The sequence below is a fragment of the Methylophaga sp. UBA678 genome (assembly GCF_002299105.1).
GTDB classification, from domain to species: Bacteria; Pseudomonadota; Gammaproteobacteria; order Nitrosococcales; family Methylophagaceae; genus Methylophaga; species Methylophaga marina.
Map to the genome: position 1 here is coordinate 1 of NZ_DBNG01000008.1, position 57,671 is coordinate 57,671.

A 57,671-nucleotide genomic window follows, 5' to 3' on the forward strand; every position below is an offset into this window, starting at 1 on the left:
AGGCAAAATCCCTAGGACCCCATAGTGGTTATTACTAACTTGAAAGTCACAATCGATATTTACAATTTCATATGCAACTGAATACTACCGTGCCTTGGGGACGCAGTCTGCAGGAATATCAAGACATGTTTCTACTTCACGAAAGTGAGTTGCAATCGTCTATATTGGCGTGTGCTGACGGACCAGCCAGTTTTAATACTGAAGCAAGAAAGCAAGGTGCAAGAGTCACGTCTGTGGATCCCCTCTATGAGTTTACTGCTGAGGAGATTAAAACACGTATTAATGTGGTGGCAGAGGAAGTTATCGGTCAGGTAAAAGCGCATCAAGATGATTTTTTCTGGACAGCTTTCGCTAATCCCGAGGCCTTGTATCAGCAGAGAATGCGATCGATGCAACTGTTTTTAGATGACTATGCCCTGCCGGCATCATCTCCCTTTTACATTTCTGCTCAACTACCAGAATTACCTTTTGCAAATAAGCAGTTCGACTTGGCGCTATGCTCACATTTTTTGTTTTTATATAGTGAACATTTCGATGCTCAATTTCATCTCGATTCGATGCATGAACTTTGTCGAGTTGCCAGCCAAGTCAGAGTCTACCCTCTTGTTGGGTTGGACAATACACCCTCACCTCATCTAGGCTTAATAGTAAAAGAATTAAGTCGACAAGGGCACGAGGTAAAACAACAGAGAGTCGACTACCAGTTTCAAAAAGGCGCCACACAAATGTTAGTGGTCAATACAGCCCCATAAGACAACATACAAAAAGGGAGACACATGCGAATTTTAATGATTTTGACATCTCACGATACCTTAGGTGATACAGGTAAAAAAACCGGTTTCTGGTTAGAGGAGTTTGCCTCTCCTTATTATGTCTTCAAAGATGCTGGCGTTGACATCACGCTTGCCAGCCCAAAGGGTGGCCAGCCCCCACTGGATCCCAAAAGTGACGATCCAGACGCACAGACAGAATCAACAACACGCTTCAAGCAAGATAAAGAAGCTCAAGCAGCACTCGCCAATACTCTGGTCTTAGAGAGTGTTCAGGCAGATGATTATGATGCGGTGTTTTATCCAGGAGGCCATGGTCCTTTATGGGATCTGACTGTCTCTGAGAAATCGATTGAACTCATTCAGCAATTCATCTTTCAAGATAAACCAGTGGCCGCAGTCTGCCATGCACCAGCCGTGTTACTCAATGTAAAAACACTCACCGAAGAACCCCTGGTTAAAAACCTGTCAGTCACTGGGTTTTCAAATTCAGAAGAAGATGCTGTGGGCCTTTCCGATGTTGTTCCATTTTTACTTGAGGATGAATTAAAAGACGCTGGTGGCTACTACCATAAAGCTGATGACTGGGCTCCGTTCTGCTGTGAGGATGGTTTATTAATCACTGGACAAAACCCACAATCATCAGAAGTCACAGCTCAAGCCTTACTGAGTCGCCTCCGTAAATTTGCCTAAACTGATATAATGCGGCTTTTATCACAAATTAGAGAGATAACATGGCAAAAGCAACAGCAAGACATATCCTAGTTGATAGTGAAGAAATCTGTTTAGAACTTAAACGTGAAATCGAACAAGGTGCCGATTTTGCTGATATTGCTAAAGAACACTCTTCATGCCCTTCTGGTCGCTCAGGTGGAGACTTAGGGGAATTTGGTCCCGGAATGATGGTGCCAGAGTTTGATAAAGTTGTTTTTTCTGCTCCAGTCAAAACTGTACAAGGCCCTGTCAAAACTCAGTTTGGTTATCACTTACTAGAAGTCACCAGCCGTACTGAATAAGGCATAAAAAAACCCGGCTTTCGCCGGGTTTTTTATTTCAATCTGAAACGTGCTTATGATTGACGAGCGTGCGTCTGTAAATAAGCATCACTGATAGGATTAAACTGTTGTTTACGAAGTAGCGTTTTTTGGCTATCCAACTGCTCTTTAAAGCTCAATACAACAGGCTGTTTTTTTGCTTGCACTTGCATATAACGGTCTGAGAAAAAGTTGAAAGCATGTGGGCGTAGCTGTGTTTTTTGTAACTGTAATTGCTCAGAAAATGTTCTGTTTTCAATATCAGCAAACGCAGGTGCTACGACAAGGCTCAATGTAGTTAAAGCAACAAGAGTTGTTTTTTTCATTTCAGATTCCTTCCTCAGGTTAAATAAAATTCAGTTGTTCTTGGACTATCTAGCTTGAGAAATAGAATAGAATATTGAGGATGGAATAGATGCAGTAGAACCTCCCAATCACCATGACAGAAAATCCTTTTGATTTAGGAAGCGCTTCCTGCTCAATGGGAAGTTATGACTGCTCAAGTTGATAATCAGGTAAATGGGCAAGCAGTTTTTTACCATAACCCTTTGTTAATAAACGTTTATCAAGAATAGTAATTCTTCCCGAATCGGTTTCCTTTCTCAGTAACCTGCCACATGCCTGAATGAGTTTTACGCTCACAGCTGGCAATGACAGCGCAGTGAAAGGCTGGCCCCCTTTACGGATTATCCACTCTTGTTTCGCCTGTTCTATAGGTCTGGTAAATACAGGAAATGGCAGTTTAGTGATGATCACATGCGTGCATAAATGACCGGGGAGGTCCACACCTTCTGCAAACCGATCCAAACCAAAAATAATACTGCCTTTACCTGATTCGATCTGACGAATATGCCGATGCACGATGTTTTTAGGTGACAAGCTATCACCCTGCACCATGGTGATGGCTGTAATCGCTGCTGGACATTGTCTGTATACCGCTTCCATGACAAGTTTTGAGGTAAACAGCACCAGAGTTGCCTCTTTAGTGTCTATAATATCGGTCAACTTTCTGACGACTTCTTGTTGCCATTGCTGCTGTTGTTCATTTGGCTGAAAGCGCATATCAGGAATACGCAAGGTCGCCTGTTTTTGATAGTTAAACGGCGATGGCACAGCTAGAAAATGCTGTTCATCAAAGCGATGCAAACCGCAATCAAGTCTAAAACGGTGGAACAAGCCCATACCCCGTAAAGTCGCTGAGGTCAGCACCACACCATAGGAACGTGACCATAAACTTCGATCAAGAAAGTAGGCAGCGGTCATCGGGCCAGCATGGATGACCAAGGTTTGCTGTTTAGAAAACGATTCCACCGAAAGCCAACGCACATTAGGCGGGCGGTCCTCCTGATCTGGCTCGAGAAATAAAGCCATAAAATCAATCAGGTAACCGAATATATTCTGGACGGTGCCCACTTGTGGTAATAAGGCCTCACCCACTTTATTGGACAACTGTGTTTTTTCCAGTCCCTCTTTAATCCATTTTGCTAATACCGAGTAATGTTTGTATATGGAATTGGCTCGCTGCAATAAACCCTGACACGGTATTAATAAGGCATTCACCAAGGGACTATTCCAGAAAATACGCGACTCACTGATATGCTTTTCTAATAAATCCTGCACGACGCCATCACTGTGCAAAATCGTCTCAATCTGTTGCAGATGGCTGATGACTGCCGGTAAGTCCCGTCGTAATTCTGACAGCATATAACCAAAATCATGTTGTCGATAAGCTAAAGCGGATGGAATTTTTTTCAGCACACTGTCTGCTGTTTCAGTAGTTTGATAAAGCTGAATAAAATTTAATGCTTTGGCGGCATGATCCAACGCTTTTCGTGGCAAGTTATGGGCTTCATCAAATACAAACAGGATTTCTTCAGGGTTTGGCAATACCAGTCCGCCACCCAGATCGGCATCGCTTAAAATTAAATCATGGTTTGCCACGATAACCTGAGCAGCCGTCATTTCACGACGTAATTTATAGTAGGGACAACGCATATAAAAGGAACAGCTTTTTCCGGCACATCCTTCTGAGTCTGTTGATATCTGCTGCCACAGATCTGCATCAATTTTATCGCGACGGCTATCTCGATCGCCATCCCAGCTTTCATTCTCCCACTCGCTCATCAACTGTTTCGCCTGGGCGAGATGAAGCACCTGCTGATACTTTTCATCTACATCGATATTGAGGGATTGTTGTTCAGGAGTTGTAGCAGTTTGACTTAATTTACTTGGACAGACGTAACGACGACGACCTTTTACCTGCACAAAGCGTATAGGCTCCTCCAGTGCGGCAGAAAACCGCGGTAAATCCTTTTGGATAAGCTGTTGTTGTAAGTTAACTGTCGCCGTACTAATGACCAGCGTTTTCTTTTGTAACAATGCGGTTTGTATGGTGCCGGACAGATAAGCCAGTGTTTTACCTACACCAGTCGGTGCCTCAACAACAGCAATTCGCTTTTGAGGTGGTTTTAACATGGCCTGAGCAATAAACTCGCTCATTTGTACCTGTTGTGGACGCGCCTTAAAATCAGGCATCGTTGTTTCGATGCGCTCGAATAGTGTTGTTACTGCCGTCACACGCCTACTCTATTTTGTAAACGTTCACCGTTGAGATAAGCCAACACATTCGTCACTGTCGTTTCGGCAATATGTTGAACTGCTTCCTGCGTAAAATAGCCTTGATGCCCAGTCACTAACACGTTTGGAAAGGTTAACAAGCGTTGAAACAAATCATCCTGAATAATATCCAGTGAATGGTCTTCAAAAAACAAGCTACCTTCTTGTTCATACACATCAATACCAAGATAGCCAATTTGTTGAGATTTCAGCCCATCTAACACAGCCCGGGTATCCATTAGCGCACCGCGACTGGTGTTAATTAACATGACACCCGCTTTCATATTGGCAATGCTGTCATGATTAATCATGTAGCGAGTGTCACTGGTTAACGGACAATGCAGGCTGATAATATCTGATTGTTTCACAAGTGTCGTTAAATCGGACGTTTGGAAGCCTTGTTTAATACAGTGTTGCGAATTAATAGGTTCATAAACCATCACCTCACAACCAAATGCCCTCATCCTCTCTGCGACTAATAAACCAATTTTGCCACCGCCAATGATCCCAACTTTTTTCTGGTAAAAATCAAAGCCGAGCAAACCATCCAGAGAGAAATTACCATCACGCACACGGTTATAGGCACGGGGAATTTTCCGGCTCAATGACAGCATCAGTGCAATAGTATGTTCAGCAACTGCGTAAGGTGAGTAGGCAGGAACGTTGACCACACTCACCCCTAATTCTTTCGCAGCTATAAGATCGACCTGATTATAACCAGCACAGCGCAAAGCAATTAGTCGTGTGCCACCTGCCGCTAAGATATGAAGGGTTTCCCGGCTTAAATCATCATTCACAAAGGCACTGACAATCTCATAACCTTGTGCCATCACCGCGGTTGATGGATTGAGTGTGACTTCATGACAGATAAACTCAAGCGTAGGCACAGTCGCTTTTAATAAAAAGCGTTCATCGTATGACTTGGCACTAAACACAGCAATTTGATGAGTGGACATGGCTTATCTACCTGATATGACTGATGGTCAGTTATGTGTATCTGTATTCGCTGGCATTAATTCATCAACCAGGAACTGCAAGGATTTTTGGCCACGAAATTCGTTCACAGCTATTTTATAACGGACTAATACTAAACTGTTTTCAGCTAACCAGCTCGGTTTATCCTGACCAAATGCCATGGCATTGATTTGCCTGTACCCATTCATCTCAAGTTGCAATCTTAGATGGTTCTGCTGCTGCCCTACCAGACGAAAATGACTTACTTTAAACACGCCATGAAATCTGGGCTCTTCAAATCCCTGTCCCCAGGGTGCGGCTTCTGTTAATAACTCAGCAAAAGATAATTGGCAGTCTGCTTCACTTAGTTCACCATCTGAAGGTAACTGCTGCAAATATGTCTCGGATGACACCATTTCATTGAGTGTAGATTCAAAAGCCTGATTAAACCGGGCTAAATCCCCTTTTTTTATTGTTAAACCTGCTGCCATGGCGTGTCCACCAAAGCGCTCTAACAGTTCAGGATGTTTTGCTGCTACGCGAGCTAAGACATCTCGAATATGTATGCCAGGAATAGAACGAGCCGATCCTTTGACCTCATCGTCATTCCCAGGGGCGAAAGCAATCACCGGACGATAGGTTTTTTCTTTAATACGAGAGGCTAAAAGACCAATCACCCCTTGATGCCAGTCTTCATCAAATAAGCAATAGCCGGTCCTTAAGGTATTTTCTTCAATATCAATCTGTTCCAGCATCTTCAATGCATCGACTTGCATTGTTTGTTCAACAGCGCGTCTTTCCAGATTAATACTGTCCAGCTGTGTGGCGATATTCAGTGCCTGCTGATTATTCTCTGTTAGCAGTAAATTAATGCCGAGGCCCATATCTTCCATACGACCAGCCGCGTTCAATCTGGGCGCTATACTAAATCCTAAATCTGAAGAGACCAGTTTTTCTCTTTCACGGCCGGCGATTTGAATCAGTGCTTGTATTCCAGTACAGCCTCTCCCCCGCCGAATCCGCTGCAACCCATGATTGACCAAGGTACGATTTAATTTATCCAGAGGTACCACATCGGCTACCGTCCCCAAGGCAACCAAATCGAGCCAATCTCCCACTTTGGGTTCAGGCAAAGACACTTCTTCAAACCAGCCAACTTTTCGTAAATACTGCCTTAGTCCCAGTAAGACATAGAAACAGACACCCACACCAGCCAGGTTTTTATAGGGAAATGGATCATCTGCTTGATTTGGATTCACAATGGCATCGGCTTCTGGTAAGGCCTCACCGGCAAGATGATGATCAGTCACCAACACTTTCATACCACGTTGATGCGCCGCTCTTACCCCTGATATGGATGCAATGCCATTGTCCACAGTGACAAGTAAGTCAGGCTGTTCAAGCTCTGGAATATCATCAAGTAAAGCCGGTGTCAGACCGTAACCATGGATAAAACGATTAGGGACAATATAATGAACCTGTTTCAAGCCCATTGACTGTAAACCACGTATCGCCAAAGCACAGCTAGTAGCACCGTCACTATCAAAGTCAGCCACAATCGTGACTTTCCATTGCTCTTTTAATGCCGTTGCTAATAATTCAACCGCCGCCTGCATACCAAGCAGTTGTTCTGGCCTAGGTAAGTCAGCCAGTTCAAAATATAACTGCTCCACATCAGTAATCCCGCGTGCGGCCATGATTTTTCGTAAACTGTCTGGCCATGTCTCAGGGAGCTTTTCCCAGCCATCATGAGACCGCGCAACAATGTCAGGCAATACACTCATAACCAGATTTTCCATACAGCTGCAGAGGTTAACTGGTAATGTCCCCAGCCCGGAATAATAATATTGATGCTATCCAGTTGAAAACGTTTCAATGCTTTATAGATAGGCGTAAACCAATTTTTATCAAGTGCTTCCAATTGCGAAGCCCAATCTTTATCTGAATCAAAGTTCACGAGATGAAGCGCCTGATTTGCCTGAATATCAGAAAAATCATGAATATCATCTCGCCATGTCGAACCACTATGGTCACTCAAAGACGCCAGTATTTCATGCTGACCAGACACATGTGACCAAGCATGCCACTCAGTAGGCATGGCACCCTTCCCCCAGAACCAGACACTATTGACCGGCACTTTGCCTTCAGCTTCTCTAGTCTGATTCACCGGACAATCAAATAGCGCCATCTGAATCTCATTCCATAAACGGATCCATAATCCAGCATCAGCGCCCCTAGGTAAAAACTCAGCCACCGCATGATGATCGACCCTATCAAGCCCCATAAATTCAACATCTGGCTTGATAGGCATTGTCAGTAACCATTGATTGGGGGAATGCATAGTCAGAGACCCACCTAAATCATCAAAGAGATATGCAATAGTATCAATAAGTTGCTCAGCTTCAGCTGGCTTAAGCGTTAAGCCTCGATGAAATAATAACAGCTGATCTCTATCAGCTTGCAAATAACATGGATCCACACAGAGACTGAACGCTGTTCCACCTCTTAAGCTGGCCATTGGAAAGTCATCACAACGCATTGTTTCTTTTGAAAACAATGCTATTAAGAGCTGCATCAATTTATCTTCAGACGCGATAAATTGGCCTCTTTTTATCAGTTTTCTTAACGACTGAGGTAAAAGAGATTGATTTATTGGATTGGCGACAATGGCCGAGAATTCAGTAAGAATTAACGTCAGTGTTTGCCTAGCCATTCGCCAAAACTTGTCGAATAAATGGAATAGTCAGCTTCCGTTTTGCTTGTAATGATGCTTTATCTAACTCTTGTAAAACCGCCATAAGAGCGGGCATATCACGCCCATAATGACGCAGTAAATATTGGGCAACATCCGTTGTCAGCATTAACCCACGAGATTGTGCCTGTAAAATAAGCGCCTGCTGTTTTTGTTCATCTGTCATCATTACCAGTTGATACACAAGCCCTGTCGCTAATCTCGAGCGCAAATCCGGTAAGTCAATTGAACTATTCGCTGGCGTCTGTTGTGCAGACACTAACAAATGCCCTTTCGCATCATGTAATCGATTAAAACAATGGAAAACCGCCTCTTCCCACTCAGGCAAACCAGCGATAGCATCAACATCATCCAAGCAGAGTAGATCAGCCTGCTCAATAGCCTGCAAGGCAGCAGGCTCTGCCGTCTTCACCAGCTCAGATAGGGACAGATATATCACCCTTTTTCCCATTTGCTGAACGGACTCTGCACAAGCAATCAACAGATGCGTTTTCCCCGTACCACTTTCACCTGCCAGGTATAAGAAATCCAGCTCTTCTAGCTGACAAAACGTCTGCAAGGCATGTTTGGTTTCTTGCTTGGCAAACAAGAAGTTATCTAGCCTGTAAATCTCCTGTGGAGACAAGCGTAGCGTTAATTGTGTTTCAGCTAATGACATAAACTCGACTAAGACTTAGGAATATAAATGGCTATCAATATAGCGTTGATGTGCATACCGTAATAACACCATCGCCACAGCTGCTGCGGGTAAAGCGAGTAAGACACCGGTAAAACCAAACAACTGACCACCGGCCAACACAGCAAAGATCACAGCCACAGGATGCAAACCGATACGTTCACCAACAAAGCGTGGGGTCAGCACCATGCCCTCTATCGCCTGTGCAACAGCAAACACAATAGCCACTTGCAATACTGGTAACCATTCACCAAATTGAAAAAATGCGGCCAAACCCGCCAATAAAATTCCGACAATCAGCCCTAGATATGGCACGAAGCTCACCAGACCGGCAATCACACCAAGCAATAAAGCTAACTCCAAACCGATGAGAGTAAGACCCAGCGTGTATATCACCGCAAGTGAAAACATCACCATAAGTTGGCCGCGCATAAAGCCGGCTAACATATCATCACATTGTAATGACATCTCAATAAAGGTCTCAGCATAACGTCGTGGTAGTAACTCTCTGAACCTAGCTACTAAAATGTCCCAGTCACGTAAGAGATAAAAAGTGAGCACAGGAATTAGTACTAAATTACCCAGCCACTGAACCAACACCATACCAGAGCGAGTCATATAGCTAAAAATACCTCCCGCGACCTGCCCAACTTCAGACCAATATTGACTGAGCGCCTGCTTCACCGTTTGGAAATTGAATACATCGGTAGGTAAACCCACAGAGTTCAACCATGGTTCGATGAGCCTTTGCGTCTGAGTTAAATAATCAGGCAGGTTAGTAAACAATTTTGCTATCTGAGCACTTAATAGAGGCAGCATCACCAACAACATTAAGGCCACGACAATAAAAATAGCAGCAAACACCAGGCTGACAGACATGGTTCTGGATAATTTCCAACTTTCTAATTTATCTACCAGGGGATCCCCCAGATAGGCAAAAAGTGTCGCAATAAAAAAGGGCATCAACACAGGAGAAAGTTCAAAGAGTAACCAACCTGCGATAATGAACAACACCACTAACAAAAATTTGTTGGCATCACTCATTAATGGTTTGCTTTCTGCTTCCATGCCTTATTTCCCCAAGTAAGAATATATTCAAGACCGCTAAAAATCACACTCACTACCACGGCCCACACGCCAATGCTGATAAGCAGTGTTAGTTCAGCAAACCACTGTTGCGAAATAATGACCAATAACACCAATATGATTTGCAAAGCGGTATTGATCTTACTGCTCCACACGGGCAGCAATTCAAACTCACCGATGAAGTAGTGATATGCCAAGCCACCAGAAACGATAATCACGTCACGAGCCAACACCAACCATAACAGCCACAATGGCAGCAGATCCATCCAGGCTAATGTGGCAAAGCTTGCCACTAAAAGGAGTTTGTCCGCTATTGGGTCTAAAATAGAACCTAATCGAGACTGCCAGTGAAAATGTTTTGCCAGAAACCCATCAATACCATCTGAAATACCCGCAACAGCAGATAAAATCAATGCTAGCGCATAACGTTCATCTACCAGTGCCCATACCACGGGAATCACCAGTAAAATTCGTAATATTGACATCAGATTAGGAATGTCACGTAAGCTCAAGGGGTTAACCGATAATATTTTTTATCTGTCGTGGCCTGCTCTGCTGACGTCAGCTCAGTTAACAGTCCGCCAACAGACAGAATGCGGTTCAATACGTCTGGATCACCACTGTAACGGATATCTAAGTCGAGAATATTGTCGCCAAGATTGTTAACACGAATATTTTCTATGCTATCGATTTGATTCAGGTAAGCCATGACTTTTGAAAAGTCGCCGTAATTATTTACCTCATCAATCTGCATGGAGAAGGTGTTGCCGGTATTAGTAGGCAAACTATGTTGGGCATATTCTGTCGCTAGTGTATCCACCAACACACCTAAGCCTCTAGTAATTGAAGCATCCACTAAACCTTCAGAGCGCCAGCGTTGAGACGACTCATCAGTACCCGATTGCCAGATGATTTTTGCAGTATCGTTACTAACCGACATATTGATAATCAGAATTTCATCCGCTCTGTAACGTTCAGAGGCAGCTCGAATAGCCTCATCATTCATAGACGAGATGTCCTCAACACTCAGAGCAGATTGATCCTGCAAATCCATCAATGGCATAAGAATGGGCAATCCACGCGCTTGTGCTGCCTGTTGTAAAGATTTGAAGATAAACTGTGGAATATTTTCTAAACCCTGTAAGGTTTGCTCACCCTCAATATCGGTGACCAACCATACCAGTACGTCAGGTCTGACTTTCCCCCAGCGTGGCAAACCGAGCTCTTGAATAACATCATTAACGGCATTTTTATCAAAACTCAATCGCAATGAAAGCTGATCCGGCTGAGTTAAATCCGCTGCTTCAATATTATTGCGTATGTATTCATAGCGTTCTACGAGCTGCTGTGCATTGGCCAATACTGGAGCAATATTAGCTTCGTTAACTTTAGATTGATTTCCGACGACTTTGATGAGGACTTGCTTAAGTAATTCCGGTGCGAGTTCGTCGCGTTCCTTTTGTTGTTGCGTGGAGACAGGAGCGGTTGCCTGATAAAGATCATTCACCTCAGCAGCATGGCTACTGAAACTGAAAAACAACAAAATAAGGGCATAAAATAATCGGTGCATTGTGGTATTCTAACACGCTGTTTTAAGCATGTGATGCACAACATTTTCAGGAATACATTATGACCGACAGTGTGGACTCTTCTCGCACCTCTCTTAGTTATCGTGATGCTGGCGTTGATATCGAAGCTGGTAACGCCTTAGTCGATCGCATTAAACCCCACGCAGCAAAAACCCGTCGACCTGGCGTCATGGCAGGTTTAGGTGGTTTCGGCAGTCTTTTTGAACTACCCGTCGATAAATACAAACAGCCTGTTTTAGTTTCCGGTACGGATGGTGTCGGCACTAAATTACGCTTGGCGATTGAGTCTGGTATCCACAACACTATCGGTATCGACTTAGTCGCTATGTGTGTGAATGATATCGCTGTATTAGGTGCCGAGCCTTTATTCTTTCTCGATTATTATGCCACCGGCAAACTAGACGTAGACATAGCCGAATCTGTCGTATCAGGCATTGCAGAAGGCTGTCTGCAAGCAGGTGCTGCCTTAGTAGGTGGTGAAACCGCTGAAATGCCAAGCATGTATGAAGAAGGTGATTATGATCTTGCGGGTTTCTGTGTAGGTGTAGTGGAAAAAGAAGCGGTCATAGATGGCTCAAAAGTGGCCGCTGGTGATAAGTTAATAGGTCTTGCTGCATCAGGCCCTCATTCAAATGGTTACTCACTCATCCGTAAAATTCTTGAACGTAGCGGTCAATCATTAAAAACTGAATTTGATGGTGCTACTTTGGGGGAGAAGTTATTGGCCCCTACCAAAATCTACGTTAAATCACTTTTACAGCTTAACGAGAAAGTCAGTATTCATGCTTTATCACACATCACTGGTGGCGGCCTGCTGGAGAATATTCCACGTGTTCTCCCTGAAGGTGTGAAAGCCGTCATTGACTCTGGCAGCTGGCAACGTCCTGCTGTATTTGATTGGCTTCAAGACAATGGCAATGTCACTGATAAAGAAATGTATCGCACATTTAACAACGGGATAGGTATGGTAATCGTGGTTGCAGAGAATGATGTATCTGAAGCTTTAGCCGTACTGAATAGTGCTGGCGAACAAGCAAGTTTAATCGGTCAAATTGAAACAGCCAATGCAGCTGACGAAATAGTCGATATCCAATAACGATGATGAGCAACGAAAACAAAACGCGGCTGGTGATTTTAATCTCCGGCCGCGGTAGCAATATGCGCTCGATAATTGAAGCCATTGATGCTCAACAGATCGATGCGACCGTCAGTGCGGTCATCAGCAACCGTCCTGATGCTGCGGGGCTTGACTATGCTAAAGCTCAGTCTATCGCCACGGCAGTGGTCGATCACAAAACCTTTTCAGACAGAGACAGTTTTGATAAAGCTTTAGCTGAACGGATTGATGACTATAAACCTGACTTTGTCATTTTAGCTGGGTTTATGCGTATTCTCACCTCAGGATTTGTTGAACACTATCGCAATAAATTGATTAATATTCACCCCTCCCTGCTACCCAAGTTCAAAGGACTGAATACACATCAGCGTGCTATTGATGCTGGCGAAAAAGAACATGGCGCCAGTGTTCATTTCGTTACAGCTGAACTGGACGATGGGCCCGTGATTATGCAGGCAAAAGTGAATATCCTGGCTGATGATTCTGCTGAAAGTCTTGCCGCAAGAGTGCTCGAGCAGGAACATCAGCTCTATCCTGCTGCCATACAAAAACTGGTGAACTCTAAACAGGACTAATCATGCGTACATTGTTCAGTGTTTTTTTGCTGCTCATTGCCTCAGAAGTGTCTTTGGCGGCAGATATACCTGACTTTTCAGCTAATTACGCCGTCAAATTAAATGGGATTCAAGCGGGAGAATTAAAGCGTACCCTTGAAACTGACCAGACGGGTCTCAGACACTTTACTTCTGTCTCGCAGGCCAAAGGCGTATTTTCCTTCTTCAAACCGGACATTATTGAAGAAACCAGTTTGTGGAGATTAAAAGACAACGTGGTACAACCACAATTTTATCGCTACCTTCGAACAGGTGGTAAAAAAGAAAAACGGCTGGAAATGAAATTTAACTGGCTGGATATGACAGCCCAGATTGATGATAGAGAACATCCGTGGCAATTGGATATCGAACCTAACACACTTGATAAACTGGTCTACCAAATCAGCTTGATGCGCGATTTAATCAAACATAAAGGTGATCAAATTACTTATCGTATTGCTGATGGTGGCAAACTGAAAACCTATCAAATACGCATATTGGGTGAGGAACGCATCAAAACTCCCATGGGTGAAATTGATGCCGTAAAGCTCACGCGCCATCGTGACAAGGACAATGAACGTGAAACCACACTCTGGTGTGCCCCTTCCCTTGCATATTTACCTGTAAAACTTGAACACATAGAAGATGGGACAACTTTCACTGCTGTCCTTCGCCGACTCAAGGGCATGGACTATGAGCAGGCATTTATCCATCACAACAACACATCCACAATAGACTCACATGACTAAAAAGTCGTTTAAAGTACTCAATCAGAAAACCGTATACAAAGGCTTTTTTAGCGTAAAGAAATACACACTCCAACATACGCTTTATCATGGTGGTTGGAGCCAGGTTGTTGATCGAGAAGTTTTCCATCGGGGCGACTGTGTTGCAGTGCTGCTTTATGATCCTTATCGTGATGAAGTGGTGATTATTGAACAGTTCCGCGCCGGAGCCATTCTGACAAAACAGCAGGAAGATGCCTGGTTACTTGAGATTGTCGCTGGTGCAGTTGAAGAAAATGAAACACCAGAAGATGTCGCTATCCGAGAAGCTCATGAAGAAGCTGGCTGTGAAGTGATGGAGCTGATGAAAATTAATGCTTTCTATACCTCTCCCGGTGGTACATCAGAATGTCTGACCTTATTCTGTGGCAAAGTAGACACCTCTGAGGTGGGTGGCGTTCATGGTCTTGCCGAAGAGGATGAGGATATTGCGGTTAGCGTTGTGAAATTCGAGGAGGCTTATAAGCTGGTTGAAACTGGCCGTATTCAGTCTGCGATACCTATCATCGCTATTCAATGGTTAAAAATTCATCGTGAATCACTGCGAGAACAATGGACCTGATTTAGTCATACTTCAACGGTTCACTGCCTGCACGCTGCCGTAACCAGTCAATTGAGCGTTGGACACTTTTTTGTTGAATTAACCATTTTTCGAGACGATATTTTCCTGGAAAATTCAGACAGATAAGACCGATAAATAAAGTTAACAACCCCTGCCCAGGTAAAACTAGCATGGCTAGTCCCATTACCACTAACACAAGTCCCAAGCAGTTTTTCAACGTAATAAGTACTGTCCTGATAACAATATGCTTATCAGCCCAAGGTGTTTTATGTCTCTTTTCTGCTGTGAAATAATCGGCTGGCATTCTCACAATCAGGTAAGGGATAAAGACTAATGAAGCAACAAAACTCAGGATGGAAATGATGCCTAAGGCCCATAACCATGTTTCGTTACTCCATATTGTCTTAAACAGCTCTTCCATTAAGGTGACGATGCTGTTGAACTTACGTTGTATTTAACCTGCATCTGATGCGATGCACCAGGTGCAATAATAACGCTGTTGGCCAGCGCATTGGCGGTCTCAACACAGATAAAATGCCCATAATCGTCTGCATTCATATCATTCAACAACGAAGCTCGGGTCCAGGGGTTCCAAACCACAATATTATCTGCGCCAGATTGTTCAATATCAATCTTTCGGCTCAACGATTGGTCAATAATCTGAACATGAGCGGGAGATTCGAGATAGACACGATCGGTCTCAGCAAAGGGCGTAATGTCACCGACCTGTGTATGTTTAGAAAAGTCTAAAGTTTTATCCAGATAATCGATCCCATCTAAGCCTACCACCGTGGTCTGAGAAATCTCACCAACCAAAAAATACGTGTGTAGCGCTTTTGAGATACTAAATGGTATTTCACCTCTATTTTCAGTAGTCAGGGAAATATCGAGCTGATCACCAATGACAATTTTCTTGCGTAGACGAAACTCACTCGGCCACCACTGTTTACTGGTTGCTGTAGATTCCAAACCTAATGTGATTTCAGCAATATCATCGTGTAACTGACAGTCAAGCACATTCCATAGCAAATTACGGGCAAAACCATGAGCTTGCCGACCTAAATTACTGGGATCTTCTCCAAACCATGGCCAGCAAACGGGTACACCACCACGTATCGCTTTGCCTTGTTGGTAGATGGCTTTGTCACTCAAATAAAAAAGATCATGTTCCATTCCATTTGATTTATACGACAATATTTGCCCTCCATAGAGAGCAATCGTCGCAGAGGCTTTTTTTGTGCTTACCTCAATGATAGGCATACCTGTTTGCCCTTCAACAAAGCACACTTTAGCCTCTTTACCAAACAGACGATTAAGCGTTTCTAAATCCTGCATATTCACTATTCCAAACGAAAAAACGGGCTTACGCCCGTCTCTCCATAGACAGTTAAGTCATCAACTATAAGGACAAATCCTTATTAGTGATGATGACCGCCTTCGCCATGAACATGACCATGCTCAAGTTCTTCAGCACTTGCTTCACGAACTTCACGGACAGTTACATCAAAATTCAAATGTACACCTGCTAATGGGTGGTTACCATCTACTGTGACGGTTTCATCTTTGATATCAACAACAGTCACAAGCACTGGGCCTTGCTCTGTTTCTGATTGAAACTGCATACCAACCTGAACATCATCAACACCGCTGAATAATTCGCGTGGTACATCTTGTTTTAATTCTTCGTGTCTTTCGCCGTAGGCTTTTGCAGGTTCTATGCTTGCTTTCACTGCATCACCTGCTTCTTTACCATTCAGTGCATCTTCCAGACCTGGGATAATATTACCCGCACCATGAAGGTAGGCTAATGGACCTGCTGCTTCAGAGCTATCGATGACGCTGCCATCGTTATCTGTCAGGGTATAGTCGATGACTACAACAGTATTATCTGCAACTTTCATTTACGTTCCTCACTTAGATGTTTTGGATTACAGCTGCAGCATAATCACTACAACCTATTGATGCTATCACCATTAAACTCGATAGATTTAATTATGGTTTTTCACATCCACAGTTATTAATGCCATAAAGACTCCTTGAGTAATATGGAGATAATAACTGTTACGCTAACAATATCAGGATGTCATATCCATCGGCTTTTGCTAGCCTGCACTGGTATAGTATCAATACCTGGCCCGCCATTAAAAGCCATCATCAGCTTAATTTTTTATCATCCAGATAAAGCGTAGTTGATTGATATTAAACGTGATGCTTAACCATCACCTGACCAATAAACGTTTTAACTAAACAACTCTATGATAAAAAAGTTGAGCATTTTATCATTAAACGCGTTCACACACTAATCATGACTAAGCTGATACTTTTTAACAAACCCTTTGATGTGCTGACACAGTTTACCGATGAAGCTGGTCGTAAGACGCTAAAGGACTATATCAATCTCCAACATATTTACCCTGCTGGGAGACTGGACCGTGACAGTGAAGGACTTGTATTACTCACTGATGATGGTCAGTTACAACACTTAATAGCGAATCCCAGATTTAAATTAGAAAAAACCTACTGGGTTCAGGTAGAAAATATTCCAGACACTAAGGCGTTAGAACAATTAATCACAGGTATCGAACTAAAAGACGGACTCACTCAACCTGCAAAAGCACGTCTGATAAGTCCACCGACTATCTGGGATAGACAGCCACCGATTCGTGAACGAAAATCTATTCCAACACAATGGCTGGAGCTGAAAATTACAGAAGGACGTAATCGTCAAGTCAGACGTATGACAGCAGCTATCGGACATCCAACACTTCGTTTAGTACGAGCGGCAATTGGTCCGTGGCAACTAAATAGTCTGGAACCAGGTCAATGGCTCTCCGTTAATGCCAATGACGTGATAAAATGGCGAGATGATTTGGAAGCCTCGAACAACAGTCGCCGCCGTCGTCGAACAGAACGATCGATTCCTTCTGGTCGAGGAGGAAATCAACGGCAAAATGACATTAAACCAGCCAGCCGGCCATCTCGAACCAGACGAAAGTCTTATCGACGCAGTGATTCGTGAGACAAAGGAAGAGACTGCCTGGACGTTTCATCCGCAATCACTGGTCGGAATATATCGCTGGATTCACCCGCGTAAGGGCGAAACCTATATTCGTTACTGTTTTTCAGGAACAGTGTCGGATCATGATCCTGACCAACCGCTGGATGATGATATCCACCAGGCCCTCTGGTTACCTTTTGAAGAGGTACGCCGCAGACAAGCGGATCTGCGTAGTACACTTGTAAGCGATTGTTTCCAAGACTATATTGACGGTCACCGCTATCCTTTGGATATTTTACGTAACTAAATATGAGCAATGTAAATAAAGTAGTCGTCGGACTTTCCGGCGGCGTCGATTCTTCTGTCGCCGCATTATTGTTAAAACAGCAATTTGAGCATGTTGAAGGCCTGTTCATGAAGAACTGGGTCGACTTCGCTGATGAAAGTGAGTGTACTGTCGAAGAAGATCGTAAAGATGCCAGCTCTGTTGCTGAAACTGTTGGCATCCCCTTTCATGAAGCAAACTTTGCCATGGAATACTGGGATTACGTTTTCAAGCACTTTTTAGACGAATACCGTGCCGGTCGTACACCCAATCCAGATATTCTTTGTAATCGTGAAATCAAATTTAAAACCTTTCTCGATCATGCTATTGAGCTTGGCGGCGACATCATTGCTACCGGCCACTACGCACGTGTTGAAGAACGAAATGGCCAATTTCATCTGTTAAAAGGCAGAGACCACAAAAAAGATCAAAGCTACTTTTTATATACGCTTGGTCAGGAACAATTATCACGAACACGCTTCCCGCTGGGTGATTTACCAAAAACCGAAGTTAGACGTATTGCTGAAGAAGCCGGTTTTATTAATCATGATAAAAAAGACAGTACGGGTATATGTTTTATTGGCGAGCGTCATTTCCGTGAGTTCCTAAGCCGCTATATTCCGGCTCAGCCTGGTGAGATGCGAACACCAGAAGGTGAAAAGATTGGTCAGCATGCGGGGCTTATGTATTACACATTAGGTCAACGTCAGGGACTGGGTATCGGTGGTCGAAAAGATAGCACTGGCGAACCTTGGTTCGTCGCCGGTAAAGATATGGATAATCAGATTCTTTACGTTGTTCAGGGAGATCATCCCTGGTTGTGGAGTCAAAACTTAACGGCAGACGAACTCTCTTGGGTAGCTGGCCATCCGCCACAGTTCCCATGTCGTGCAGCAGCAAAGACACGCTATCGCCAACCCGATCAAGCTTGTACGATAACTCAGGATGAGAACGGTCATATTCAGGTTGAGTTTGATGAAAAACAACGTGCGGTGACACCGGGCCAATCTGTTGTGTTCTATCTGGACGATGATTGTCTGGGTGGTGGGATTATTGTCTCGACTGATGCACCAGGAATCCATCCATGAGTATAAGTCCCCGTTTACGTGATCGAACCATTGCTATTACAGCCGTCGTGCAAGCTGCATCACTAGTTCAACAAGTCGCTGAAACCGGTCAGGTAAATAGTGCTGATATGAAAGTCATGTTGGAAAGTTTGCTGGTTGAGAATGCGCCAGATACTGAATCTGTGTATGGTTCAGTCAGTCAATTACGAACAGGAATTGAGGCACTCAACACCCAGCTTTCCAAGAAAAAAGACAAGAAAGATGTAAACCTATTGCGTTATGTTATCAGCCTGCTTCATCTTGAACGTCAATTAGCCAAGCAACCTGAAATGCTGGCATTAATAGATCGCGAAATTCAGCAGGTGCCCTCTCAGATAGATTACTTCGGTGAAATACTGTCACCACAAGTAATTGCTCGTTTTGCTGATATTTATCAACGCACCTTAAGTGAGTTAAAACCACGCATTCAAGTCTATGGTGATCCCGGCTTTCTACAACAGCCTGATAATATTAATCGGGTAAGAGCTCTGCTTCTTACGGGTATTCGTGCTGCCGTGTTATGGCAACAAAAAGGTGGACGACGCTGGCAGTTTCTATTTCAAAGCGGAAAACTCCTTAGCGCTACCGAAGCACTGTCGCGTGAAATTTAATTCATTCGTGCTTTAAACAGCCATAAGAAAAATACAATCGATAAACCTGAACCACCAAAAATCATACACATCACTACAATTTGATAGTGAGCAGCTGTGATGGGAGACACCCCTGATAAGATTTGTCCGGTCATCATGCCTGGCAAAGACACTAAACCTACAGCTAACATCGAGTTAATCGTTGGTATAAAAGCAGCCTGAAAAGCCTCATACCTGGCGGTGATGAAATCGATATTTCGTGATAATTCTGCAGATAACCGCTCTGCTGCCAAACTCACACTGTTCATCGCGTTAGCAAAAATCATCCCGGCTAATGGAATCATATACCGTGGTTCATACCAGGGAGAAAGACCAATCACGCCCTGGGTAACTAACATTAAGGTGAGCCCACTACCCAATAAAATACTGATAAAAACAATGGGATAAAGTGCGCGCCGTTGGTCTTTGACCGTTCCCAGTGCAATCCAGCTGGCAGTGCTAACCATGACTAACATGACCAGCATGACGATCCATGATTGTTCCGCAGCAAATACCGTTGTTAATACATACCCCACCAGTAATAACTGAATCAGCATGCGAATTAATGCATACACCGCAAAGCCAGCTTTTAATGACCAGCGCACCATCATCAGTAAAACCACAATGACCGGGATAAATGCCAGCGCCAATTGAAAGTTTGAAATAACTTGTACAGATGTATTCATTTACTACCCTGGATATAAAAAAAGGCTGCTTCTAATAAAGAAAACAGCCTTTTTTGCTTGATGCCACTATAGGTTAACTGGCAGCACGTCGATATTCATCCATTTCATGGAAATTAAGATAACGATAAATTTCCGCTGCCATTGGTTTAATCCCTGCAACCGCTTCTAGATATTCAGCCACGGTTGGCAGTCGTCCGATACTTGCTACCACCGCTGCAAGCTCAGCAGAAGATAAATAAACATCGGCATTGTTACCTAAACGATTCGGGAAGTTACGTGTAGATGTCGAAACAACAGTCGCGCCATCAGCTACACGTGCCTGATTCCCCATACACAGGGAACAACCCGGTGTTTCTGTACGAGCACCAACACGACCAAACGTACTATATACGCCCTCTTCGGTCAGCTGGAATTTATCCATTTTGGTAGGCGGAGCAATCCATAACTTAACAGGTAAGTTACGCATATTTTCCAACACTTTACTTGCAGCGCGGTAATGACCGATATTGGTCATACATGAACCAATGAACACCTCATCGATTTTATTACCTTGAAGCTCAGACAACGGTTTGATGTCGTCAGGATCGTTCGGGCAAGCCAATAGAGGCTCTTTAATTTCGTTCAAGTCAATTTCGATGACTGCAGCGTATTCTGCATCAGCATCAGGTTCTAATAACTGTGGATCATCCAACCAGGCTTTCATGCTATCAATACGACGACGCAGAGTACGCTCGTCCTGATAACCTTCCGCAATCATCCATTCCATCAGCGCCATATTTGAATTTAAGAACTCAATAATAGGTTCTTTATTCAAACGCACGGTACAACCATTTGCACTACGTTCAGCCGAAGCATCAGATAATTCAAATGCCTGCTCTACTTTGAGATCAGGTAAACCTTCAATTTCCAACACACGACCATTGAAAATATTTTTCTTACCTTTTTTCTCAACAGTCAGTAACCCCTGCTGAATGGCTGCATAGGGAATCGCATTAACCAAATCACGTAATGTGATACCTGGTTGCATTTCACCTTTGAACTTAACCAGTACTGATTCAGGCATATCTAACGGCATCACGCCCAGAGCAGCACCAAACGCCACTAAACCAGAGCCTGCCGGAAAGCTAATACCAATGGGGAAACGCGTATGTGAGTCACCACCGGTACCCACAGTGTCAGGCAAGATCATACGATTTAACCAGGAGTGGATAATACCGTCACCAGGACGTAATGAAACGCCACCACGTGTACTGATAAAGTCAGGTAGTTCATGCTGTAATTTGATATCTACCGGTTTCGGATAAGCAGCGGTATGACAGAAAGATTGCATAACCAAATCAGCAGAAAAACCTAAACAGGCTAGCTCTTTTAACTCGTCACGTGTCATCGCACCGGTTGTATCCTGAGAACCAACGGTGGTGACCTTGGGCTCGCAGTAACTGTTAGGACGAACACCTTCAACACCACAAGCACGACCGACCATTTTCTGCGCTAATGTAAAGCCTTTACCCGTATCCACAGGTTCGACTGGGCGTACAAAAATATCTGATGGCTCTAAACCGAGGGTTTCTCGGGCTTTATCTGTCAGACCACGGCCAATGATTAATGGAATACGGCCACCGGCACGGACCTCATCAGCCAGCGTGGTTGGACGCATACTAAATTCGCTGATGACATTACCCGCTTCGTTTAATATTTTGCCTTCATAAGGCAGAATGGTAATGATATCGCCAGTTTCCATATTCTGGACATCACATTCAATTGGCATTGCACCAGAGTCTTCCGCAGTATTAAAGAAGATAGGAGCAATATTATTACCGAGAATAACGCCACCCTGGCGTTTGTTAGGCACATAGGGAATATCATGCCCCATATGCCACAACACAGAGTTAATGGCTGATTTACGTGATGACCCGGTACCCACAACATCACCGACAAACGCCAGTGGATGGCCTTTTTCTTTCAACTTCTCGATGTCGCCAATAGGGTCATCCATTTTGCTGACAAGCATGGCTTTAGCATGCAGTGGAATATCCGGACGGCTCCAGGCTTCTGTCGCGGGTGATAGATCATCCGTATTTGTCTCACCTGGCACTTTAAATACGGTTAACGTGATCTGTTCAGCTAATTTAGGACGGGAGGTAAACCATTCTGCATCAGCCCAAGATTGTAATACGCGCTTGGCGTACTCATTGCTCTCTGCTTTTTCAACCACATCATGATAAGCATCATAAACCATCAATGTTTTGCATAAGGCTTTTTCAGCAGTCGCGGCTGTTTCTTCAATATCGAGTAGCTGGATCAATGATTGCACATTGTAGCCCCCCATCATCGTTCCGAGTAACTCGGTCGCTTTTACAGGAGAAATCAATGCACATGTCACTTCACCTTTTGCGATATCAGTGAGGAAGCCGGCTTTCACATAGGCCGCTTGGTCTACACCTGGCGGTACTCTATGAATAAGAAGTTCTAATAATTCTTCACTGTCATCGCTTCCGGATTTGAGCTGTTCAACTAAGGTAGAAACCTGTTCAGCATCAAGTGGTAACGGTGGTAAGCCAAGTTTGGCGCGTTCTTCAACTTGCGATTGATATTCTTTCAGCACGTATGTGTACCCCAAAGTTTGAGAATGAAACGGTGACATTTTACCTGAAAGCGTTTAGCACGAGCGAACTCTGCTATAATTTCGCACAAATTTATTAACTAAATCTTTCATCGGAGTATTCATGGATTTAACCGCTTTGACCGCGATTTCACCGGTTGATGGCCGCTATGCCGGAAAAACTGAAGCGCTACGCCCATTCTTTAGTGAGTATGGACTTCTGCGCGCCCGTGTAGAAGTAGAACTTCGCTGGCTACATTTACTCGGTAACAATGCCAGTATTCAGGAAGTACCGAAACTTAGTCAAGAAGCAGAAGCTTTTTTAGACAACATCATCAATAGCTTCTCTGTTGAAGATGCCCAAGAAATAAAAGATATCGAACGTGAAACCAATCACGACGTTAAGGCCGTTGAATATTTCATCAAAAGAAAATTTAAAGACAATGCAGAACTGAACGCTGTTAGCGAGTTTGTTCACTTTGCTTGTACTTCAGAAGATATTAACAATACCGCTTACGGTATCATGCTGAAAAATGCCCGTGAAAAAGTCATTTTGCCTGAAATGGATACGGTCATTGCTGCTATTCGTAAGATTGCACAGCAACACGCTGATACACCGATGATGTCACGCACTCATGGCCAGCCAGCATCGCCTACGACACTGGGTAAAGAATTGGCTAATGTGGTTCAACGTCTCGAGTTACAACGTACTCATGTGGCTGCAGTTTTACTCTACGGGAAAATGAATGGTGCAGTCGGTAACTACAACGCTCACTATGCCGCCTACCCTGATGTTGACTGGCCGATGATGGCAAACGCGTTTGTTACAGGACTGGGACTGCGTTGGAATAAATACACCACGCAGATTGAACCCCATGACTACATGGCTGAACTATTCCAGGCAATGATTCGCTTCAATACGGTATTAATTGATTTTTGCCGTGATGTTTGGAGCTATATTTCTATCGGTTATTTCAAGCAAAAAACAGTGAAAGGCGAAATTGGTTCATCCACCATGCCTCATAAAGTCAATCCTATCGACTTTGAAAATGCTGAAGGTAACCTCGGCATAGCGAATGCCGTGTTTGATCATTTGGCTCTGAAACTGCCTATTTCCAGATGGCAACGTGACCTGACAGACTCGACTGTGTTACGTAATTTAGGTGTCGGTTTTGCACACTCTTTATTGTCATATAGCTCCGCCTTGAAAGGTATTGGTAAACTCGATCCAGCACCAGAAGTTATGGCCGCTGATTTGGATGCTAACTGGGAATTATTAGCTGAACCAATCCAGACAGTAATGCGTCGTTACGGTATTGAAAATCCTTATGAAAAGCTGAAAGATTTAACTCGCGGCCAGCGCGTTAATAAAGACATCATGCAAGCATTCATTGATGGACTGGATATGCCTCAAGAAGCCAAGGATAAATTAAAGGCAATGACGCCCGCTAATTATCTGGGTAACGCGGCAGAACAAGCAACAAACGGTTAACAATGATTGAAGCTATCCCGACTGACGATCCAGCAATCCCATTCGACAGTCGGGAATATGCAAGCCAATACACTATCGAACTCATTGAGTCAGCTAGGCAAGAAATTTGTTTTTTCGGTCCTGAGTTGGATAGTGTTTTATTCAACAATCAAATGGTCATCGATAAGTTAATCACATTTATCAACCAGAGTCAGCGCTGTACAGTTCGGTTACTTGTTCACAATACACGGCAATCTACAGCACAAAGGCATCTGCTCATACCTCTTGCTCAGAGACTCTCCAGTAAAATTCAAATTCATATTGCTGACAGACAAGATCAAAAACTACGGCATATGAGCCTGTTGGTTGATAAAAAAGCCTTTTTATATTGTCCAAATGCTAATCGCTACGAAGGTGTAGTTGATTTTGATGCCACGGGTCAGGTCAGTAATCGCAAGAAAGACTTCGACGATATGTGGGCCAGAAGTGAGTTTGATTTGAATACGAGGCGTCTGCAGTTATGAAAAATCACATTTTGACAATTGCGTTACTCATGTTCTGCTCAACGATATTAGCAGATACAAACATCCATACCATTGCATTGAAACATCGTCTCGCCAATGAAGTCGTAGAGCAGGTTCGGCCCTTTTTGCCTGAGACAGCGACGATAAGAGCCTATGACAACATGCTGATTTTAAAGTCGGATCGAGCCACGCTTGCTAATGTTGAACAGCTCATCAAAAAACTCGACACACCATTAAAGTCTGTCGTCATTACTGTCTTGCAAACCTCACAAGAACTTCAGCAACAATCAGGGAGTGAAGCCAATATTACACTTTCAGATTCAAAGCCAAATGCTTCAGTCAAACTCAAGGCATGGTCAACAAAAGGTAAAGACGATCAAGACAATCAATATCAAGCTCAGGGGATTGCTGGTCAGCCCATCACCATTAAGTTAGGTAATGCAAAACCTGAGAAAGACTATCTTTATTTCATAAACGGCAGCGGCGACATTGGTTTGGCTACCAATACGTACTATACGTCAACGGCAAATGGTTTTAATGCTGTCCCATTTTTATTGGCTGATAACAGAGTTAAAATCGATATTCACCCTTTCTTTTCAGATAGAGCTCAACAAGGGCAAATTAACTCAAGTGAAGTGATTACTTCGGTACAAGGTGAGTTAGGTAACTGGATAAAACTGGCCTTTGTTTCAGAAGATCAACACGCCCAGCAAAATGGGATGAAACGTTATCAATCACATCAAGCACAACAGCAAATTATCTATCTGAAAGTTGAAACATCTTCAAATTAATCACAAGAGTATTTATGGATATTAAAGAAGCGATTCTTACACGTCGTTCTGTTAAGCATTATGACCCTGAACATCAAATGACCGCAGAAGAAGTCAACATGCTGATGGAGCATGCGATTTTATCTCCAACAGCCTTTAATCTTCAGCATTGGCGTTTTGTTAATGTTGAAGACAACGCTCTGCGTCAAGCTATCCGTGAAGCCAGTTATGGCCAGGCACAAGTCACTGATGCCTCAATGTTATTAATTCTATGTGCTGACTTAAATGCCTGGGAGAAAGATCCGCAACGTTATTGGCGACATGCGCCAAAAGAAGTTCAAGATTTTATGTTGCCCGCTATTGAGGGCTATTACACTAATCATCACCAAGGACAACGTGACGAATGTTTTCGTTCAGCAGGCATTGCTGCAGGAACAATAATGCTGATGGCTAAAGGTATGGGCTATGATTCTTGCCCGATGGATGGCTTTGACTTTGATAAAGTCGCCAGACTAATTAACTTGCCACATGATCACGTGATCGTAATGATGATCACGATAGGTAAGAAACTACAGGATGCACGTCCACGTTCAGGACAGCTTGATCTTGAGGAAGTATTTTTTACAAATACGTTCCCAGAACAAACTAAATAATAGGCGGTGGCGCTTCTGATACGCAGTTGCGCCCTCTCCTCTTCGACATATAAAGCGCTCTATCTGCACGTTGCATAAAGCTTTCACTGCCTTCAGATGGTACATAACGAGCGACACCAAAAGACAAAGTAATCGTGCCTAAGGATTCCCGGGTATCTTTACGCTGAATTCGTTTTGAGGCAATCTCCAAACGAATATTCTCAGCAACGTTTTTAGCATTTTGCAAGCTGGTATTCAATAAGACTATAGCGAACTCTTCACCACCGTATCTCGCCACCAGATCTCGCCCCTTAACACTATCCTTTAGTGAATTAGCAACAACACGCAACACCTGATCGCCGACCAGGTGTCCATGCTTATCATTGATATTTTTAAATAAATCCAAATCAGCAAAAATAATACACACATCTAAGCCAGAGTCATCTGCATCATGTGTCACTTTTGTCACGACTTCATCGAAAGCCTTACGATTTGCCAGTCCAGTAAGCGTATCGGTTTTTGCTTCCTGCTTAGACACATCAAATTCTTTCTTGAGTTTTTGTAACTCAGACATCGCCGTGTTTAAGCGCTCAGTTAATAATTCACCACTGTTCATGGCCTGGCGTGTTTCAGCCAAAATATCATCGACTATTTGATGAATTTCGGCTGCAGACATATCACGGTTAATTCGACTTAACAAATCATTTAAACGTTGATTTGTCTTGTCAGTATGCATAACACTGCTGTAGATGAAGTTGATCACTTCTTTCAGCAAACGCGCCAGTTCAAGACGCATTTGGAACACTTCTTCGCGCTCTTTTTCAATATTGAAATAGCTTTTAAATAAATGCTGACATTGATTCTGCGTTAATACTGGCGTTTCTTTAACCATGGAATTAATAGCTAAAGAAAGGGCTTCATTGGCACCGGAAACATGTTCATACCATACGGTATAATTATCTGGCGTCATTGGCACCCCATGCTTTCGCATTAGGGGCAACGCAAGCCGCATATATTCCGCGGCTTTATCAGATAATTCGTTGTAGTCCATATTTCAGTTTGGCCTTATTAAGCGCTATCAGAACTTACGTTTTGCTTTACCAGCAATTTTCAAACGCAGCGCATTCAGTTTAATGAAACCTTCAGCGTCCTTCTGATCATAAGCCCCCGCATCGTCTTCAAATGTAGCAATAGATTCATCAAACAGGCTGTCCGTCTCAGAAGCACGTCCAACAACAGAAACACTACCTTTATATAATTTGACACGGACTTTACCGTTAACGGTGGTTTGCGATTCATCAATCATCTTCTGCAGCATCACACGCTCAGGTGCCCACCAATATCCGTTATAAATTAATTTGGCATAACGAGGCATTAATTCATCTTTAAGGTGAGCTACTTCACGATCTAAGGTCAATGACTCGATAGCACGGTGAGCTTTCAACATCACTGTCCCAGCGGGTGTTTCATAACATCCACGTGACTTCATACCGACATAACGATTTTCAACGATATCAAGACGACCGATACCATTTTCACCCGCTACTTTATTCAGGTAAGTCATGACTGTCGCTGGTGACATAGCCTCACCATTGATAGCGGTGATATCACCTTTTTCATAGGTCAGTTCAAGGTAAGTCGCTTTATCTGGAGCATTTTCAGGAGAAACTGACCAACGCCACATCGCTTCTTCAGGCTCAGCCCATGGATCTTCTAAAATGCCACCTTCATATGAGATATGCAGCAGATTAGCATCCATTGAATAAGGTGATTTTTTACCTTGTTTCATTTCTACAGGTATGCCGTGTTGTTCTGCATAATCAAGTAATTTCTGACGAGACAATAAGTCCCATTCACGCCAAGGGGCTATCACTTTAATGTTCGGATTGAGTGCGTAGGCACCAAGTTCGAAGCGGACCTGATCATTTCCTTTTCCAGTCGCGCCATGAGAAACCGCTTCTGAACCAGTTTGTTGAGCAATTTCAACTAAACGTTTAGCAATCAGTGGACGAGCAATAGAAGTACCTAATAAGTATTCACCTTCATAGATAGCATTTGCACGGAACATAGGAAAGACATAATCACGAGCAAATTCTTCACGTAAGTCCTCAATGTAGATTTCTTTGATGCCTAAAGACTGTGCTTTTGCTCTGGCTGGTTCAACTTCTTCACCCTGCCCTAAGTCAGCTGTGAAAGTGACCACCTCACAATCATATTTATCTTGTAACCACTTCAAAATAACTGAGGTATCTAATCCGCCAGAATAGGCTAATACGACTTTGTTGATTTTAGACATGGGTGATATGTATTCCTGTAAAAAATGAACTGACTTAATCCCTAAATCACCATAGTTATAACATCGGCAATCTTGGCATTAACTTGAATAAAAAAGAACGCGTATTGTATCAAAAACCGCGGATTGCAAGCACTTCTTTCACCGCTTTCCGCCCATTTCCTTTACAGCTAATTAAACGTGGTGCATCAAGGTAACGCAGCCTGAAACCTAGCTGACGATAAAGCTTGATAATTCTGTCTGTCGCCTGATTAGACAAAAGAACCGGCCCCTCATGATGACTTAACCAATATGCCAGACGCTCCTGGTCTTCCCATTTAAATCCTTTTTGTGAGTATTGATGGAAAGGTGTGTCATATGGAGGATCGGCATATACAAAGTCATTCGCTTGGAGTGGTATCGATTCAAAATCCTCACAAGAAAATTGCCATCGAGATAGGATTGGCTGATAGTGAACAAAACTCTCTAAATAATTGATGGTTTTATAACGTCCGAAAGGGACATTGTAACCGCCCTGACTATTAAACCGACACAAACCATTGTAGCCTGTGCGATTCAGATAATAGAAGAGTTGTGCCGCCCGCGCTGGATTATTTTGTTTAGCATTAAGCCGATTAAATTCATCACGACATTGATAGTAGTTTGCCTCATCATTAATAAACGCTATATCGACTTCCAGGCCTTGACTTAGATGCTGATAGAAATTGATTAATGAGGGGTTTACATCATTGAGTAATGCATTATCTGGTGCTAAACCAAGCGCAACCGAAAGCCCGCCACAAAAAGGTTCCACCAGTCTGCTCGGCTGATGTTTATTCCAGTAGCGTTTAAGAACAGGTAATAACCAACGTTTCCCACCCGCCCACTTGAGTGGCGGTTTTAACGTGGCATCAAAATGGCCCTTGCTTGTCATTAACTCAAAAAAATAATAGGCAAAAAAACGGGTATATCTGTGTTGAACACAGATATACCCTCATCAATTGCTGGCAACAGCCAGTTTACGCATTGTTACTTAGAGTGCAAAGTCTTGCGTGGCGGCATCAGATCGGTGATTGATCCTTCGGCCATTTCTGCAGCAAATCCTAATGTCTCAGATAAAGTTGGATGAGGATGGATAGTCAAACCAATATCCTCAGCATCTGCTCCCATCTCGAGAGCGAGAACAGCTTCTGCAATTAATTCACCCGCATTAGGACCAACAATACCTGCACCAATTAATCGGCCAGTTTCTTTTTCAAAGATAGCTTTTGTCAGACCTTCATCTCTACCCAGGCTTAAGCTTCTACCACTGGCAGCCCAGGGGAAGGCACCTTTCACATAATCAATGCCTTGCTTTTTGGCTTCGTCTTCGCTCATTCCCATCCAGGCCACTTCAGGATCGGTATAGGCAACAGACGGTATCGTCATAGGTTCAAATACGGATTTTTGACCAGCAATCACCTCAGCAGCCACTTTCCCTTCATGCGTTGCTTTATGGGCAAGCATCGGCTGACCTACAATGTCACCAATAGCAAAGATATGCGGCACATTCGTACGCATCTGGCCATCCGTTTCGATAAAGCCATGATCAGTCACGATGACACCCGCTGCTTCAGCATTAATCAGTTTACCGTTTGGTGAACGACCAACAGCAACCAGTATTTTGTCAAACATCGCTTGTTCAGGTGCATCTTTACCCTCAAAAGTGACGAGTAAACCATCTTCTTTTGGCTCAATGTTACTGACTTTTGTGTTCAGATATATATTGTCGTAATTTTGCTCTACACGCTTGAGCAACGGTTTAACAATATCTTTATCCGCACCCGGAATCAGACTATCTTGTAACTCAACGACAGTGATCTTGGAGCCTAAAGCATCATAAACAGTCGCCATTTCAAGTCCGATGATACCACCGCCAATGACTAATAATTTCTCTGGTATATCTTCCAGTTCTAATGCATCCGTGGAATCCATCATTCTTGGATCGTCATTTGGGAATACAGGGATTTTTGTTACGCGTGAACCGGCAGCAATAATACAGTGGTCAAACGAGATCGTTTTCTCACCGTCAGGCCCTTCAACCTTCAAAGTGTTTGGGCTGGTAAAGCTACCCTCGCCTTGCACTATGGTGACCTTACGTGTTTTAGCTAATGCTTTTAAGCCGCCAGTTAACTGATTAACAACACTGCTTTTCCAAGATTCTAATTCGCGAATATCGATCTGAGGTTTATTGAATTTCACCCCATGATGCGACATTTCTTCGGCTTCATTAATAATCTGCGCTGTGTGTAACAATGCTTTAGAAGGAATACAGCCGACATTTAAGCAAACACCACCAATTCGTTCGTGACGTTCAACCATGACGACTTGCTTACCCAGATCAGCCGCTCTGAATGCGGCAGTATAGCCACCCGGTCCAGAACCGAGCACCAATACCTCGGCATGCAGATCCGCATCACCATGCGGTACAGCCGCTGGTGTTGGCGCTGCTTTTTCTGGCGAGCTTGCTTTAGTTTCCGTTGCTTCAGGTATTGACTCGGTGTCTTCAGTATCAGCCTCGACCTGTCTAGCTTCTAGCGTTAAGATAACATCACCTTCAGAGACCTTATCGCCTACAGATACCTTTAAGCTGACAATTTTTCCTTTGGCTGTGCTAGGAATTTCCATTGCCGCTTTATCTGATTCAAGAGTAATAATATCCTGATTCTCTTCAACAATATCGCCTTCACTCACAAGTACTTCGATGATTTCAACAGCATCAAAATCACCAATATCAGGGACTTTTACTTCTATTTCACTCATAGCAGCACCTTACGAATATCAGACAACATCTGGCTGAGCATCACGGTAAAGCGTGCACCTGCCGCACCATCAATTACGCGATGGTCATAAGAGACAGATAATGGCAGCATCAGTCGTGGAACAAATTCTTTGCCATTCCAGACCGGTTTCATTTGATGACGGCTCACACCCAAGATCGCCACTTCCGGCGCATTAACGATAGGCGTAAAGAACTGACCACCAATACCACCAAGACTTGAAATAGAGAACGTGCCACCTTGTAAATCTTTGGCTGTTAATGAACCTTCACGAGCACGGGCACTAATATCGCCAAGTTCACCAGCTAATTCCAAAAAGCCTTTTTTATCGACATCTTTGATAACCGGCACCATAAGCCCATTTGGTGTATCCACAGCCACACCCAGATTGTAATAATTTTTCAGAATCAGGCTTTCTTTATCTTCACTAAGTGAAGCATTGAATTCTGGGAATTGTTTTAAGCAAGCAACCACCGCTTTCATAATGAAAACTAAAGGTGTTAAGTTCACACCTTTCTTCGCTGCCATTTCTTTATTTTCTTTGCGGAAAGCATCTAACTCAGTGATATCGGCTTCATCAAATTGCGTAACATGTGGGATGTTTAACCAACATGCATGAAGGTGTTTGCCAGATATTTTCTTAATGCGAGACATCTCTTGCGTCTCGATATCACCAAACTGTTCAAAATTAACCACCGGTACTGATGGAATTGCACTACCACTTTGCGCTGGCGCAGAGGCAGGTGTCGTCATCACCTGTTTCACATAGTTTTGAACATCATCTTTAGTGATACGCCCTTTTGGACCAGTGCCACTGACCGATGTCAGCACAACACCTAAATCACGAGCAAATCGACGCACTGAAGGCGAGGCATGAGCACGACGAACACCTGCTTTATTGTCAGGTGCGTAGGGAATCGCCTCAGATGTGGATGCTGCAGGTGCCGGAGTTGATTCAACCTTAGTCTCCGCTTTGGCTTCTGTTTTTTCTGCTGATGCGGGCGCAGCTGGTTTTTCAGCTTTTTCTTCAGGTTTAACGTCTTCTTTTGCAGCAGAAGCGCCTTCAGCCACTTCAAGCATAGCAATAACGGTACCTTCACTGACCTTATCACCAACCGCCACTTTCATTTCTTTTATCGTGCCTGCTTGCGATGCTGGAATTTCCATCATCGCTTTATCAGACTCTACAGTAATGACTTCTTGATTTTCATCAATGCTATCGCCTTCAGCAACAAGCACTTCAATGATTTCAACTGCTTCAAAGTCACCAATATCAGGAACTTTTAATTCAATTAATTCTGCCATTATTTATGCCTTAACTGGGTTGATTGCTTCTGCATTAATCTCATACTTTTTGATTGCATCAGCAACCACGTCATATTTGATCTGACCTTCGTCGGCTAATGCATGTAGTGTTGCAACAACGACATGATAACGATCCACTTCAAAGAAACTTCTCAATGCTTCACGAGTATCGCTTCGGCCAAAACCATCCGTACCTAAAACGGTATAGCTCGCTTTAACCCACGGACGGATTTGTTCTGCATATAAACGTATGTAGTCTGTTGCAGCAACCACGACACCAGCCGCATCATCTAAGCATTCAGAAATATAGCTGCGTTTTTTCGGTGCGGTTGGGTTGAGGCGATTATGGCGTTCAACTTCCTGTCCATCTCGAACCAACTCGTTCATGCTAGTCGCACTCCACACATCAGCAGAGACTTTCCAGTCTTTTTCAAGCAGCTCTGCAGCTGCTTCCACTTCACGCAGAATAGTACCGCTACCCATAAGCTGGGCTTTAAGCTTATGTTTACCGCCAGTTTTGAGCTTATACAACCCTTTGATTATGCCTTCTTCAACGCCTTCGGGCATTTCAGGGTGTTTGTAATTTTCATTCATGGCCGTGATGTAGTAGAAAACATTTTCCTGCTTCTCATACATACGTTTCATACCATCATGAACAATCACCGCAACTTCATAGGCGTAAGTCGGATCGTAGCTGATGCAGTTTGGAATAGCATTTGCCATCAATAGGTTATGACCATCTTGATGCTGTAAACCTTCACCATTCAATGTCGTACGACCTGCAGTCCCCCCGATGAGGAAACCTTTGGCCTGAATATCACCAGCTAACCACCATAAGTCACCAACACGCTGGTAACCAAACATGGAGTAATAGATATAGAACGGCACCATGTTAACGTTGTAGTTACTGTAAGCCGTTGCAGCTGATACCCACTCAGCCATTGAACCGGCTTCGTTAATCCCTTCTTCAAGAATCTGGCCTTTGGTATCTTCACGGTACCACATGACTTTTCCTGAATCTTCGGGCTCATAACGCTGGCCAGAAGAAGAATAAATACCCACACTACGGAACAAGCCTTCCATACCGAAAGTACGGGCTTCGTCCGGCACGATTGGAACGATATTTTTACCGATTTGTTTATCACGAATCAGTGCAGTCAAGACGCGAACAAACGCCATTGTGGTTGAAAGTTCACGATCTCCGCTTGATTTCAATACAGCATCAAACAGTTTTAATTCAGGAATTTTCAGAGCAGGTGCACTGTTGTTACGTTTAGGTAAGAAACCGCCCAATTCTTTACGGCGTTCCAGTAAATATTTTTTCTCTGGGCTGTCATCCTTAAGTTTGATGAATGGGACGTTGTCTACTTCTTCATCTGTTAAAGGAATGTTGAAACGGTCACGGAACCGTTTCATTTGTTCAATTTCCAGCTTCTTCTGCTGATGCGTCGTGTTTTGACCTTCACCCGCTTCACCCATGCCATAACCTTTAACGGTTTTAGCTAAGATAACGGTAGGTTGTCCAACATGATCGACGGCACGTTTATAGGCAGCATAAATCTTTCTTGGATCGTGACCACCACGACTTAAATGCCAGATATCTTCATCTGTCATGTCAGAAACCATTTCTAACAATTCAGGGTATTTACCAAAGAAGTGTTTACGGACATAAGCACCATCTTTGGCTTTATAGTTCTGGTATTCGCCGTCAACGACTTCTTCCATTCGTTTAAGCAGTAAGCCTTTTGTATCACGAGCCAGTAACTGATCCCAGCCACTACCCCATAAAACTTTAATAACATTCCAGCCCGCACCACGGAATAAAGCTTCTAATTCTTGAACAATTTTGCCGTTACCACGAACAGGGCCATCAAGGCGCTGTAAGTTACAGTTAACGACATAGATAAGATTATCCAGCTTCTCGCGACCAGCCAAGGTAATCGCACCTAATGATTCTGGCTCATCCATCTCACCATCGCCCAGATAAGCCCAGACATGACGGCCTTCTGTTTTGACAATATCACGGTGCTGCATGTATTTCATGAAGCGAGCCTGATAGATGGCTAAAATAGGACCAAGCCCCATTGATACAGTTGGGAACTGCCAGTAGTCAGGCATTAGCCATGGATGTGGATAAGAGGACAGACCTTTACCGTCTACTTCAAAACGGAAATTTTCTAATTGTTCTTCAGTCAGTCTGCCTTCAAGGAAAGAACGAGCATAAATACCGGGAGATGAATGGCCTTGAACAAAAACCATATCGGCACCATTGCCATATTCATCACCTTTAAAGAAGTGGTTAAAGCCCACATCGTAAAGGGTGGCTGCTGATGAAAAACTCGCAATATGACCACCGACAGAACCGGGCTTCATATTAGCTTTCACTACCATCGCCATAGCATTCCAGCGAATATAAGATCTCAGCTTGTGTTCCATCGCCTGGTCACCAGGGATGCGTTCTTGCTGATCAACAGGAATCGTGTTGACGTATGCAGTGTTAGCGCTATACGGGAGGTTGATCCCAGTACGACGAGCCATATCAATGAGCTTCTCAATGATAAAGTGCGCTTTTTCCTCACCACCGGCCTCAATAACAGACTCAAGGGCATCAAGCCATTCTTGAGTTTCCTGTGGATCGTGATCGACAAAATCAGTCATAAATACCTTCTCAAATCATAACGCGATGAATAACAGCGGAACATTGTAACAGTTTTTGTTTGAATTCATGACTCAAACCACTATATACAATGCCACTTGACACAGAATTTAAACAGAAACTTGTTTACTGACTTATGGTTAGTTCACACCACAACGTTGAGGTGTTGTATATCAGTTTGCGAAAAAAATCAGCGAGTGACCAGCTTTTTTTTATTAAATGAATGTAAAAACCTGACAAAAAACAAGGCTAAAAGCAACAGTATGTAAATGACTGGTTCACGAATATCGGCCTTTACCAGCATAAGAAAATGAAGACACGACAAAGAAGCAACTAAATATGTCAGACGGTGTAACCTTTTCCAGCGTTTACCACCCAACCTTTTTATCATTTTATTAGTTGAGGTTACTACCAAGGGTAACAGCAAAATAAAACTGATGAAGCCCACAGTGATGAATGGACGTTTGATGATATCTTTCCAAATGTCATGAATATTAAAAAGTTGATCGAGACCAAGATATAACAGCATATGGACAAAGGCATAGAAAAAGGCATAGAGACCTAACATGCGTCGATATTTGACGACTACCGTCAGACCTGTGTACCAACGCATAGGTGAAACCAGCAAAGTGATTAATAAAAAACGTAATGCCCATAAGCCAGAGCTTCTGGTTAATGTCTCAACTGGATTAGCACCGAGGTTGTCAGTAAAGAGCCCCCAGATTAGATAAATGAGTGGCACAAGACAGATAAAAAACACTCCTGCCTTGACCATGCTTGCTTTGTTTTTTGCTGACATTTAGTTTTCAGAAATAACGTTTAAGATCCATGCCAGCATAGAGATCTGCCACTTGCTCGCCGTAACCATTAAACATCAGTGTTTTACGCTTCAAGAACTCACCGATACGGCGTTCTTTTGCCTGACTCCAACGTGGGTGGTCAACATTTGGATTCACATTTGAATAAAAGCCATACTCTCTAGCATTAGCTTTCATCCATGCCGTCTGAGGCATTTTTTCTACAAACCGTATACGCACAATCGATTTAATGCTTTTAAAACCGTATTTCCAAGGCACAACTAATCGAATTGGTGCCCCATTTTGTCCTAATAACTCTTTGCCATAGAGCCCCACTGACAAAAGTGTAAGAGGATTCATCGCTTCATCAATGCGTAAGCCTTCTACATAAGGCCAGTCAAGCACAGCACGTCGCTGCCCCGGCATTTGTTCTGGGTCATATAATGTCGTGAATTCAACAAATTTTGCATTCGCATTTGGCTGCGCTTTTTTTAGCAAATCAGCCAGAGGAAAACCAATCCATGGAATCACCATAGACCACCCCTCCACACAGCGCATTCGATATATTCGTTCTTCTAAAGTAAAGGGTTTTATCAATTCATCGTAATCGTATGTACCGGGCTTTTCACACTCACCATCTATAACCACTTTCCATGGTTCAGACTTATCTGGAAAAGCGGTCGCATTCAGTGCAGGATCCGTTTTTGATGTGCCAAACTCATAGAAATTGTTATATGTGGTAATTGACTCAAAATCCGTTTTTTCTTCTTCTGTAGAAAAAGGACTATTACTCAAGCCTTTGAAAAGTTGAGTCGGATTATCTTCGGTCGCAGCTAACGCCATTGATGGAAATGCACTGGCTAGACCAATCGATATGCTGGTATTGAGAAACTGTCGACGGTTTTGATAAATATCAAAGTCAGTGACTTCTGATTCAGCTATTTCCCAGGATTTTTGTTTTCTAAAAAACATTTACTTACCCTCCTCGCTCGGCTGACAGTATTGGCTTATCCAGTAATCAACACTGAAGTACTTACCAGCCCCGATAAAAAACAACACTAGCAACATCAGGAAATAGGTGGCGGCAAATTCAATACCATTATTAAGCACAACGAAATTACCATGTTGTGTTAACCAGTCGTAATGCCCATATTCCTGCAAAATCTCTTTCGCCTTGTGAAGACGCTCTATAGCTTCATTGACATCATTTGATGCAAAAGGACTCATCGTGTCATGTATTGCCTGCCAACCGTTTTGCCAATGGACAGTGACAGCAGCGACAATCATAGTAAACATTAACGGTAGTGTGACTAAGCGAATGCCCAAGCCCAGAATGAGAAAAATTGCACCAAAGTATTCCGCTCCCCAGGCCAGATAAGCCATCAATTCAGGAAAAGGTAACCCCAATCCCCAATCAGGATTCGCAAACCAAGCGATTGTGCTATTCAGAGAGCTATCAGCATCAAACGGATTCCATTTGTTGTTGGCAGCCACCCAAAAAACAGGCGCGAGATACACACGTAATAATAGTGGTGCCATAAAATCGACGGCACGTGTTTTATTTAAGCTGCTTGAGACACCATGATAAATATGACAGATAGACATACCTGTTCTCCTTAATAAATAAGGGCTCAAAGAGCCCTTATTTAGAAACTGCCAGTGTATTTTTAGTGATTACCACCACAGCTGGCTTCATGTGCTTTTTTATCTGCACCGCATTTGGCTTCTTCAGCTTTTTTATCGCCACCGCATTTAGCTTCTTTTGCTTTTTTATCCGCGCCACATTTGACTTCTTCAGCTTTTTTATCGCCACCACACTTTGCTTCACCACATTTCGCTTCGTCTGCATGATGTTCAGCAAGTTGCATATAACCACTCGAAAGTTCTGTTGAAGAGAATGGGTTGCTGTCGGCACTGGCTAAAGATGGTGACAAAGCCATACCTGCTGCTAATGTGGCTATAGCGACTGATGATTTATTTAAGGTTGCCATGATGATTACTTCCTTCTATTGTTATTAAAAAAATAAACGGGCATTGTTGTCCGTCTTGCATAGTAGACGAGCCTCACGAAGGATTGTTACAAACATAATGAAAAAAAATGTGAAGCATAGTCCAACACAAGAGCGCCTCTTAATTCAGCAGTTGATAGAGGGTGAAGCTAAAGCGTTTGACTATGTTGTATCTGAATACCATGGCTTAATGCTCACGATTGCCAGAGCTATTGTGGGTGAAGCGTTCGCTGATGAGATTGTTCAAGATGCCTGGCTGTCAGCCATCAAAGCATTACCAAACTTCGAGGCACGTTCCAGCTTAAAAACTTGGCTTTTGCAAATCACCAGTAATGCTGCCAAGACTCGGTTCAAGCGAGAGCAACGACAAGTTTCTCTGGATGAAGGCTGGGAATCAGTCCCTCGAGATAAATTTGATCAACGAGGCCATCGCTTAGATGATGTTTTACCCTGGGAACAGGAGACACCTGATGCCCTTCTTGAAAACGAACAACTAAAAGAACTGATTGAAACAAGCTTTCGTCAATTACCCGCAAACCAGCGTGCTTTGTTAACTATGTATGATATGGAGGGCTTATCAATGTCAGAGATCTGTAACATTCTGGATATCAGTTCGTCTAATGCTAGAGTGCTCTTGCATCGGGCCCGCACGACCATACACCACAAAATCGAAGAATACCGAGGAAGATAACAGATGTTTCAATGTAAAGATGTGGCAGAAGAAGCCAGTAATTATCTTGAAGGTGATCTGCCTATTAGAAAACGACTCGGTCTATTTTTACATCTGCTTGTCTGTAGTTGCTGCCGAAATTATCTACAACAACTTCGTCAGACCATTTCGACTGTTGCCACACTTCGACCAACAGAAGAAGATGCTACAGATACCAAAGCGCTGGCAGAAAAGCTGCGAACATTATCTGATTCAAAGCCCAGATAAGCGCGCATTTCATCCATTATTTTTTTGGGCCTGTCTGATATCTGTCCTTCCATTCACTATATGGCATGCCATAAATATGCTCACGCGCTTGATCGTAATCCATATCAATGTGCTTTTCTTCTGCTGCAGCCAGATACCACTTTGATAAACAATTCCGGCAAAATCCTGCCAGATTCATTAAATCAATGTTTTGTACATCGGTATTTTCACGCAGATGTTCAAGTAAACGTCTGAACGCGGCGGCTTCAAGTTCAGTTTGTGTTTGCTGATCCATAATTTTCCTCAAATAAAAAACATTTCACATGATGTGTTGGGCTGAGCGGTGTTGAGTCGGGATAGAGCTCCAAACAGATTGGCATAGCATGTGGACAGCGCTGATGAAAGTGACAGCCTTTAGGTGGATTCGCTGGCGAAGGCAGTTCACCATCAAGTTGATGAGCGACCACCACATTCTCATCTGCATGAATTCTGGGAACCGCTGCAAGTAATGCCTGAGTGTATGGGTGCTTTGGATTATTTAACACTTCATCCCGTGTGCCCTGCTCAACAATGCGGCCAAGATACATTACCGCCACACGATGAGCCAAATAATCTACCACACTGATGTTATGGGTTATAAATAAAAATGATAATCCAAACTCATGCTGAATATCTCTTAGTAAATTTAATATCTGTGCCTGAACAGATACATCCAGTGCACTCGTGGGTTCATCACAGATTATTAATTCTGGTTCAGCCGCTAATGCTCTTGCTATACATATTCGTTGGCGCTGACCACCTGAAAACTCATGTGGATAACGATGTTTGATATCTGTCCTCAATCCCACTCGAAGCAGTAATTCATCCACTTTTGCTTCCTGCAACGCAGGATCTTTAATTGAAGATGTCAACATCCCCTCTTTGATGACATTGTTAATGGTCATTCGCGGGTTCATTGACGCAAAAGGATCTTGAAAGATAATCTGCATAGAAGCGCGAGCTGAACGTAAGGCTTTAGATGACAATCGATTAAGCGTTTGTTTCTGAAAAATAACATTGCCAGAGGTGACAGGTACGAGTTGCAATATTCCTTTGCCAACTGTGGTTTTGCCACAACCAGACTCGCCAACTAATGCCAACGTTTCGGCAGAACGAAGCTCGAAGCTTAAGCCATCAACCGCCTTCACTGCACCAATAGTCCGTTGGAACAATCCTTTTTTGATAGGAAAGTGAACTTTTAAGTCGTTGACTTGCAGTATCGCATTATCTGCTGGTACAACCTGTGAAAGCTTTGAGCTATGGAAAGACTGTTGATGGGCTTTTTGCTCAGCATGCACATCACTATCATATAAATGACATCGAACACCATGTGCCTGATTGATGATCCAACGTGGTTCAACCTCATGACAGTCATCCCAAGCCAGCTCACAACGTTCAGCAAAACGACAAGCATGAAACTGGCGATTTAATGGCGGCACGCTTCCTTGTATCACCGTGAGTTTTTCTTCCCTTTTCTGCTTTGAGGGAATAGCCTGAAAAAGCTTTTGAGTGTACGGATGTTGAGTATTATTAAAGAATTGTGTTCGGCTGGCTGATTCGACAATTTGCCCGGCATACATCACGGCTACATGATCGGCCATCTGAGCAACAACACCTAAGTCATGCGTAATCAGTAGAATGGCCATACCTGTTTTCTGCTGAATAGCTTTCAGCAAATCAAGTATTTGAGCCTGAATGGTCACATCTAAGGCGGTTGTTGGTTCATCTGCAATCAATAACTCAGGTTCACCGGCAAGCGCCATAGCAATCATCACGCGTTGTTTCATGCCACCAGACAACTGATGAGGGTAAGCATTGATGCGTTCATTAGGATCAGGAATACCTACCGATCCAAGTAAGTCTATCGTTTTGTGATGAATCGCTTCCTTATCAAGATTGAAGTGCCATTTAAATACTTCAGCAATCTGCTGTCCTACAGTGAGAACAGGATTTAGTGAACTTTGTGGTTCTTGAAAAATCATGGCTATTCTACGACCACGAATTTTTTCCATTTCTGCTTCAGAAAGAGAAAGAATGTTTTGTCCACCCAAGCGGACTTCTCCAGCCACAATGTGGCTGGCTGGATAAGGGTTCAACCTCAGAAGAGACAATGCTGTCATAGATTTGCCACAGCCTGACTCTCCCACTAGCGCATAGGTTTGACCTTTCTCAATACAAAAATCCACCCCATCAACAGCTCGGTATGGCGCCTTATCATTTCCAAACCATGTTTTTAATGCTTTGACTTCTAATAATGCGCTCATAATGTACCCTGCATTCTAGGATCAAAGGCATCGCGAACGACATCAGCAAACAAGTTCGCAGCAAGCACCAAAACAAACATTGAAACAAATGCTGCAGTTAGAGACCACCAGACGACAGGTTCTCTTGCCATTTCAAGTCGTGCACTGTTAATCATATTGCCCCAGCTAATCATGGAAGGGTCGACACCGACACCAACATAAGAAAGCACGGCTTCCGCCAGAACCAAGCCACTAAAGTCCAAGACCACGGCAATAAGCACTAAATGCATCAAGTTCGGCAAAATATGTTTGCGTAGAATACTAAAACTCCCCGCCCCTAAAGCACGAGATGCCATGACGTATTCTGCTTCACGTAACTTGAGTGTTTCTGCTCGTAGAATTCGGCACAAGCCAGTCCAACTAGTCATGCCCAAAATAATGCATAAAAACAACAGCCGAATATCTGCACGCTCAGCAATGGTTTTAAAGTTCTCAGGATGATTATTCATATAAACCTGAAGAATTAATACGGCTGCAGCAATCAGTAATACACCTGGGATGGAGTTCAAAGTGGTGTAAATATATTGAATAAGATCGTCTATCCAGCCTCGGAAATAACCTGCGGCAATGCCCAGCATAATGGCCATAGGCAACATCACCAAGGTGGTTAACGTCCCAATCACTAAGCCTGTACGAATACTCTTTAAGGACTGATATAAAACATCCTGTCCCACTTTATCCGTACCAAACACATGATAGCTCTGACTCAGTAAAGCTAAGTTACAGATAAGTAATAAAAGACAAAAAGCGGTGAAATAAAAAGTATGAAGTGGATAGTCAGAGTGGTTGAGAAAGATGCGTTTGGTTTGCGGGAATATCTGGCTTACTTGACCACGCGAGGCAGTGGCAATATGACAAACATAAATCAGAAACAACAATAACAGGCTTAACAGACTGGCTTTTAAAATTGTTTGGTAAATATCAGACGTTTTGTGATCAGAACGTGCTAAATGGGCAGCGCCATATTTCAATTTTGGATAATCATAGTTAATGGAACCATCATCCATCGTCTGTATTTCTTTAACAAACAAACGATCAGCAAAAGGTGCTGAATAGGTTTTTTCTAATTGTTGTTTAAGTGGTAAAACAAACCAATCAAATACACTGAATACTTCTGATGAATAATAAACTTCTTTTGCGTTCTTTGTTGCGTCTAATGCCGGACGATAATGTAAAGAGTCCAGCAGGCCAACGATGATATACACACCGAGGATCATAACGGAAATCATGCCTCGCTTGCGCTTTATTACGGATTTCCAGGGCGTACTTAAATGAGGCTGTGTTCTTATATAAAAGGCTGCTACAGCGATAACGGCTACCAGCAGGAAGATGAGAATGTCTGTCCAAAGAAATACGGGCAAAAACGACATGGTCGGCCTTGTTTATTTTTTCAGACTTGATGTATCAATCTTTAGTTCTCGTGGTAATGAGAATTCAATGTTCTCTTTTAAACCGTCATCTTCGTATGACGAATCAACACCTAAGTCACGTAATTTTTCAACAACTTGGTTGACGAGTATTTCTGGTGCTGATGCACCTGCCGTCAGACCAATTCGATTTTTATCTACAAGCCATTGTGGATCTATTTGATCGGCATTGTCTATTAAAAAAGCGGGCGTGCCTAATTTCTCTGATAATTCACGTAAACGATTCGAGTTAGAGCTATTTACCGAACCGACCACTAGAACAAGATCACACTCTTTAGCGAGTTTTTTCACAGCATCTTGTCTGTTTTGTGTGGCATAGCAAATGTCGTCTTTGCTTGGGCCGATAATGTCGGGAAAGTGTTGTCGCAAAGCATCTATCACAACCGATGTATCATCAACGGAAAGTGTTGTTTGGGTAACAAAGGCCAGTTGCTGTGGATTTTTGACTTTTAGTCTGGCGACATCTTCTGGCGACTCAACTAAATACATGCCACCTTCTTTTGATGTGTATTGGCCCATAGTACCCTCTACTTCCGGGTGTCCTGCATGCCCAATCAGAATACATTCCATATTCTGTTTTTCATAACGTGACACTTCCATATGCACTTTGGTCACTAAAGGACAAGTCGCATCAAACACTTTTAGATCACGCTTTTTCCCCTCACTCTGCACCTTTTTTGATACGCCGTGAGCACTAAAAATCAAGGTATTTCCGTCGGGGACCTCATCCACTTCTTCGACAAAAATAGCGCCTTTGTCTCTAAGACCATCGACCACAAAGCGATTATGAACCACTTCATGACGCACATAAACGGGGGCACCAAACAACTCCAATGCACGCTCTACGATATCTATTGCTCTATCGACACCGGCGCAAAAGCCACGTGGATTGGCGAGGATAAGTTCTTTGCTCATAATACTGCCTTTGGATAAGAACCTAAAATGCGAAACATGGATGACTCATTCTCTAATAGAGTCAACGCTGATGCTACTGCTGGCTCGTCAATATGTCCTTCAATATCAATAAAAAACACATATTCCCAAATACCTTTTCTCGAGGGTCTCGACTCGATACGGGTCATGCTGATGCTGTAATCCGCTAATGGTTTTAACAGAGTCTGCAAAGCGCCAGGTTTATTCTTGGTGGCGACTAAAAGCGCTGTTTTATCAACCCCTGAAGGTCCAACATTCTGTGATCCAATTACCAAAAAGCGCGTCGTGTTATCGACCTCATCTTCGATATTACTGGCTAAAATGGATAAACCATAAATATCTGCCGCACGATTCGCAGCAATAGCGGCGGTATTTTGAGGTTCTGCTGCAACACGCTTGGCAGCTTCGGAATTACTGTTGAGTGGTATCAACTCAGCCTCAGGTAGTTGCTCCATCAGCCATTGGCGACACTGCGCGATGGCTTGAGGGTGAGCATAGACTTTGCTTATATCTTCGAGCCGCTTCTCTTTACTGAGTAAATAATGGTGTATGCGTAATGTGACTTCGCCATTAATTTTTAACGGTGAGGAAATAAACCGGTCTAAGGTATGCGAGACCATACCTTCGGTTGAATTTTCTACTGGCACTACACCGTAACAGGCATGCGAGGTTTCAACAGCATGAAAAACATCGGCGATGGTACTCATCGGATGAAGCTCAACGCTGCCACCAAACTGTTTTTGAGCCGCCGCTTGAGTAAAAGAGCCTTCAGGACCGAGATAAGCCACTTGTAAAGGTTTTTCAGCTGCCAGACATGCAGACATGATTTCACGAAATAATCTGGCCACCTCAGCAGAAGCTAATGGGCCCTCATTCCGTTCCATCACCGTTCTTAGCACCATCGCTTCGCGTTCAGGACGATAAAAATCGGCCTGTTCACCACTATCCATTTTTATCCGGGCAACTTCCTGTGCCATCGCCGCTCGGTCATTCAGCAATTGCTGGATTTTTAAATCGATATCATCAATTTTTTGACGAATATTGGCTAAGGCTTCTTTTTCATTCATTGGCAATAATTACCCGTGCTTACGCTCAAATTCATTCATGAAACTGATCAGTGCATCGACACCCGCTTCTGGCATAGCGTTGTATATGCTTGCACGCATACCACCCAAGTCTCGATGACCTTTGAGTGTCAGTAACTTGTGTTCTGCGGCTTGCTGCAAAAACAGTTTATCAAGCTTATCATCTGCCAATGTAAAGGGGACATTCATCCACGAACGATATCGAATATCGACAGGATTACTGTAAAAGTCACTTCCATCAATGGTGGCATATAGCTTAGCTGCTTTACGTTTGTTTAGTGCAGCCATTGCCTCTAATCCACCCTGCTGCTTCAACCAGTCAAAAACTAAACCAGCTAAATACCAGCTATATGTGGCTGGTGTGTTAAACATTGATCCGTTATCGGCATGGGTTTTGTAGTTGAGCATGGTCGGTGTACCAGGCAATACATCACCCAGTAAATCCTTGCGAATAATGACAATGCACAAACCAGCGGGACCAATGTTTTTCTGTGCGCCTGCGTAGATCATACCGAATTGCGACACATCAATCGGACGCGACAAAATGGTCGATGACAAGTCAGCGACTAACGGCACATCTCCAACATCAGGAATCTCCGCAAACTCAAGTCCATGTATGGTTTCATTAGGTGTGTAATGAACATACGCAGCCTGATCTGACAGAGACCACTCGCTTGGGTTGGCAATTGTGGTGAAATGGTTAGCTGTTGAATCTGTAACAATATTCACATCACAAAACTGTCTAGCCTCAGCGATTGCTTTGGTAGACCACGCTCCAGTATTGAAATAGTCCGCTGTTTTTTTTCCACGCAACAGATTCATTGGAATCATGGGAAACTGTAGCGATGCTCCGCCCTGTAAAAACAACACAGCGTAGTCATCAGAAATGCCCATTAATTCACGAAGATCAGTTTCAGCTTGCTCAGCAATGCGAGTGTATTCTGGTCCGCGATGGCTCATCTCCATCACAGACATACCTGTTCCATTCCAATCCAGCATTTCCTGCTGAGCCCGTTCCATGACGGCATCAGGCAACATCGCAGGGCCAGCACTAAAATTATAAGCTCTCAAATTTATTCTTCTGTTGTTTCGTCAGTATCATCCGCATCGTCGATCGCTAAATCGACATCTGGGTCTTCATCTTCAATAACGCGTTCCAAACCGACGAGTTTTTCACCATTGCTGAGATTAATTAATCGAACACCTTGCGTGTTTCGTCCGACCAAAGACACATCTTTCACCGGTGTTCTAACCAAAGTGCCACCATTAGTGATTAACATGATTTGATGTTCATCACAGACCTGTACAGCCCCGACCACACAGCCATTTCGTTCAGATGTCTGAATTGAAATGATGCCTTGTCCACCACGGCCTTGTACACGATATTCAGCCAGATTAGTGCGTTTACCGTAACCAAATTCGGTCGCTGTTAGAATCGCACCGTCTTCTTCAGCAATAATCAGAGAAATAATTTTCTCATCATCGCCGATACGCATACCACGTACACCACGAGAAACACGTCCCATTGAGCGGACATCTGTTTCAGCAAACCGGATAACCTTACCGGTATTACTAAATAACATCACATCAGAATGTCCATTAGTGACAGCCACATCGATCAACTGGTCGTCTTCTTTCAGATCTACGGCAATAATGCCGTTTGCACGCGGGCGTGAATAATCTACCAGAGGTGTTTTCTTAACCGTACCTGATGCTGTCGCCATGAAAATAAACTTATCCGCTTCAAACTCACGAATAGGTAGAACAGCATTAATCTTTTCACCTTCTTCTAACGGTAATAAGTTAATGATGGGTTTACCCCGTGAAGCGCGGCTTCCTTGTGGCAGTTCATAGACTTTTTTCCAATACACTTTACCGGCGCTGGAGAAACATAAAAGCGTGTCATGTGTATTGGCAATAAACAAATGCTCAATGAAATCTTCATCTTTCATGGCAGTCGCCGCTTTACCTTTACCACCACGCTTTTGTGCCTGATACGTATCAAGCTGTTGGGTTTTGGCATAACCAGCGTGCGACAGTGTGACCACCATTTCCTCTTCGGTGATTAAATCTTCAAGCGTTAGATCAAGATGATTGGCCAGAATTTCTGTACGACGCTCATCACCATATTCCGCATTAATAGCAACTAACTCTTCGCGAATCACCGCCATCAAATTATCCGGATCACTCAAAATAGCTAACAACTCTGCAATGACCTCCAGAACTTCTCGGTACTCTTGCAGAATCTTATCTTGTTCCAGACCTGTTAGGCGGTGCAAGCGCATATCCAAAATAGCTTGTGCCTGGACTGGCGATAGGTGATAGAGATTGTTCACCAGGCCGTATTGTTCAGCCAGATCCTCTGGACGAGAAGCTTCTGCGCCAGCAGCACCTAACATCTCCAGAATCATGCCTGAAGCCCATCCTTTTGCTAACAGAGCTTCTTTTGCTTCAGCAGGGTTGGGAGAAGCTTTAATAAGCTCGATAACTTCATCAATATTGGCTAATGCGGTTGCCAGACCTTCTAATACGTGTGCACGCTCACGCGCTTTTCTGAGATCATAAATCGAGCGACGTGTCACGACTTCACGACGGTGGCGAATGAAGGCATCCAGAATTTCTTTCAGGTTAAGCGTACGAGGCTGTCCATCGACAATCGCAACCATGTTGATGCCGAATACAGTTTGCATCTGTGTCTGCTGATACAAATTGTTGAGGATGACCTCAGGGACTTCACCACGCTTAAGGACAATCACCATGCGCATACCGTCTTTGTCAGACTCATCGCGCAATGCTGAGATCCCTTCAATTTTTTTATCTTTAACAAGCTCGGCGATTTTTTCTAATAATCGGGCTTTGTTGACCTGGTAAGGCAGTTCTTTAACAACAATACTCTGTTGACCTGAAGCCTCATTGGTCTCAATGTCAGCACGCGCACGAATGTGTACTCGGCCACGACCAGTTTGATACGCTTCAGCAATACCACGAGCCCCATTAATGATGCCCGAAGTCGGGAAATCAGGCCCCGGCACATATTCCATTAACTCATGTGTTGTGACATCTGGATTATCGATAATGGCAATACAGGCATTCAGAATTTCTGTGAGATTGTGAGGCGGAATATTGGTTGCCATACCCACCGCAATACCAGAAGAACCGTTGACCAGAAGTGCTGGAATTTTTGTTGGTAGTACCGCAGGCTCTGACTCTGACTCGTCATAGTTGGGAACAAAGTCAACGGTTTCTTTTTCAAGGTCGGCCAGCATTTCATGAGCAATTTTTGCCATGCGTACTTCGGTATAACGCATCGCTGCCGGAGGGTCTCCATCCACTGAACCAAAGTTACCTTGCCCATCGACCAGCATGTATCGCATGGAAAATGGCTGAGCCATACGCACCATAGTGTCATAAACAGCCGTATCACCATGAGGATGATATTTACCGATAACATCACCGACAATACGGGCAGACTTTTTATATGGGCTGTTCCAGCTATTACCCAGTTCTCTCATCGCGTAGAGAACACGACGATGAACAGGTTTTAATCCATCACGAACATCCGGTAGCGCACGTCCCACGATAACGCTCATCGCGTAGTCAAGGTACGACTGCTTCATCTCGGTTTCGATACCTATCGAATCCAGTTCTAAGGCAATTTCACTCATTTATTAACCGTCCAAATAAAGCATAAGGCTACAAATGCTGTTGCTCAGTATGATTATTCTGAACACATTTGTAGCGTAGCCAGTTCTACATAGTATGGTTTACCAACCAGCTTCAGAAGAGGAAACCAGTCGAAAGAATTCCAGCCACAACGTTGAGAAAAACACCAACTTCTTCGTCGTGCTCTGGAAAACACACTCACGCCAGAATCCGGGTAAACGTGTCTAAACCACCAAACCTCTTATCCTACCACTAAAGCCTATATCCTGCACGCTAAAGTCAAGATGCTACCTAGCATCTACTTTTGAAAAATATGCGCTTAAATCCTGCTCTAAAGTCGTTAGAAGTTCTTCGGTTCCTTGTTTCCAGCCAGTAACAACATGACTCGGGGTGGCTTGTTCAATGTCGACATCCACGCGTAACCCTGTCTGAAATAACAATTTTTCCGGGTTGTCGGCAGGTGACATAAAGAACTGCATTTCAATGACTGATTGTGGAGAATAGGCAGGACGTTTTTCGCCGTAAAAAGCCGTGACCGCGGCATCCATCACAAAATCCGCGGGTATAGAATCATCTGTAACCACATGACTGAATTGACCACTTTTTTGTAACCAGCGTTTAACGATATTGGTGAACATCACCTCAGGGTCAACCAGAAACTGATGAGGCTCAATAGCTTTATATTCATTTTCACCGATTCGAAAGATTAAGGTTTTACTTCTGAAATGAGGTACAACACGGACTGGCTTCAGCAGTAATACACGCTCTGCTGGGAAGTCAGAGGCTATATCTGTGCGGTCTACGTCCAGTGCATAATATCGCGGTGTCATGTCGACATCTTTTTCTTCACCACCCCAGCTAAAGCACGAGCTTAAAAACAGTGATGACAACATAATAAAAACAGAAAAAATCAATCGTGAGTGTAAAGTCAACATACTTCCTTTTGGGTTAATTTGTTGTGTCATTAAAAACCGGGCAATGACTGCCGATATAATAGACGCTAATCACCTTTTCGCTCAATGAGATTATTATGGAAAAGCTAAAAGCTAAAATCAGAGATGTTAATGACTTTCCTTCACCAGGCATCGTGTTCAAAGACATCACCCCTCTGGTACAGGACCCCATCTTGTTGAGAGAATGTGTAGCAGCATTAATTCAACCATACAAGGGAAAGGCGATAACCGCTGTCGCAGGAATGGAAGCAAGAGGCTTTATTTTTGGTTCATTAGCAGCATGGGAATTGGGTGTTGGATTTATTCCACTGCGTAAGCCAGGTAAATTACCTTACGATGTTCAACGTATCGACTATGATCTTGAATATGGTTCAGCTGCTCTGGAAGCACATATCGACGCAATTAAAGCTGGCGATAAAATACTAGTCATAGATGATGTCCTGGCCACAGGGGGTACGGCACGAGCCAGCTGTGAACTTATACAAAACTTAGGGGGCGAGGTGGTTGCCTGTGCCTTTGTCATGGAGCTTGGTTTTTTGCATGGTCGTGATGTTCTAGCCCCATACCCTATCCACACTCTAATAAGCTATTAAGATTATGTTGAAACTCTTTATCGCCGCACTCTTAGTCTCGTCACCTTTATTTGCTGAAGAATTTCAGGCCCCCGTTACCGATACAAATTGGCAAGTCATTGAATCACCGCTTGAGTGTTCATTAATGCAAACCATTCCCAGTTTTGGCAAAGCCGGTTTTTATAGACGAAATGGACAACCTTTACAACTGACGTTTGATACCGATAATCAACCTGCTGAAAACAGTCATGTGTTATTTGAAATGTCTGCAGCGCCGTGGCAGAACACTGAGGAGTTTGACACTTTAAAGCGTATACCCACCTCTTCAGGACAAAGACAATTCCAAATTGAAGGCCCCCTGGCACAACAAGCACTCGTAAAAATGCAGGATGGCCGCTTCCCTATCATTCGTTACCGTTCTCAAGCATACGCTGATGACATCACTGTAAAGTTATCCACCATTAAGTTCAGTGACTCATTGCCAGCGTTTCAGCAGTGCTTAAACAACCTCTACCCAGATAGTTTTTCTGAGGTAAGAAAACTGACTGTTTATTTTGAGTCGGAAAAGGCCAATTTGGATAAAGCCTCACTTCAAGCGCTTACTCGTGTAGCAGAGTACGTAAAAGTGGATGACAGTGTCAGTCAAATCATCATCACCAGTCACACTGACAGTTTTGGTCGCAAACGTTTAAATGTCCCACTTTCAGAGGCAAGAGCAAAAACCATACGAGACTTTTTTGTCGGCCAATATGAGATACCGGCAGAAAAAATTATCATGCGGTCGTTTGTCGATCATGATCCCGCAGCTACGAATAAAACCGCTAAAGGGCGTGCTTATAATCGTCGCGCTGAAATCGAATTAATCCGGTAAAAGGCTTTTCGGCGAAGCCAATTAGTGTCACCATTACATTCCGTTTAATCGTGCTCCAGTGAGCTAAAGGAAGAGAATGAATCACGAAGCAGTCATGGCACTGTCAGTCATTGGAATTATCGCCATTGTATGTCAATGGCTAGCTTGGTGGATAAAACTGCCTGCCATCGTCCTGTTACTGATCGCGGGTATTGTTCTGGGGCCTGTGACAGGTTGGTTGGACCCCGAGGCGTTATTCGGTGACCTGCTCTTCCCTACTGTCTCACTTGCTGTGGCTGTCATCCTGTTCGAAGGAAGCCTGACCCTCAAGTTTGAAGAAATTCGAGGACTTCAAAAAGTCGTCCGCAATATTTTGACGCTGGGTGTGATGATCACCTGGTCTGCCATCGCGATCGCGACCCATCTTTTATTAGATTTCCCCTGGGCGCTGGCTATTTTATTCGGTGCCATTATGGTCGTGACCGGTCCGACTGTTATCGTCCCTATGCTCAGGACTGTGCGTCCCAATGCCAAAATCTCTAATATTTTACGTTGGGAAGGTATTGTTATCGATCCATTAGGTGCGATTCTGGCCGTTTTAGTATTTGAAGTACTCTTATCTATCCAGCTTCAGGGGCATGCCGAAGTCGGACATACCCTTTACATGTTTGCTAAAACGATTGTAGTGGGCCTCAGCATTGGTGCTATCGCTGGTTACAGTTTTGGCCTGTTACTACGCCGTCATCTATTACCTGAGTATCTGCATAATGTGGCAGCCCTGGCGCTGGTATTTGGTACCTTTGCTGTGTCCAACGAAATCTCTGAAGAATCAGGCTTGCTGACGGTTACCGTGCTGGGTATCTGGTTAGCCAATATGAAAAATGTTCAGGTAGAAAATATCTTAGACTTCAAAGAAGATCTGAGTATTTTCCTGATTTCAGGCTTATTTATTCTGCTGGCTGCACGCCTTAATCTGGACTCATTCACTCAACTGGGTCTGGGCGCGGTTATTTTATTTTTATTTATTCAGTTTGTTGTGCGTCCCGTCAAAGTGTTTGTCTGTTCCATCGGCTCAGACTTAACTTGGCAAGAGAAAGCGATGATTAGCTGGATTGGACCGCGCGGTATTGTAGCTGCAGCCGTTACGGCATTATTTGCTCTGCGTTTACAAGATATCGGTTACGAAAAAGCCGACCTGTTAGTACCCTTATCGTTTGCCATCATTATCGGTACAGTTCTGGTGCAAGGTGCCACAGCTAAATTTATTGCAAAACGTCTCGGTGTGGCAGAGCCAGAAGATAGTGGTTTCCTGATTGTGGGTGCCAACTCTGTCGCGCGTGTGGTGGCACAGGCACTCAACGATAACGGCTTCAGAACTCGTCTTACTGATGGTAGCTGGAGTAATGTCAAAGAGGCTCGAATGAAAGGCATGGATACCTACTACGGTAATGCCGTTTCTGAACATGCCGATCGACACTTGGATCTGATTGGTCTTGGCCAGATACTTGCCCTGACACCACAAAGTGAACTCAACGCTTTAGCCTGTATGCGTTATAAGTCAGAATTCGGCAGCAACCGCGTTTACTTTCTATCAACGGATAAAGAAAAAGATAAGGAACGCAGTGTTGTTAAATCACGAAAAGCAATAAGTCATGACTCTCATGTCTTGTTTGGCAGTGAAATCACTTATGCCAAAATGGCCAGCCTGATTTCCCAAGGTGCCAAAATCAAACAAACTAAATTAACTGAAAACTTCAGTTTCGCTGATTACTTGCGTGAGCATGGTCGTCGTGTGACACCGTTATTTGCCTTCAATCCTCGGAAACGTCTGCGATTTTTCACCGCAGCAGAATCATTACAGCCTGAAATGGGGTGGACTATTGTGGCCTTAGTGCAAGATGAAACTGATCTGACGCCAGCAGAAATGAGTGCACCAGAAGTTGATGGTAGTCTTGATGAAAATCGTTTACCAACATAACAAAAGAATTCAGCTTTCAGGCCGATATATCAACTAGGAACACTGAGTTGAAGTAAGGGTAAAGTTATACCATGGCTGAAGACAATAACGACATTCTTGAAGAAGAAACAGAGACACCTCCCACATCAGACGACACACCTGAGCGAGAGGTGGATCCTGAAGATAACAATACAGCCAAAGCCAACAGCAAAGATAAGCCATTGTTATTTGGCTTATCAAAATCACTGTTAATAAAAATAGGGCTCGGTGTAGCTGCCCTCTTGCTTATCACAGGCTTAGCCCTATTTTTTCTGATGGATTCTTCAGATACAGAGGAAGAAGCAGAACCTATTTTGCTGGATGCTCCCACGGATTCAGACAATGAAGATACGGATAACCTCTCATCAGCAGATGAACAAAGCGCTGTCTTACCTGAAGTGGATATCAATCTAGAAGATGACGAAGAAGAAGGTGTGGTCTTACCGACAGTGGTAAAAAAACAAACGGATGAAAATGGCAACGTCATCCCAACAGAAAACCTTATTGACCCCATGCCTGGTGATGAGCCCCCTTTGAACGAAAATACTGCTTCAAGCGAAATGGCCAACCAGCAAAATAATGAAGCGGACACATTACCATCCATCACAACGGATTCCACAGACGCCAATATTGACGGTAGTTCACCTGACAAATTGCTGAAAGAAGTGATGGCATTACAACAACAGCTCAATAAGCAGCAGTCGACTAATCAAGAACTGATCAGGCAGATACAAGAATTATCAAATGAAAATAAATCGCTGAAAAATGAAGATCTAACAGCAAGCAATTATGTGGCACCGGCGGCACCTTCATTCACAGATAATAATGAAGCTCAGTCAGATAACGATAAACCCATTCAGTACCAGGACTATCGTTATAGCCAGCAACACAAACTCAATATAGGGCCACAATGGGGTGAGGTTAACCCCAATCTAGACAAGTGATGATTATTGCCACATTGCTAACAATTGCTGGGTTACGTGTTGATAGTCATTTGCTTTTGTGATGGCTGTAATCATGGCCACTGAGCCTACCCCAGTTTTTCTGAGCTGCTCAGCTCTTTCAACATTAATGCCACCAATAGCCACGATGGGATAATGCCCGTTCAATAAATCAACCCACTGCTGCAGACGCTCAATACCCTGTGGCGAGAAAGGCATTTGTTTGCTGGTCGTTTCATAGATGGGACCTAAAGCAATATAACTTGGATTCACCGCCAGCGCTCTGGCAAGCTCCCAATATGAATGAGTAGAGACACCTAATCTCAAACCAGCCTCTGAAATCTGCTTTATATTCGCATCATGCAGGTCTTCCTGACCAAGGTGAACACCATAAGCGCCAGCTTCAATCGCCATTTCCCAGTGATCGTTGACGAAAAAATGAACAGGTTTGTTTGCTACCGTACTCATGGCTGACTGCAGATGCTGCTGTATTAAGTCTTGATCAGCCTCTTTCACTCTTAACTGTATCGTTTTGATACCTTCATCAACCAGCTTTTTAACCCAATCAGCACTCTCCACGACCGGATAAATACCAAGCTCAGGACAAGTTGGAAATTCCAATGTTTGACCAATCAACTCAGGCTGATAACACAATTTGGGAAAATCAACTAACGCGATATCTTGCTGGCTATGATGAATAAGCTGGTATGGCCCCACTTTGTGTGAAAGCCTTATGCCACGTGCGACATAGGCTTTGGCTAATACCATAGCATCTCGTATATCTTGTCCTGATGCTAAATGTGAAGCCAGAGATGAAGCCATAACGCATCCTGTTCCTCTTACCTGAACAGCTGTTTTTTCGTTATAGAGATAAAAATCAGCTAATGTAGAAGAAACGAAATCTATGGCCAAAGCATTGTCGCTATGCCCACCTTTAACTAAACAGACATCAACACCTTCTTGACGCAGTAGTTGTGCACCCATCTCTACACTGATATCAGGCTTTGTGAGCGCATAGAGCTCAGGCAAGTTGGGGGTCACCACCGTCACCAGAGGCAAAATCTCTTTATAGATGTAATTTTTGACATCCTCCGGTACAGTCATGCCACCACTGGTACTCCCAAGTACGGGATCAAAAATAACCGGACCGTTAAATTTATTCAGAATATCTTTGATACATTTAGCTATCTCAAGATGTGGAATTAGACCTATCTTTATCGCTTTAATATCAAAGTCTGCCTGACAATTTTCAAACTGTGCTTTCACTTTAGCAGGACTGACTAGGCCAAACTCTGTTAATCCTTCTGCACTTTGTTCTGTTAAGCCAGTAATTAATGAGAGTGGATGGCAACCATGATTCAGAACCGTCATGATATCTGCCGACATGCCAGCACAACCTTGGGGATCCAATCCTCCAATCAGTAAAACAGCCGGTTTTTGATTCTGTGTGGCGTCCACGTATTACCTCATGTGAATAATTCTTTAGAGCGCGCTTTGAAATAAGCACTCTGTATTGCTGGCATCACCTTATTTGCCGGCCGATACTTAGGCATGTTGTTGCCAAATGGGCTGATCTAAGGTGGGTGTGCTAGGTTTGGCATTGTCGCGTTTAGGCATAACACCGGCTTCATAAGCCAAACGACCGGCATTGATGGCATCAGCAAAGGCATGAGCCATTGTCTCTGGCTCAAGCGCTTCTGCAATCGCTGTATTTAACAGAATGCCATCGTAGCCTAGCTCAAGAGCTTGAACCGCGTCAGAAGGTTTACCAATGCCCGCATCAACTAATAAAGTCATTTCTGGCAAACGTTCACGTAATGTCTTTAAGGCATAAGGATTGAGTAATCCCTGACCGGTGCCGATAGGCGCGCCCCAAGGCATTAATACTTCACAACCCAACTCTGCCAGTTTCTGACATAACACCAGATCATCCGTGCAGTATGGAAACACCTTAAATCCATCTTCTATCAGTATTTTGGTCGCTTCAACTAAGGCAAAGGGATCAGGTTGCAGGTTATAACTATCACCCAACACTTCAAGCTTAACCCAGTCGGTATCAAATAACTCTCTGGCCATATGTGCGGTGTTAACGGCTTCTTTGACGCTATAACAACCTGCCGTATTAGGTAAAAGATGGCAGTTGAGCTGTTCAATCATCTGCCAGAACTGATCACCACTTTGTTTATCTGCTGATGTCTGCCGACGCAGTGAGACGGTAATGACTTCCGCCTGAGATGCTTTAATGGCATCGATCATCACTTTTGGTGATGGATATAACGCTGTGCCAATAAATAATCGACTACTGAGTGTTTGTCCATAGACTTGCCAATCAGATGCTTTCATCTCAACCTCCACTTATTGGAGACACAATATCAATACGATCTCCATCATGAATCACTACATCCTGCCAGCGAGATTTAGGTAGCAGTTCATCATTAATAACAATCACAAAACGGCCCTGCACTTGTTGACTTTCAACAAACTGTGCCACGGTGTGTTCTGCATCGATATCCAGTAACTCACCATTGAATTGAATCTGTACGATTACATTAGACGTCATACAACGCTCCAAATTGTATTTGCCCACTTTGCCGTGCTAACAAATGACATAAATCATCAATAACGGCCGGAGCAAACAAATAGCCATGTCGATAAAAACCATTGATAACGTAACCCCAGTCGGTTCGTCTTATCGTGGGAAGATTATCGGGAAGGCCAGGTCGACAATGTGCAGCCATTTCCAGAATGCGTGCTTCAGCAAAGCCTTTATGCAAGCTGTACAAGGCCGACATTAACTCCAAACCACTTCTGACGGTTAGCTGAGAGCGATCATCACTTTCTATCACAGTGGCACCCAGTACATACTCGTTATTTGGACGTGGCGCCAAGTAAAACGGGTAACGTGGATGCATCAATCGTATCGCGTGTTTGAAGTTCACTTCAGGCGCTGATACACGAATCACTTCGCCTCGCACACTGCGTAATTCGGCTAAATTTGCTTTGCCACCGTTGCCACGACAATCCAGCACAGCATCAAAGCTTTCTGCTGAACACTGCAGATAACGTTGTGTGAGCTTTTCGATCTCGGTCGAATTCAACTCACCGATCTCATCCGTTATCACCCACTGGGCATGCAACTCAAGGAACGAAGTCAATTGCTGATAAAGCTGGCGATTATCAATGCATGACTCTTTTTCAAACCACATGGCTTGATCGAAGCGTTCAGCTAATTCTGGCTCGCGCAAACTCAGTGCCGCTTTATCCAGCTGAACATAATCACTGTCTGCCAGCACATGTTTGGCCCGTCTATCAAACCGTTCCATTTCGGCTTTATCACCCTGATGTGCTACGACTAAAGTGCCTTCATTCTGATAAAACACCCGGGCTTCTAACTCGCTGAGCCATTTAGGCCATAGCTGATAAGAACGCATACCAATCGTTTTCACTAAGGGTTCAGCTGTCACCGCTTCAGTTAATGGTGCAACCATCGAAGCGGCGACAAAACCAGCACTATCGCTACCGGTTTTGTCGTCTTTCGATAACAATGTCACTTGATAGCCTGCCCGAATCAGACGCCAAGCTGTCAGGCGTCCGATCAGGCCACTACCGATGATGAGATAATGGCTCATCAAACCTGGCGATAAATTTTGCTGCCGCCTTCCTTGAATTCCTGAGATTTCTCAGCAAAGGCCGCTTTCACGTCATGTGAAATTTTCATTGAACAAAACTTCGGACCACACATTGAACAAAAGTGAGCCACTTTTGCTTTAGGTTGTGGCAAAGTTTCATCGTGATATTCACGTGCTGTATCCGGATCCAGACCCAAATTAAATTGATCTTCCCAACGGAATTCAAAAC

General features: G+C 43.6%; 58 protein-coding genes (1 of these 58 running past the window's edge). 21 read left to right on the top strand and 37 right to left on the bottom strand.

The window, feature by feature from the left end:
• Window positions 1-71: 71 nt before the first annotated feature.
• Genes B3014_RS03840 through B3014_RS03850 form a run of 3 tightly spaced genes read left to right on the top strand, consistent with a single transcriptional unit; the run spans window position 72 to window position 1,786 of the window.
• Window positions 72-752 (top strand): SAM-dependent methyltransferase, encoded by a 681-nt coding sequence (locus tag B3014_RS03840; RefSeq protein ID WP_289244788.1) that lies wholly within the window; start codon window positions 72-74, stop codon window positions 750-752.
• Window positions 753-776: 24 nt separating this feature from the next.
• Complete coding sequence (locus B3014_RS03845; RefSeq protein ID WP_286304483.1) at window positions 777-1,463, top strand: type 1 glutamine amidotransferase domain-containing protein; 687 nt, start codon at window positions 777-779, stop codon at window positions 1,461-1,463.
• Window positions 1,464-1,504: 41 nt separating this feature from the next.
• Entirely contained in the window at window positions 1,505-1,786 is a 282-nt protein-coding gene (locus tag B3014_RS03850) for a peptidylprolyl isomerase (RefSeq protein WP_286304482.1), read from the top strand.
• Between the two features lie 53 nt (window positions 1,787-1,839).
• Here the strand turns inward: B3014_RS03850 and B3014_RS03855 are convergent, their stop codons facing one another.
• From B3014_RS03855 to B3014_RS03895, 9 genes are all read right to left on the bottom strand, one after another.
• On the bottom strand, window positions 1,840-2,130 hold the full coding sequence (locus B3014_RS03855) for a hypothetical protein (RefSeq protein WP_289244787.1): 291 nt from the start codon (window positions 2,128-2,130) through the stop codon (window positions 1,840-1,842).
• Between the two features lie 163 nt (window positions 2,131-2,293).
• Window positions 2,294-4,381 (bottom strand): ATP-dependent DNA helicase DinG, encoded by a 2,088-nt coding sequence (gene dinG, locus B3014_RS03860; RefSeq protein WP_289244786.1) that lies wholly within the window; start codon window positions 4,379-4,381, stop codon window positions 2,294-2,296.
• Window positions 4,378-5,376, bottom strand: a complete 999-nt coding sequence (locus B3014_RS03865; RefSeq protein ID WP_289244785.1) for a 2-hydroxyacid dehydrogenase — start codon at window positions 5,374-5,376, stop codon at window positions 4,378-4,380. Before B3014_RS03865 ends, dinG begins: the two co-directional genes overlap by 4 nt.
• A gap of 27 nt (window positions 5,377-5,403) precedes the next feature.
• A complete protein-coding gene (gene recJ / locus B3014_RS03870; protein ID WP_289244784.1) occupies window positions 5,404-7,158 on the bottom strand; it encodes a single-stranded-DNA-specific exonuclease RecJ in 1,755 nt (584 codons plus the stop codon).
• Window positions 7,155-8,087, bottom strand: coding sequence for a hypothetical protein (locus B3014_RS03875; protein WP_289244783.1), 933 nt, complete (start codon window positions 8,085-8,087; stop codon window positions 7,155-7,157). The genes recJ and B3014_RS03875 overlap by 4 nt, the downstream gene beginning before the upstream one ends.
• Window positions 8,080-8,784, bottom strand: a complete 705-nt coding sequence (hda, locus tag B3014_RS03880; protein ID WP_286304475.1) for a DnaA regulatory inactivator Hda — start codon at window positions 8,782-8,784, stop codon at window positions 8,080-8,082. The genes B3014_RS03875 and hda overlap by 8 nt, the downstream gene beginning before the upstream one ends.
• Window positions 8,785-8,799: 15 nt before the next feature.
• On the bottom strand, window positions 8,800-9,870 hold the full coding sequence (locus B3014_RS03885) for an AI-2E family transporter (protein WP_286304474.1): 1,071 nt from the start codon (window positions 9,868-9,870) through the stop codon (window positions 8,800-8,802).
• A complete protein-coding gene (locus tag B3014_RS03890) occupies window positions 9,846-10,400 on the bottom strand; it encodes a CDP-alcohol phosphatidyltransferase family protein (protein ID WP_289244782.1) in 555 nt (184 codons plus the stop codon). Before B3014_RS03890 ends, B3014_RS03885 begins: the two co-directional genes overlap by 25 nt.
• A complete protein-coding gene (locus tag B3014_RS03895) occupies window positions 10,397-11,458 on the bottom strand; it encodes a DUF2066 domain-containing protein (RefSeq protein ID WP_289244781.1) in 1,062 nt (353 codons plus the stop codon). The genes B3014_RS03890 and B3014_RS03895 overlap by 4 nt, the downstream gene beginning before the upstream one ends.
• A gap of 59 nt (window positions 11,459-11,517) precedes the next feature.
• On the opposite strand from B3014_RS03895, the gene purM reads away from it, so the two are divergent.
• From purM to B3014_RS03915, 4 genes are read left to right on the top strand one after another with little or no spacing between them, the layout of a single operon-like run.
• The gene (purM, locus tag B3014_RS03900) at window positions 11,518-12,573 is read left to right on the top strand and encodes a phosphoribosylformylglycinamidine cyclo-ligase (protein WP_286304471.1); all 1,056 of its coding nucleotides are present in this window, start codon (window positions 11,518-11,520) and stop codon (window positions 12,571-12,573) included.
• Between the two features lie 5 nt (window positions 12,574-12,578).
• Complete coding sequence (gene purN, locus B3014_RS03905) at window positions 12,579-13,169, top strand: phosphoribosylglycinamide formyltransferase (protein WP_289286914.1); 591 nt, start codon at window positions 12,579-12,581, stop codon at window positions 13,167-13,169.
• A 2-nt stretch (window positions 13,170-13,171) separates the two neighbouring features.
• Window positions 13,172-13,936, top strand: coding sequence for a DUF3108 domain-containing protein (locus B3014_RS03910; protein ID WP_289244779.1), 765 nt, complete (start codon window positions 13,172-13,174; stop codon window positions 13,934-13,936).
• The gene (locus B3014_RS03915) at window positions 13,929-14,534 is read left to right on the top strand and encodes an NUDIX domain-containing protein (RefSeq protein WP_289244778.1); all 606 of its coding nucleotides are present in this window, start codon (window positions 13,929-13,931) and stop codon (window positions 14,532-14,534) included. Before B3014_RS03910 ends, B3014_RS03915 begins: the two co-directional genes overlap by 8 nt.
• A 1-nt stretch (window position 14,535) precedes the next feature.
• Here B3014_RS03915 and B3014_RS03920 read toward each other — a convergent pair whose 3' ends face one another.
• The 3 genes from B3014_RS03920 to slyD form a co-directional block, all read right to left on the bottom strand.
• On the bottom strand, window positions 14,536-14,955 hold the full coding sequence (locus B3014_RS03920; protein WP_286304467.1) for a PGPGW domain-containing protein: 420 nt from the start codon (window positions 14,953-14,955) through the stop codon (window positions 14,536-14,538).
• Complete coding sequence (locus B3014_RS03925; RefSeq protein WP_289244777.1) at window positions 14,955-15,869, bottom strand: D-hexose-6-phosphate mutarotase; 915 nt, start codon at window positions 15,867-15,869, stop codon at window positions 14,955-14,957. The genes B3014_RS03920 and B3014_RS03925 overlap by 1 nt, the downstream gene beginning before the upstream one ends.
• Window positions 15,870-15,952: 83 nt before the next feature.
• Complete coding sequence (slyD, locus tag B3014_RS03930) at window positions 15,953-16,435, bottom strand: peptidylprolyl isomerase (protein ID WP_286304465.1); 483 nt, start codon at window positions 16,433-16,435, stop codon at window positions 15,953-15,955.
• A gap of 404 nt (window positions 16,436-16,839) precedes the next feature.
• Here slyD and B3014_RS03935 point away from each other — a divergent pair, with 404 nt between their 5' ends.
• Genes B3014_RS03935 through hflD form a run of 4 tightly spaced genes read left to right on the top strand, consistent with a single transcriptional unit; the run spans window position 16,840 to window position 19,574 of the window.
• Window positions 16,840-17,553, top strand: coding sequence for a pseudouridine synthase (locus B3014_RS03935; RefSeq protein WP_289244776.1), 714 nt, complete (start codon window positions 16,840-16,842; stop codon window positions 17,551-17,553).
• Window positions 17,459-17,839, top strand: a complete 381-nt coding sequence (locus B3014_RS03940; protein ID WP_289244793.1) for an NUDIX hydrolase — start codon at window positions 17,459-17,461, stop codon at window positions 17,837-17,839. The genes B3014_RS03935 and B3014_RS03940 overlap by 95 nt, the downstream gene beginning before the upstream one ends.
• A gap of 2 nt (window positions 17,840-17,841) precedes the next feature.
• Complete coding sequence (gene mnmA / locus B3014_RS03945) at window positions 17,842-18,945, top strand: tRNA 2-thiouridine(34) synthase MnmA (RefSeq protein WP_289244775.1); 1,104 nt, start codon at window positions 17,842-17,844, stop codon at window positions 18,943-18,945.
• Window positions 18,942-19,574, top strand: a complete 633-nt coding sequence (hflD, locus tag B3014_RS03950; protein ID WP_286304462.1) for a high frequency lysogenization protein HflD — start codon at window positions 18,942-18,944, stop codon at window positions 19,572-19,574. The genes mnmA and hflD overlap by 4 nt, the downstream gene beginning before the upstream one ends.
• On the opposite strand, the gene B3014_RS03955 is transcribed toward hflD, so the two are convergent.
• Together B3014_RS03955 and acnB are read right to left on the bottom strand one after the other, a co-directional pair.
• The gene (locus B3014_RS03955) at window positions 19,571-20,278 is read right to left on the bottom strand and encodes an ABC transporter permease (protein ID WP_289244774.1); all 708 of its coding nucleotides are present in this window, start codon (window positions 20,276-20,278) and stop codon (window positions 19,571-19,573) included. The genes hflD and B3014_RS03955 overlap by 4 nt on opposite strands.
• Window positions 20,279-20,351: 73 nt before the next feature.
• A complete protein-coding gene (acnB, locus tag B3014_RS03960; RefSeq protein WP_289244773.1) occupies window positions 20,352-22,883 on the bottom strand; it encodes a bifunctional aconitate hydratase 2/2-methylisocitrate dehydratase in 2,532 nt (843 codons plus the stop codon).
• A gap of 121 nt (window positions 22,884-23,004) precedes the next feature.
• Here acnB and purB point away from each other — a divergent pair, with 121 nt between their 5' ends.
• Genes purB through B3014_RS03980 form a run of 4 tightly spaced genes read left to right on the top strand, consistent with a single transcriptional unit; the run spans window position 23,005 to window position 26,298 of the window.
• Window positions 23,005-24,372 carry an adenylosuccinate lyase gene (purB, locus tag B3014_RS03965; RefSeq protein WP_286304459.1) on the top strand — a complete coding sequence of 456 codons (1,368 nt, stop codon included), beginning with the start codon at window positions 23,005-23,007 and terminating at the stop codon, window positions 24,370-24,372.
• Window positions 24,373-24,374: 2 nt separating this feature from the next.
• Window positions 24,375-24,875: a hypothetical protein gene (locus B3014_RS03970; RefSeq protein ID WP_289244772.1), complete on the top strand. Its 501-nt coding sequence runs from the start codon at window positions 24,375-24,377 to the stop codon at window positions 24,873-24,875.
• Window positions 24,872-25,666, top strand: coding sequence for a secretin N-terminal domain-containing protein (locus tag B3014_RS03975; RefSeq protein WP_289244771.1), 795 nt, complete (start codon window positions 24,872-24,874; stop codon window positions 25,664-25,666). The genes B3014_RS03970 and B3014_RS03975 overlap by 4 nt, the downstream gene beginning before the upstream one ends.
• A 14-nt stretch (window positions 25,667-25,680) precedes the next feature.
• Window positions 25,681-26,298, top strand: coding sequence for a nitroreductase family protein (locus tag B3014_RS03980; protein WP_286304456.1), 618 nt, complete (start codon window positions 25,681-25,683; stop codon window positions 26,296-26,298).
• Here the strand turns inward: B3014_RS03980 and B3014_RS03985 are convergent.
• From B3014_RS03985 to B3014_RS04030, 10 genes are all read right to left on the bottom strand, one after another.
• Window positions 26,291-27,328 (bottom strand): GGDEF domain-containing protein, encoded by a 1,038-nt coding sequence (locus B3014_RS03985; RefSeq protein ID WP_286304455.1) that lies wholly within the window; start codon window positions 27,326-27,328, stop codon window positions 26,291-26,293. The two genes, B3014_RS03980 and B3014_RS03985, sit on opposite strands and share 8 nt — an antisense overlap.
• 27 nt (window positions 27,329-27,355) lie before the next feature.
• A complete protein-coding gene (locus B3014_RS03990) occupies window positions 27,356-28,573 on the bottom strand; it encodes an argininosuccinate synthase (RefSeq protein ID WP_289244770.1) in 1,218 nt (405 codons plus the stop codon).
• A gap of 109 nt (window positions 28,574-28,682) precedes the next feature.
• Window positions 28,683-29,483, bottom strand: a complete 801-nt coding sequence (locus tag B3014_RS03995; protein WP_289244769.1) for a DNA adenine methylase — start codon at window positions 29,481-29,483, stop codon at window positions 28,683-28,685.
• Between the two features lie 95 nt (window positions 29,484-29,578).
• Entirely contained in the window at window positions 29,579-31,351 is a 1,773-nt protein-coding gene (lpdA, locus tag B3014_RS04000) for a dihydrolipoyl dehydrogenase (RefSeq protein ID WP_289244768.1), read from the bottom strand.
• On the bottom strand, window positions 31,348-32,673 hold the full coding sequence (aceF, locus tag B3014_RS04005) for a dihydrolipoyllysine-residue acetyltransferase (protein ID WP_289244767.1): 1,326 nt from the start codon (window positions 32,671-32,673) through the stop codon (window positions 31,348-31,350). Before aceF ends, lpdA begins: the two co-directional genes overlap by 4 nt.
• A 3-nt stretch (window positions 32,674-32,676) precedes the next feature.
• On the bottom strand, window positions 32,677-35,331 hold the full coding sequence (aceE, locus tag B3014_RS04010; protein WP_286304451.1) for a pyruvate dehydrogenase (acetyl-transferring), homodimeric type: 2,655 nt from the start codon (window positions 35,329-35,331) through the stop codon (window positions 32,677-32,679).
• A gap of 188 nt (window positions 35,332-35,519) precedes the next feature.
• Entirely contained in the window at window positions 35,520-36,128 is a 609-nt protein-coding gene (locus B3014_RS04015) for a sulfite oxidase heme-binding subunit YedZ (RefSeq protein WP_289244766.1), read from the bottom strand.
• 7 nt (window positions 36,129-36,135) lie between these two features.
• A complete protein-coding gene (msrP, locus tag B3014_RS04020) occupies window positions 36,136-37,098 on the bottom strand; it encodes a protein-methionine-sulfoxide reductase catalytic subunit MsrP (RefSeq protein ID WP_289244765.1) in 963 nt (320 codons plus the stop codon).
• Window positions 37,099-37,731: a DoxX family protein gene (locus B3014_RS04025; RefSeq protein ID WP_289244764.1), complete on the bottom strand. Its 633-nt coding sequence runs from the start codon at window positions 37,729-37,731 to the stop codon at window positions 37,099-37,101.
• 62 nt (window positions 37,732-37,793) lie between these two features.
• Complete coding sequence (locus tag B3014_RS04030) at window positions 37,794-38,117, bottom strand: low-complexity protein (RefSeq protein ID WP_289244763.1); 324 nt, start codon at window positions 38,115-38,117, stop codon at window positions 37,794-37,796.
• 97 nt (window positions 38,118-38,214) lie between these two features.
• Between B3014_RS04030 and B3014_RS04035 the strand changes: the two genes are divergently transcribed.
• Window positions 38,215-38,826: an RNA polymerase sigma factor gene (locus B3014_RS04035; protein ID WP_289244762.1), complete on the top strand. Its 612-nt coding sequence runs from the start codon at window positions 38,215-38,217 to the stop codon at window positions 38,824-38,826.
• A 3-nt stretch (window positions 38,827-38,829) separates the two neighbouring features.
• Window positions 38,830-39,072, top strand: a complete 243-nt coding sequence (locus B3014_RS04040) for a hypothetical protein (RefSeq protein ID WP_289244761.1) — start codon at window positions 38,830-38,832, stop codon at window positions 39,070-39,072.
• A gap of 16 nt (window positions 39,073-39,088) precedes the next feature.
• Here the strand turns inward: B3014_RS04040 and B3014_RS04045 are convergent, their stop codons facing one another.
• From B3014_RS04045 to B3014_RS04080, 8 genes are all read right to left on the bottom strand, one after another.
• The gene (locus B3014_RS04045) at window positions 39,089-39,346 is read right to left on the bottom strand and encodes a DUF1244 domain-containing protein (RefSeq protein WP_286304444.1); all 258 of its coding nucleotides are present in this window, start codon (window positions 39,344-39,346) and stop codon (window positions 39,089-39,091) included.
• Window positions 39,324-41,354, bottom strand: a complete 2,031-nt coding sequence (locus B3014_RS04050) for an ABC transporter ATP-binding protein (RefSeq protein WP_289244760.1) — start codon at window positions 41,352-41,354, stop codon at window positions 39,324-39,326. The genes B3014_RS04045 and B3014_RS04050 overlap by 23 nt, the downstream gene beginning before the upstream one ends.
• Window positions 41,351-42,763: an ABC transporter permease gene (locus B3014_RS04055; protein WP_289244759.1), complete on the bottom strand. Its 1,413-nt coding sequence runs from the start codon at window positions 42,761-42,763 to the stop codon at window positions 41,351-41,353. Before B3014_RS04055 ends, B3014_RS04050 begins: the two co-directional genes overlap by 4 nt.
• Window positions 42,764-42,775: 12 nt before the next feature.
• Entirely contained in the window at window positions 42,776-43,735 is a 960-nt protein-coding gene (gene ispH / locus B3014_RS04060) for a 4-hydroxy-3-methylbut-2-enyl diphosphate reductase (protein WP_289244758.1), read from the bottom strand.
• Window positions 43,732-44,820, bottom strand: coding sequence for a prephenate dehydratase (pheA, locus tag B3014_RS04065; RefSeq protein ID WP_289244757.1), 1,089 nt, complete (start codon window positions 44,818-44,820; stop codon window positions 43,732-43,734). Before pheA ends, ispH begins: the two co-directional genes overlap by 4 nt.
• Window positions 44,821-44,829: 9 nt before the next feature.
• Window positions 44,830-45,909, bottom strand: a complete 1,080-nt coding sequence (gene serC, locus B3014_RS04070; RefSeq protein ID WP_289244756.1) for a 3-phosphoserine/phosphohydroxythreonine transaminase — start codon at window positions 45,907-45,909, stop codon at window positions 44,830-44,832.
• Between the two features lie 2 nt (window positions 45,910-45,911).
• Window positions 45,912-48,503, bottom strand: a complete 2,592-nt coding sequence (gene gyrA, locus B3014_RS04075; RefSeq protein WP_289244755.1) for a DNA gyrase subunit A — start codon at window positions 48,501-48,503, stop codon at window positions 45,912-45,914.
• A 285-nt stretch (window positions 48,504-48,788) separates the two neighbouring features.
• Complete coding sequence (locus B3014_RS04080; protein ID WP_286304439.1) at window positions 48,789-49,436, bottom strand: ABC transporter; 648 nt, start codon at window positions 49,434-49,436, stop codon at window positions 48,789-48,791.
• 89 nt (window positions 49,437-49,525) lie between these two features.
• Here B3014_RS04080 and B3014_RS04085 point away from each other — a divergent pair, with 89 nt between their 5' ends.
• The 4 genes from B3014_RS04085 (at window position 49,526) to B3014_RS04100 (ending at window position 53,816) form a co-directional block, all read left to right on the top strand.
• Window positions 49,526-50,047 carry an adenine phosphoribosyltransferase gene (locus B3014_RS04085; RefSeq protein WP_286306134.1) on the top strand — a complete coding sequence of 174 codons (522 nt, stop codon included), beginning with the start codon at window positions 49,526-49,528 and terminating at the stop codon, window positions 50,045-50,047.
• 4 nt (window positions 50,048-50,051) lie between these two features.
• The gene (locus tag B3014_RS04090; protein ID WP_289244753.1) at window positions 50,052-50,897 is read left to right on the top strand and encodes a flagellar protein MotY; all 846 of its coding nucleotides are present in this window, start codon (window positions 50,052-50,054) and stop codon (window positions 50,895-50,897) included.
• Between the two features lie 76 nt (window positions 50,898-50,973).
• Window positions 50,974-52,854 (top strand): cation:proton antiporter, encoded by a 1,881-nt coding sequence (locus B3014_RS04095; RefSeq protein ID WP_286304437.1) that lies wholly within the window; start codon window positions 50,974-50,976, stop codon window positions 52,852-52,854.
• 71 nt (window positions 52,855-52,925) lie between these two features.
• A complete protein-coding gene (locus tag B3014_RS04100) occupies window positions 52,926-53,816 on the top strand; it encodes a hypothetical protein (RefSeq protein WP_289244752.1) in 891 nt (296 codons plus the stop codon).
• 3 nt (window positions 53,817-53,819) lie between these two features.
• On the opposite strand, the gene thiE is transcribed toward B3014_RS04100, so the two are convergent.
• From thiE to thiC, 5 genes are all read right to left on the bottom strand, one after another.
• Window positions 53,820-55,271, bottom strand: a complete 1,452-nt coding sequence (thiE, locus tag B3014_RS04105) for a thiamine phosphate synthase (protein WP_286304435.1) — start codon at window positions 55,269-55,271, stop codon at window positions 53,820-53,822.
• Window positions 55,272-55,358: 87 nt separating this feature from the next.
• Complete coding sequence (locus B3014_RS04110; protein ID WP_286304434.1) at window positions 55,359-56,156, bottom strand: thiazole synthase; 798 nt, start codon at window positions 56,154-56,156, stop codon at window positions 55,359-55,361.
• 1 nt (window position 56,157) lies between these two features.
• Complete coding sequence (gene thiS / locus B3014_RS04115; RefSeq protein ID WP_289244751.1) at window positions 56,158-56,373, bottom strand: sulfur carrier protein ThiS; 216 nt, start codon at window positions 56,371-56,373, stop codon at window positions 56,158-56,160.
• Window positions 56,363-57,442, bottom strand: coding sequence for an FAD-dependent oxidoreductase (locus B3014_RS04120; RefSeq protein ID WP_289244750.1), 1,080 nt, complete (start codon window positions 57,440-57,442; stop codon window positions 56,363-56,365). The genes thiS and B3014_RS04120 overlap by 11 nt, the downstream gene beginning before the upstream one ends.
• A protein-coding gene (gene thiC, locus B3014_RS04125; protein WP_289244749.1) for a phosphomethylpyrimidine synthase ThiC crosses the window boundary here: on the bottom strand, window positions 57,442-57,671 show its 3' end. Its footprint extends 1,582 nt past the window's final position; 230 of the gene's 1,812 nt are visible here — the last part of the coding sequence; its start codon lies beyond the right edge, outside the window; the stop codon is at window positions 57,442-57,444. Before thiC ends, B3014_RS04120 begins: the two co-directional genes overlap by 1 nt.

What these genes read in the sequence shown, in the direction of transcription:
- B3014_RS03840 (WP_289244788.1), top strand. Translation starts at nt 72, where the DNA reads ATGCAACTGAATACTACCGTGCCTTGGGGACGCAGTCTGCAGGAATAT.
- B3014_RS03845 (WP_286304483.1), top strand. Translation starts at nt 777, where the DNA reads ATGCGAATTTTAATGATTTTGACATCTCACGATACCTTAGGTGATACA.
- B3014_RS03850 (WP_286304482.1), top strand. Translation starts at nt 1,505, where the DNA reads ATGGCAAAAGCAACAGCAAGACATATCCTAGTTGATAGTGAAGAAATC.
- B3014_RS03855 (WP_289244787.1), bottom strand. Translation starts at nt 2,130, where the DNA reads ATGAAAAAAACAACTCTTGTTGCTTTAACTACATTGAGCCTTGTCGTA.
- B3014_RS03865 (WP_289244785.1), bottom strand. Translation starts at nt 5,376, where the DNA reads ATGTCCACTCATCAAATTGCTGTGTTTAGTGCCAAGTCATACGATGAA.
- recJ (WP_289244784.1), bottom strand. Translation starts at nt 7,158, where the DNA reads ATGAGTGTATTGCCTGACATTGTTGCGCGGTCTCATGATGGCTGGGAA.
- B3014_RS03875 (WP_289244783.1), bottom strand. Translation starts at nt 8,087, where the DNA reads ATGGCTAGGCAAACACTGACGTTAATTCTTACTGAATTCTCGGCCATT.
- hda (WP_286304475.1), bottom strand. Translation starts at nt 8,784, where the DNA reads ATGTCATTAGCTGAAACACAATTAACGCTACGCTTGTCTCCACAGGAG.
- B3014_RS03885 (WP_286304474.1), bottom strand. Translation starts at nt 9,870, where the DNA reads ATGGAAGCAGAAAGCAAACCATTAATGAGTGATGCCAACAAATTTTTG.
- B3014_RS03895 (WP_289244781.1), bottom strand. Translation starts at nt 11,458, where the DNA reads ATGCACCGATTATTTTATGCCCTTATTTTGTTGTTTTTCAGTTTCAGT.
- purM (WP_286304471.1), top strand. Translation starts at nt 11,518, where the DNA reads ATGACCGACAGTGTGGACTCTTCTCGCACCTCTCTTAGTTATCGTGAT.
- purN (WP_289286914.1), top strand. Translation starts at nt 12,579, where the DNA reads ATGAGCAACGAAAACAAAACGCGGCTGGTGATTTTAATCTCCGGCCGC.
- B3014_RS03910 (WP_289244779.1), top strand. Translation starts at nt 13,172, where the DNA reads ATGCGTACATTGTTCAGTGTTTTTTTGCTGCTCATTGCCTCAGAAGTG.
- B3014_RS03915 (WP_289244778.1), top strand. Translation starts at nt 13,929, where the DNA reads ATGACTAAAAAGTCGTTTAAAGTACTCAATCAGAAAACCGTATACAAA.
- B3014_RS03920 (WP_286304467.1), bottom strand. Translation starts at nt 14,955, where the DNA reads ATGGAAGAGCTGTTTAAGACAATATGGAGTAACGAAACATGGTTATGG.
- B3014_RS03925 (WP_289244777.1), bottom strand. Translation starts at nt 15,869, where the DNA reads ATGCAGGATTTAGAAACGCTTAATCGTCTGTTTGGTAAAGAGGCTAAA.
- slyD (WP_286304465.1), bottom strand. Translation starts at nt 16,435, where the DNA reads ATGAAAGTTGCAGATAATACTGTTGTAGTCATCGACTATACCCTGACA.
- B3014_RS03935 (WP_289244776.1), top strand. Translation starts at nt 16,840, where the DNA reads ATGACTAAGCTGATACTTTTTAACAAACCCTTTGATGTGCTGACACAG.
- mnmA (WP_289244775.1), top strand. Translation starts at nt 17,842, where the DNA reads ATGAGCAATGTAAATAAAGTAGTCGTCGGACTTTCCGGCGGCGTCGAT.
- hflD (WP_286304462.1), top strand. Translation starts at nt 18,942, where the DNA reads ATGAGTATAAGTCCCCGTTTACGTGATCGAACCATTGCTATTACAGCC.
- B3014_RS03955 (WP_289244774.1), bottom strand. Translation starts at nt 20,278, where the DNA reads ATGAATACATCTGTACAAGTTATTTCAAACTTTCAATTGGCGCTGGCA.
- purB (WP_286304459.1), top strand. Translation starts at nt 23,005, where the DNA reads ATGGATTTAACCGCTTTGACCGCGATTTCACCGGTTGATGGCCGCTAT.
- B3014_RS03970 (WP_289244772.1), top strand. Translation starts at nt 24,375, where the DNA reads ATGATTGAAGCTATCCCGACTGACGATCCAGCAATCCCATTCGACAGT.
- B3014_RS03975 (WP_289244771.1), top strand. Translation starts at nt 24,872, where the DNA reads ATGAAAAATCACATTTTGACAATTGCGTTACTCATGTTCTGCTCAACG.
- B3014_RS03980 (WP_286304456.1), top strand. Translation starts at nt 25,681, where the DNA reads ATGGATATTAAAGAAGCGATTCTTACACGTCGTTCTGTTAAGCATTAT.
- B3014_RS03985 (WP_286304455.1), bottom strand. Translation starts at nt 27,328, where the DNA reads ATGGACTACAACGAATTATCTGATAAAGCCGCGGAATATATGCGGCTT.
- B3014_RS03990 (WP_289244770.1), bottom strand. Translation starts at nt 28,573, where the DNA reads ATGTCTAAAATCAACAAAGTCGTATTAGCCTATTCTGGCGGATTAGAT.
- B3014_RS03995 (WP_289244769.1), bottom strand. Translation starts at nt 29,483, where the DNA reads ATGACAAGCAAGGGCCATTTTGATGCCACGTTAAAACCGCCACTCAAG.
- lpdA (WP_289244768.1), bottom strand. Translation starts at nt 31,351, where the DNA reads ATGAGTGAAATAGAAGTAAAAGTCCCTGATATTGGTGATTTTGATGCT.
- aceF (WP_289244767.1), bottom strand. Translation starts at nt 32,673, where the DNA reads ATGGCAGAATTAATTGAATTAAAAGTTCCTGATATTGGTGACTTTGAA.
- aceE (WP_286304451.1), bottom strand. Translation starts at nt 35,331, where the DNA reads ATGACTGATTTTGTCGATCACGATCCACAGGAAACTCAAGAATGGCTT.
- B3014_RS04015 (WP_289244766.1), bottom strand. Translation starts at nt 36,128, where the DNA reads ATGTCAGCAAAAAACAAAGCAAGCATGGTCAAGGCAGGAGTGTTTTTT.
- msrP (WP_289244765.1), bottom strand. Translation starts at nt 37,098, where the DNA reads ATGTTTTTTAGAAAACAAAAATCCTGGGAAATAGCTGAATCAGAAGTC.
- B3014_RS04025 (WP_289244764.1), bottom strand. Translation starts at nt 37,731, where the DNA reads ATGTCTATCTGTCATATTTATCATGGTGTCTCAAGCAGCTTAAATAAA.
- B3014_RS04030 (WP_289244763.1), bottom strand. Translation starts at nt 38,117, where the DNA reads ATGGCAACCTTAAATAAATCATCAGTCGCTATAGCCACATTAGCAGCA.
- B3014_RS04035 (WP_289244762.1), top strand. Translation starts at nt 38,215, where the DNA reads ATGAAAAAAAATGTGAAGCATAGTCCAACACAAGAGCGCCTCTTAATT.
- B3014_RS04040 (WP_289244761.1), top strand. Translation starts at nt 38,830, where the DNA reads ATGTTTCAATGTAAAGATGTGGCAGAAGAAGCCAGTAATTATCTTGAA.
- B3014_RS04045 (WP_286304444.1), bottom strand. Translation starts at nt 39,346, where the DNA reads ATGGATCAGCAAACACAAACTGAACTTGAAGCCGCCGCGTTCAGACGT.
- B3014_RS04050 (WP_289244760.1), bottom strand. Translation starts at nt 41,354, where the DNA reads ATGAGCGCATTATTAGAAGTCAAAGCATTAAAAACATGGTTTGGAAAT.
- B3014_RS04055 (WP_289244759.1), bottom strand. Translation starts at nt 42,763, where the DNA reads ATGTCGTTTTTGCCCGTATTTCTTTGGACAGACATTCTCATCTTCCTG.
- ispH (WP_289244758.1), bottom strand. Translation starts at nt 43,735, where the DNA reads ATGAGCAAAGAACTTATCCTCGCCAATCCACGTGGCTTTTGCGCCGGT.
- pheA (WP_289244757.1), bottom strand. Translation starts at nt 44,820, where the DNA reads ATGAATGAAAAAGAAGCCTTAGCCAATATTCGTCAAAAAATTGATGAT.
- gyrA (WP_289244755.1), bottom strand. Translation starts at nt 48,503, where the DNA reads ATGAGTGAAATTGCCTTAGAACTGGATTCGATAGGTATCGAAACCGAG.
- B3014_RS04080 (WP_286304439.1), bottom strand. Translation starts at nt 49,436, where the DNA reads ATGTTGACTTTACACTCACGATTGATTTTTTCTGTTTTTATTATGTTG.
- B3014_RS04090 (WP_289244753.1), top strand. Translation starts at nt 50,052, where the DNA reads ATGTTGAAACTCTTTATCGCCGCACTCTTAGTCTCGTCACCTTTATTT.
- B3014_RS04095 (WP_286304437.1), top strand. Translation starts at nt 50,974, where the DNA reads ATGAATCACGAAGCAGTCATGGCACTGTCAGTCATTGGAATTATCGCC.
- B3014_RS04100 (WP_289244752.1), top strand. Translation starts at nt 52,926, where the DNA reads ATGGCTGAAGACAATAACGACATTCTTGAAGAAGAAACAGAGACACCT.
- B3014_RS04110 (WP_286304434.1), bottom strand. Translation starts at nt 56,156, where the DNA reads ATGAAAGCATCTGATTGGCAAGTCTATGGACAAACACTCAGTAGTCGA.
- thiS (WP_289244751.1), bottom strand. Translation starts at nt 56,373, where the DNA reads ATGACGTCTAATGTAATCGTACAGATTCAATTCAATGGTGAGTTACTG.
- B3014_RS04120 (WP_289244750.1), bottom strand. Translation starts at nt 57,442, where the DNA reads ATGAGCCATTATCTCATCATCGGTAGTGGCCTGATCGGACGCCTGACA.